We start from the raw sequence: 57,671 nt of genomic DNA on the forward strand, positions 1-57,671 counted from the left end.
CGGTAGGCGTGCGGCTCTTCGGGGCTCGCCGGGGTGGCGGCGGGCACGCGTCGCACGGACTGCGCGCTCGGCGAGATCGCGGGCCGGTTCACGCCGGGCGGCGACCGATGCACGTGAGGCGACGCGGCGCGGATGACGGACGTCGACGGCGCGCCGTCGGGGACCGACGGCAGGCGCGGCCGCACCGAAGGCGGGATGCCGTCGGGGACGGAGGGCATCCGCGCGCGCGCGGAGGACGGCGCCTCGTCCGTGAACGAGGGCATGCGCGACCGAGGCGCCTCGTCCGTGAACGAGGGCATGCGCGACCGCGGCGCCTCGTCCGTGAACGAGGGCATGCGCGATCGCGGCGCCTCTCCGTCGGCGCTCGCGTGCGGGGCCGCGCCTGGGGCGCCGGGGGCGCTCTTCTTGACAAGGACGCGCCCCTTCGCGCCGGCGGGCAGCACCGCGTGGCGCGCGACGCGATGTTGCGGCTGCGCGGAGGTGGGCGGCGCGGTCGTCGGCGGGAGCGTGTCGTCGTCGAGCTCGCCGAAGTCCTTCCTCGCGGGAGCGGGCGCGGGCGTCGTCGTGGACTTCGAGGCCTCCGCCGCGGCGTTGGCCTCGGCGAGGACGGCGTCCATGTCGAGGTCGTCGTCCTCGAGATCGACCTCGAAGTCGCCGAGGTCGACGTCGATCGAGAGGTCCTCCATGCGGCTACGCGCGCCGAAGCGGCGGTTCGCTTTCTGGATGTGGCGCTTGAACGTGCCTTCTTCGATCTGGCGGCAGATGCGCGTCCAGTACATCGCGTACGTGTTGAACTTCTGCGTGACGACGTTGAAGCGGAAGCGCAGCGCCGTGTTGCGGATGTTCGCCTTGCGCAGGACCGCGAAGCGGCGATCGACGTCCTTGCGCGGAACGGTGGGCTCGAGCTTCTCGTAGCCCATGAAGTACTGCTCGTAGATCGCGCGCAGGCGATCGACGCGCTCTTCGAGCTCACCGACTTGGATCTCGATCTCCTTCTGGGGATCGACAGGGTGTTTCGGATCCGCCACGCGACCCGTAGCGTAAAGCGACGAGCAAGGCCCCCGCTAGAGCGGCGTGACCTTCACGTTGTCGAAGCACACCTTTGCCTCCCACTCGTTGAACCCGAAGTGGTCGTGGCCCTGCCCGGCGAGGGGCTGGGGGTCGTTCCAGGAGAGGTAGTCGACGCCGTTGACCGACCAGCGCACGGTTTTGCCGTCGGTTCGCTCGATCTTGAACTGGTAAAGCTGCCCCCGCTGGACCGCCCGCTGGCGGGGATCGTCGCTCTCCTTGACGATCGGGATGACCTTCCGGTCGGCCCCGTGCTCGTCGAGGCGGGCGAGGACCTGGAGCGTATTGTGCCAGCCGCCGAGGATCGTGAGGTAGCTCGTGGCGTTCGTGTACGACGTGCCGGTCGCGTAGCTGCGGCCGTCTCCCCACACCTCGGCCTTGAGGTCGCCGTCGTCGGTGAGGGCCCAGGCGTCGAACTCGATCCGCGCGTTGATCGGCAGCGTCCTGTTCAGCCAGACGCCGTGGTTCCGGGCCTTCTCGACGCAGAGCTTCCCGTTTTCGATGCGCCAGGCGTTGGTCCTCATCTGGGACCAGTTCGGGCCCAGGTTGTCGAGCTTCGGGGGCGGTCCCGCGTCGATCGCGAGGGTGAGGCCGCCCTCCGCGGTGTCCGTCCCACCCTCGGGCCGGAGGGCGGCGTCGATCGCCGCGGTCGCGGGGGTCGCCGCGTCGCCGAGGAGCGTCGCCTCGCCGCCGTCGGGCCGGTCGAAGGTGTCCTCGAAGGGGGCGGTCATGATGTTCAGCGACGGCTTGAACGTCGTGGTCGCGACCGGGGTAGGGCCCGCGTCGTACGGCGGCGCGCTCCCGGTCGGGACGCAGGAGAGGACGCCGATCGCGGCGAGGCCGGCCAACCTGGAGAGCTTCGAGGTCACGCCCCGCTCTTTACCATCGAATGGTCCGCCCGGGTTCCGACGTGGTAAACAGGGCGCGACCGTCATGCATCCGATTCTCTTTCGCATCCCGCTTCCGAAGATGCCGCTCATGCTGTGGTGGGGCCTCGCCTTCATCGCGGCGATCGCGGTCGTCTCCGCTCTCAACGGTCTGCGCAAGAAGGACCGCGGTACCGCGGGCGTCGCGCTCGTCATCGCCGCCGGCGCCGGCGTCGCGGGCTACATGTTCCGCGAGACCAAGTTCGAGGCCGCGAACCTCCCCATCTACTCCTACGGCGTGATGCTCGGCCTCTCGCTCGTGGTGGGCTGGTACCTGACGCTCACCCTCGCCGAGCGCGACGGCCTCCCGAAGGAGACGATGGCGAACTGCTACGTGATCACGGCGATCGCCGCGATCCTCGGCTCGCGCATCCTCTACGTCGTCACCAACCCGGACGAGTTCAAGCAGGCGAGCGACTTCTTCGCCCTGCGCCGCGGCGGCCTCGTCGCGTACGGCGGCTTCCTCGGCGGCTACCTCGGGTCCTGGCTCTACCTCCGCTCGCACAAGATCCGGCTCATGCCGTGGGCGGACGTCGCGGTCCCGAGCCTCGCGTCCGGCCTCCTGATCACGCGCATCGGCTGCTACCTCTTCGGCTGCGACTTCGGCAAGCGCCTCCCCGAGGGCGCCCCCGGCTTCATCGCGAAGCTCGGCACGTTCCCGCAGTGGCCGAAGGAGACGCTCGAGGGCAGCGAGGGCTCGCCCGCGTTCGCGCGCCACCTCGACATCGTCGGTAAGCACACGCCCGCCGCCGACGAGCTCATGAAGATGGGCCACTCGTACCCGGTCCACCCGACCCAGATCTACGAGTCGCTCGTCGGCCTCGCGCTCCTCGTGCTCCTGCTGTGGCAGCGCAAGCACCAGCGGTTCCGCGGTCAGATCTTCTTCCTCTTCGCCTTCGGCTACGGCTACCTCCGCTTCCTGATCGAGTCGCTCCGTGACGACTCGGAGCGCGGCGAGTTCGGCCCGATGATGGGCGAGCACTGGCTCATCGCCGGCTCGCTCCTCGTGATGAGCGTCGCGTTCGTGTTCGGCATCTCGCTCGGCATCACGAACCCGAAGGTCCGCAACGTGGCGCGCGTCGCCGCGTTCGTCCCGCCGCTGGTGGCGTTCTTCATCCTGAAGCCCGCGTCGTTCGGCAAGCAGCAAGCGGTGCAGCTCTCGACGAGCCAGTGGATCGGCATGGCGACGGCGGTGATCTGCGCCTACTTCTACGCGCAGTTCTGGGAGACCGCGCGCAAGAGCCCGAAGCTCGCGATGGGCCTCGAGTCCCTCGGCGACATCAAGGCGACGGCCGACGACATGGCCCCGCGCCGCAAGAAGGTCGACGACGACGAGGAGGACGACGAGCCGCACGACGAAGCGGAGTCCGAGGAGCCCGACGACGACACGGCCCCCGAGGCCCCGGTCGCGAAGAAGCCCAAGAAGAAGAAGGGCCTCAAGAAGAAGAAGGTCGCCGCTCCGGCCGAGGAGGAGCCCTCCGAGCCCGAGGGCGACGACGAGGCCCCGAAGCCCGCCGCGAGCGGCGGCACCGACGACGCCAAGACCGAGGTCGACGACACGAAGGTCGACGAAAAGGTCGACGAAAAGGCGGAAGAGAAGGAAAAGGACGACGCCTGACGCCTCACCTTCGGTTGTGGCTTGCGGCGAGCGCGCGGGTCGGCGAAGACGCGGGGCATGATTCGTCGTGTTGCTGCGCTCGGGCTCGTCGCTTCGTTCCTCGCGTGCGGGTCCGATCCTCCGCCGCCGCCGGTGGCGCCGCAGCCTCCGCCGCCGGCTCCGGTCGTCACCGCGCCGCCGCCCGCGAAGCCCGCGCCGAAGGCCGACCCGTCCGTGCTCGCGCGCAAGGTCATCTTCGGGAACCCGGACCACGCCGGACCGCGCGTCAGCTACGACGGCAAGCAGCTCGCGTGGCTCGCGCCGAAGGACGGCGTGCTGAACGTCTACGTCGCGCCGATCAACGACCCGTCGAAGGCGAAGGCGGTGACGGACGAGAAGGGCCGCCCCGTGAACGGCTTCTTCTGGACGTCAGACGGCAAGCGCGTCCTCTACGCGATCGACAAAAACGGCGACGAGAACGTTCACGTCTACAGCGTCGAGATCGCGAACGGGAAGGTGACCGACCTCACGCCGTTCGAGAAGACGCAAGGCCGCGTCCAGGAGACGAGCGACAAGGCGCCGACGACGGTCCTCGTCGCGATGAACGATCGCGACGCGAAGTACCACGACATCTACAAGGTCGATCTCGTCAGCGGGAAGCGCACCCTCGTGCAGAAGAACGAGGCGGGCTACGCCGGCTTCCTCACCGACGAGGACTTCAAGGTCCGCTACGCGATGAAGTCGCGGCCGGACGGCGGCAGCGACGTCCTCGTCGCCGACGGCAAGGGCGGCTTCAAGGACTGGCAGACGATCAAGTTCGAAGAGACGATGACGACGGGCCCGATGGGCTTCGACAAGGCGGGCACGACGCTCTACATGCGCGACTCGCGCGACCGCGATACGAGCGCGCTCTTCGCGTACGACACGAAGACGCAGAAGTCGAAGCTGCTCGCGGAGGACGCGCGCGCCGATCTCGGCGGCCTCATCGTCAGCCCGGTCGACGGACGCGTGCAGGCTGCATCTTTCGACTACGAGCGCCGCAACTGGAAGGTCCTCGACAAGTCGATCGAGCCGGACCTCGAGGCGCTGAAGAAGGTCGTCGACGGCGACGTCGAGATCGTGAGCCGGAGCCGCGACGACAAGACGTGGACGGTGGCGTACGTCGTGAGCGACGGCCCGGTCCGCTACTACGTCTACGACCGCACGAAGAAGGAGGCGAAGTTCCTCTTCACGAACCGCCCCGCGCTGGAGGGGAAGAAGCTCGCGAAGATGCACCCCGTCGTCATCCCCTCGCGCGACGGGAAAAACCTCGTCAGCTACCTCTCGCTCCCGGTCGCCGCCGATCCGGACGGGAAGGGCAAGCCGAGCGCGCCGGTGCCGACCGTGCTCCTCGTCCACGGCGGTCCGTGGGGCCGTGACGGCTGGGGCCTCAACGGCATGCACCAGTGGCTCACGAGCCGCGGCTACGGCGTCCTCGCGGTGAACTTCCGCGGCTCGACCGGCTTCGGCAAGGCGTTCGTGAACGCCGGCGACAAGGAGTGGGCGGGCAAGATGCACGACGATCTCCTCGACGCGGTCGAGTGGCTGAAGAAGAACAACGTCGCCGACCCGTCGAAGATCGCGATCATGGGCGGGAGCTACGGCGGCTACGCGACGCTCGTCGGCCTCACGTTCACGCCCGACGTGTTCGCGTGCGGCGTCGACATCGTCGGTCCCTCGAACCTCAACACGCTCCTCGCGACGATCCCGCCCTACTGGGCCCCGATGTTCGAGAACTTCTCGAAGCGCATCGGCGACCCGCGCACGGACGAGGGCAAGAAGCTCCTCACCGAGCGCTCGCCGCTCACGCGCGCCGGCGCGATCCAGCGCCCGCTCCTCATCGGCCAGGGCGCGAACGATCCGCGCGTGAAGCAGGCGGAGAGCGATCAGATCGTCGGCGCGATGAAGGCGAAGAGCCTCCCGGTCTCGTACGTCCTCTTCCCGGACGAGGGCCACGGCTTCGCGCGTCCGCCGAACCGCATCGCGTTCAACGCGGTCGCGGAGATCTTCCTCGCGCAGCACCTCGGCGGCGTCTACGAGCCGATCGGCAGTGACTTCGAGGGCTCCAGCATCTCGGTCCCCGAAGGCGCGGCCGACATCGCGACGCTCGCGGACGCGCTGCCGAAGAAGTAGCGCCAAGAAACCTTCGCGGCGGCGTGTTGTCAGTACACGCCGCCGATGAAACGCCTCGTCTTCGCCGCCGCCCTCGCGCTGCTGCCCACGCTCTACCGCTACGAAGGGTCCGACGCGCTCACGTTCGCGTGTCATCGCGACGGCGATCGCGCGGGCGCTTGTTACCTCGAGCCGACGCTGTTTCATCGTGTCGCGCGCCGTCTCGGCGCCCCGGCGAGGTGGCGACCCGAGCCCGCGATCGCGATCGACGACCTCGGCGTCGCGACGCCGGCGGGAGACGGCACCGTCACGATCTTCTCCCGCAACGACTGCTGGACCTTCCGCGCGCAGCCCCACTCGTTCTGCCGCGGCCGGAGCTTCGAGACGTGGCGCCTGCCGGTGACGTACGACGAGCGCGTCGACGCGCGCGCGGAGAGCGCGGTCGCGCACCGGCTGAACCGCTTCATCGCCGACGCGCGCGAGCGGACGTTCGTGCATCCGCGCCCGCGTCCGTTCGCGGCGTGGCATCTCCTCTTCTACGTCGCGGCGACCGCGCTCGCCGTCGCCTCGATCGGCCGCGCGCGCGGCGCGAAGACGAGGGCGTGGCTCCGCGCGATCGAGGCGATCCCGCCCGCGCCGCCGCTCACCCCGTACCGCGGCTGAGCCGCGCGGCGCGTGTGTTGCTTCGCGGCGCGTGAGCCTTACGTTGCGGAGACCATGTCGCCCACGATGGTCACCGCCCGCCACACGCTCCTCGATCTCCACAAGACGCTCCTCGACGAGGTGCGGATCGACTACGAGCGCGAGCACGGCCGCGTCGAAGGAGCGGGCGCGCTGCTTCAGCTCGTCGTCTCGGATCCCGCGTTCGCGTGGCTGCGTCCGCTCTCGCAGCTCATCGTCGCGCTCGACGAGGGGGCATCGGAGGGCCAGCCGAAGTCGGTGCGCGCGATGTTCGAGCGACTCGTGCAGAAGGACGACCGCTTCGCGGCGCCATACCAGGCGAAGCTGCAGGCCTCGGCCGACGTCCTCGTCGCCCACGGCAAAGCGACCCGCGCGGTCGCAGCGCTCGGCATCTGACCAGAGATAGACATACTATCCAGCCGTCCGAACAAGTACGTTCGAGCGCCTTGGAGGGATCGATGCGGGTTCTGCTCGTGATGCCGACGCCGTTCGAAAATGGACGGCTCGGGCTCGAGAACGTGGTCTGGCTCTCGGAGCCGGTGGCGCTCACGGCGGTGGGCACCGCCATCCAGGGCGAGCACGAGGTCCGCGTGCTCGACATGCGCCTCGAGGACGAAGACGCGCTCGTGAAGACGCTCGCCTCCTTCCGGCCCGACGTCGTCGGCACCACGAGCATGACGACCGACGCCTACCAGGCGAAGGCCGTCCTCCGCACCGCGAAGAACGTCGCGCCGGATGCGCTCACCGTCGTCGGCGGGCACCACCCCACGCTCTCGCCCGACGAGTTCGACCTCGACTACGTCGACGTCATCGTCCAGGGCGAAGGCGAGCACACCCTCCGCGAGCTCATGGCGCGCTGGTCGAAGCAGAAGGCGACGGGCGACCGCACGTTCGAGGGAGTCCGCGGCACGCGCTACCGCGACGCGAACGGCGTCCGCCGCGTGAACGCGAAGCGCGAGCAGACGCAGAGCCTCGACGACCTGCCGATCCCGAACCGCGACCTCATCGCGAAATACCAGGGTCGCTACTTCTTCACCGCGTTCCGGCCGATGGCCTCCATCTTCACGAGCCGCGGCTGCTCGTTCGACTGCAACTTCTGCGCGATATGGGAGTTTTACGAGCGCCGCACGCGCTTCCTCTCCGCGAAGAAGATCGTCGATCAAATGGAGGCGTGCCGCGAGCCGTTCGTCTTCGTGCTCGACGACAACTTCCTCACGAACAAGAGGCGCGTCGTCGAGCTGTGCGAGGAGATGGAGCGCCGCAGCTTCCGAAAATACTGGATGACGCAGGGGCGGACCGACTTCGCCGCGGAGCACCCCGACCTCCTCGCCCGCCTCGCGAAGAACGGATTGGTCATGCTCCTCTCCGGCTTCGAGTCGAACGACGACGACAACCTCGCCGCGCTCCGCAAGAAGAGCAGCTGGGAGAAGAACCTCCGCGCGAACGAGGTGTTGCGGAAGAACGGGGTCATCTCCACCGGCATCTTCATGGTCCGCGCCGACTGGACGAAAGAGCAATTTGCCCAACTCTACGATTACGTGAACAGCCTCGACATCGGCGTCCCGCTGTTCACCATCCTCACCCCGCTCCCAGGCACGCAGCTCTACCGCGCATACAAAGACAAGCTCCTCACCACCGATCACCGCCTCTTCGATCTGCTCCACGCGGTGTTGCCCACCCGCCTCTCGCGCGCGGAGTTCTACCGCGAGTTCTCGCGCTCCTACGACGCGACCGAGACGTCGGTCCGAAACGCCTACAAACATTTCTTCAAAGCGCGCCCCGACTTCATTCCGCGGAACCTCCGCGGCATCGTCTGGTTCTATGCGCGCACGTGGCGCTATCAGCGAATCCACGGCGATTACCAGTCGTTCCTCCGCGACGAAGAAGGCCTCCTCGACGGCCCCGGCGCCAAAGCGGGATTGACGTGGCAAGACATCGAATATCCCACCGGCGAGGAGCACGAGGCCGAGTCGCCGTCCACCAACGGCAAGCTCGTCAAGCTGCGAATCCCGCGACGCACGTGGGCCGACGACGTCGCCGACGCGACCCTCGCCGGAGTCGGCGAATGAGCGCCGCCTCGCAACTTCGAGCCAGCCCGACGACCGAGGCGCATGTGAGCAGGGGCTCCGATTCGTCGCGGCGGTTCCTCGCCGAGCTGCGGCGCGAGATCGAGGCCCACCCCGGGGTGAATCACCTCTTCCTCGCGCGGTGCGCGACGAGCCCGTTCTCGCGCGAGGATTATCGGGTCTTCGGCGAAAACCATTATGCGCTCGTCTGCGTCTTTACCAATTACCTCGAGCGCCTCCTCCTCCGCGGTCCCTCCAGCGAGTCGAAGCTCTGGCTCGCGAAGGTCCTCGTCGACGAATACGGCGAGGGCTCCGAGGGCGAGGACCACGCGACGCTCTATGGCCACTTCCTCCGCGCCTGCAAGAGCTCCGTCCCGGACGCGCCATCGACGTCGAAGGTGCCCGCGCCCGCGTACGAGTTCATCCGCGAGCACCGCCGCATCGTCTCCGAGGAGCCGTTCCTCGTCGGCCTCGGCGCGGTCGGCCCCGGCCACGAGTGGGCGATCCCGAAGATGTTCGCCGCCGTCATCCCCGGCCTCCGCCGCGCCGGCTTCACGAAGGAGGAGATCCTCTACTTCGAGCTGCACGTCGAGCAGGACGTCGACCACGGCGCGTGGCTCGAGGAGGCGCTCGCGCAGTTCGGGCGGACGGAGGAGGCGCGGCAGCAGATCCGCCGCGGCGCGCTCCTCTCGCTCGAGGCGCGCGCCCGCTTCTGGAGCGGCGTGCAGCGCGCGGTCGTGCGCTGGCGCCAGCCGAACGCGGTGCGGCCCGACGGCGCGTCGCCGCGCTCGATCGCACGCGAGATCATGATCACGACGTGGGACGGTTCTCCGCGCCTGCGCGCGCTCGAGAGCCGCTACGATTCCTTCATGGCGCGCCGCCGCCCGACGATCGCCGAGCTCGTCGAAGCGGGCCGAAGGTAGGACGGATTGAAGCGCATCACGTTCGTCTCCACGAGGAAGAACCTCGATCCGACCGAGCGCGAGCTCTACGAGATGGACCTCCTCTGCCGTGGGCTCGGGTTCAAGCGCGCGTTCCTCGACCTCGGCATGCAGACCGTGATGGCGTGCACGCCGGCCGACGTCCACACCGAGCTCGTCGACGAATATTCGGATCCGATCGACTACGACGTGAAGACCGACCTCGTCGCGCTGTCGGCGAAGACGTCGTGCGCGACGTACGCCTACGACGTCGCGCGCCGCTTCAAGGAGCGCGGCAAGCGCGTGGTGATGGGCGGCATCCACGCGTCGCTGCGCCCGGACGAGGCGCTCCAGCACGTCGACTGCGTCGTCACCGGTGAGGCGGAGACGCTATGGCCCGAGGTCGTGCGCGATCTCCAGGCCGGCAAGCTGAAGGAGCGCTACGACGCGATCGGCTTCCCGCCGATGGACGCGATCCCCGCGCCGGCGTGGGGCAAGGGCAAGCCCGACGATTACCTGTTTCACCAAATCCAGACGACGCGCGGCTGCCCGTTCCGCTGCCGCTTCTGCAGCGTCCCCGACATCTCGGGGCAGGACTTCCGCTTCAAGCCGGTCGAGTGCGTCCTCGCCGAGCTCCGCGCCCTGCCGAAGAGCAAAGGGCCCATCGCGTCGGGCAAGCCGCTCTACGTCGTCGACGACAACTTCATCTCGCGTACTCGGTATACGAAGGACCTCCTCCGCGCGATGGCGCCGCTCGCGCAGCGCGGCGAAATACCGAGCTGGTCGGCGGAGACGACGCTCAACGTCGCGAGCGACGAGGAGATGCTCGATCTCTTCCGCGACGCGGGCTGCTCCACCCTCATCATCGGCTTCGAGTCGGTCACCGAGGCCTCGCTCGCGGCGATGGATAAGCCGGTGAATTTCTGCCTCACGTACCAGGAGGCGATCGACCGGATCCACGCCCGCGGAATGACGATCATCGGCAATTTCATCGTCGGCTTCGACACCGACACGCTGGGCGTCTTCAAGCAGACCCTCGATTTCGTGCAAGAGAGCGGGATCCTGTATCCCTTCTTCAGCATCCTCACCCCGATGCCGGGGACGAAGCTGTTCGACGACTACAAAGCGGCGGGGCGCCTCGATCACGAGGAGTGGCACCTCTACGACACGCGCCACGTCGTGTTCGAGCCCACGAACATGACGCGCGAAGAGCTGATGGACGGCTACGTGTGGCTCTACGAGCAGGCCTACGGCGCCGACAACCTCTACGCCCGCATCGAGCGCAACTGGCGCCGCCGCGCGCGCGGCTCGAACCTCCTCGAGAAGGCCTTCATCGCCTCCCGCCTCGCGCCGGAGATGCTCAAAGGCGATCACGAGCTCCGCTCCCATTTCGGCCAGGGCATCAAGCTGATGATGAATCGCCATCTGAAGGCGGACGCGGGCCAGCTCCTCTATTTGCTCGACGCCTTCGACTTCGCGCGCTTCATGCGCCGCTTCAACACCCCGCGCCGCGCGGAGAGCTACCGCACCTTCGAGGACCCGACGAAGTGGACGCGCGCCCTGGAGGCGGAGAAGCTCGACGTCCGCCAGTGGCAGAACGCGAAGGCGGTGAAGCGCACCGCGAAGGCGTCGCTCCCCGTCGTGCGCTGACGCGGTAGACTGCGGGTCGTGGCGGACGAGAGAGGCGGCGGCATCACGCGCTTCGCGGCGGCGGCGGCGCTGGGCGGCTTCCTGTTCGGGTACGACTCCGCGGTCGTGAACGGGGCGGTGCTCGGGCTCGAGCGCACGTTCAAGACGAGCAGCGCCGGCACCGGGTTCGCGGTCGCGTCGATCTTGCTCGGGTGCGCGGTGGGGGCGCTCCTGGCCGGTCGCGTCGCGGACGCGAAGGGGAGGCGGCCGGTGATGCTCGTGGCGGCGGTGACGTTCGCGGTCACCTCGTTCGCGTGCGGGCTCGCGCCTTCGAGCGGGACGTTCACGTTCGCGCGGTTCGTGAGCGGGCTCGCGGTCGGGGCGGCGAGCGTCGTGTGCCCCGCCTACATCGCCGAGATCGCGCCGGCGCGCTCGCGCGGGCGGATGGGGTCCTTGCAGCAGCTCGGGATCGTGCTCGGCATCTTCGCGGCGCTGCTCGCGGACCACCTCCTCGCCCTCGCCGCGGGCGGGACGAACGAGAAGCTGTGGGGCGGCTTCGAGGCGTGGCGGTGGATGTTCCTCGTCCAGATCGTGCCGTCGTTCGCGTTCGCGGTCGCGGTCTGGTTCATCCCCGAGTCGCCGCGCTACCTCGTCGCGGCGCAGGAGTTCACCGCCGCGCTCGTCGTGCTCCAGCGCATCGACCCGAACGCGACGGCGGAGGACGTCGACGCGATCCGTTACACGATCGACAAGGACCGGCAGCCGCGTTTTTCGGATTTGCGCGACGAGGAGGGGAAGGTCCACAAGATCGTGTGGATCGGCGGCGCGCTGTCGGTGCTGCAGCAGCTCGTCGGCATCAACAGCATCTTCTATTACGGCGACGTCCTCTGGGAGTCGGTCGGGTTCAGCGCGAGCGACTCCCTCCGGAACAACGTCATCACGGGCTCGATCAACGTCGGCGCGACCGTCATCGCCATTCTCACGATTGACCGCTTCGGGCGGCGGCCGCTCCTGCTCGTCGGCTCGATCGGAATGGCGATCACGCTCGGCGTGCTCGCGGTCGCCTTCGCGGGCGCGAAGTCGGGGCCGCACGGGATCGTGCTCTCGCGCGACGCGGCCTGGGCCGCGCTCGTCGCCGCGAACCTCTACGTGTTCGCGTTCGCGGTGTCGTGGGGGCCCGTCGTCTGGGTGCTCCTCGGCGAGATGTTCCCCAACGCGTTCCGTGGCGCCGCGATGGCGGTCGCGATCTTCGCGCAGTGGATGGCGAACTGGGCCGTGACGATCAGCTTCCCCGCGCTCGTCTCCGGCCTCGGCCCGGTCGTACCTTATGGCCTCTATTGTGGATTTTCGCTCGTCTCGTTCTTCGTCGTGCGCCGCTTCGTGCGCGAGACGAAGGGGCGCGCGCTCGAGGAGGCGTCGGCCGAGGGCTGACGCCTCGCCGCCTTCGAGATACGCTTCCCGCGTGCGGCTCCTCGCGGCGACGGGCATGTGGGCGGCGGGCGCGATGCTCGTCGCGACCGCGCACGCGCGGACGATCGAGGTGGTGCCGCGCGTCGCGACCCGGTCCGCGCCGGCGCCGAAGCTCGCGCCCGGGAGCCCCGGCACGATCGGCTGGGCGATCGCGCAGCAGGAGAAGAAGGTCCGCTTCAAGCGCGCACAGAGCGAAGGCGCGCTCCCGGAGCGCGATCCGGACGGGACGTGCCCGGCGGAGATGGCGAACGTCGACCGGCGCTTCTGCGTCGATCGGTGGGAGGGCTCGCTCGAGGAGCTGCTCGAGGACGGGTCCACCCAGCCGTGGCCGGCGACGACGGTGCTCGACCTCACCAAGCAATACCGCGCCGTGAGCGCGCCCGGGCTCGTGCCGCAGGCCTACATCAGCGGGACGCAGGCGGCGGAGGCCTGCCGCAAGTCGGGAAAGCGGCTCTGCGAGGCGAGCGAGTGGCGCCTCGCGTGCGCGGGGCGCGAGGGCACGATCTATCCATATGGGACTACGCGCGTGGAGCGGCGGTGCAACGACTACGGGCGCGCGCCGATGTACTCGTTTTATCCGCAGGTCGAGAAGAGCTGGGCGCTCGTCACGAACACCGACATGAACGATCCGCGCCTGAACCTGCTCGAGGGCACGGTCGCGAAGACGGGGGAGCACCCGGGCTGCGTCAACGACTGGGGCCTCTACGACATGGTCGGCAATCTGCACGAATGGACCGCCGACCCGAATGGCACTTTCCAGGGCGGGTATTACCTCGACACGCTCATCAACGGCGAGGGCTGCGCCTACCGCACCACCGCGCACGATATCGATTATCACGATTACTCCACGGGATTCCGCTGTTGCGCGGACCTCCTCCCGGGGAGCGGCCTCGACGACGACGAATGAAATTGAGCCGCCGGAAGCTCGCGCTCGGCGCGGCCGGAGCCGCCGCCGCCGCGGTCGCGGCGGAGTGGTGGACCTTTCAAGGTCACCTCGATCACCGCCGCTCCCCCGGCGCCGCGACGCCCAAGCTCTCCGCGCCCGCCGCCGACGGCGTGGTCCACGTCGGCCACTCCACCCACGTGATCCAGCTCGGCGGAAAGAAGCTCCTCACCGATCCATGGTTTTACGACCCCGCGTTCGGCGCGCTCTCGCACGCGGTCGCGCCGGCGGTTCGTCCCGCCGATCTCGATCCCGTCGACGCGATCCTGATCTCGCACGACCACGCCGATCACGCCGACCTCCGCGCCCTCGCCGAGATCGCGGCGCACAGCCGGAGCGCCGCCGTCCTCGTCGCGACGGAGCACCTCGCCGAGAGCCTCCGCGCGATCGGCTTCACCGACGTCTCCGTCCTCGCGAAGGACGCCGAGCGCGAGCTGCCGGGCGCGATCGCGGTCCGCGCGGTGGAGGCGGTCCACGACGTGTACGAGGTCGGCTTCGTCGTCCGCCACGCCGGAAGATGCGTGTACTTTGCAGGCGACACCGCGCTCCACGGCTCGATGGAGGCGATCGGCAAGAGCTTCCGCCCCGACGTCGCGATCCTCCCGTGCGACGGCACGCGCGTGCTCGGCGGCGCGCTCCACGTCATGCGCCCCGAGGACGCCGTCGAAGCGGCGCGCCGCCTCGGTGCGAAGGTCATCGTCCCCTCCCACGCCGAGGCCTACTTCTCCGACCCGCTCGCGGCGACCGTGCTCGCCTCGATGGAGAAGGACGCCATCCAGCGCCTCCACGACGGCATCGCCAAGCACCTCCCCGGCGTCCGCTGCGCGACCCCCGAGCCGGGCGAGCACGTCCCGATCTGACCGCGGAGTCACTTCGAGACGGACCAGGAACCCTTGGTCGAGATCGACGACTGCCAGGTCCCCGAGCCCTTGCCGTTCGCGAACGTCCCCTGGAAGGTGACGACGACGCCTTCGCCGGTGCCGACGCCGACGCTCACGCCTCCGTCGGCGGTCACGGAGCCGGTCGCGGGGTACTGTTTGCCGCTCACGGTCACGACGACGTCGATGTTGGTGCCCGAGATCGTCATCGTGACCGGCCCGGTGCCGTCGCCGGAGTAGATACCCGAATAGGTGCCGTCGAGGCTGGTCGGCCCGTCGTTGTCGCCCGACGAGCTCCCGCCGGAAGGGCCCTCGTTGTTGACGGTGCAGCCGGTCGCGCCGAGCGCGGCGGCGGAGGTGACGCTGAAGAAGAGGACCGTGGTGAGGAGTCGAAGGTTCATGGGCCGTACCATCGCACGCCCCGTACCCGCGCCGCGCTCGCGCGTAGACCGCGAAAACCCGCGCTCGGCGAGGCTCCCTGCGTCACGGGCGACGCAGCGGGCGCCGCTGACCGCGCGGCGCCGCGTCGCCGGTGACGCCGCGCCGGCGCGATGGTGCACGTCGTTCGCGCGGACGGGAGGAGCGAGGTGAGGTCAAGGACGGTCGACGAAGAACAGCGTCGGCTTGTCGCGAGCGTCGCCGTCGCGCCCGACGAGGACGAAGCGGTGGGGGCCGAGCGGCGCGGCGAGGAGCTCGGAGACGTGCTCACGGCCGAGCGTGATCGGGTGCCACGTGCAGGACGCCAGTTGATCCAGCGAGCACCGCGCGATTGTGGGGACGTTCTTTCGTGTCCCGAAGAGCAGGAGGCTCCGCTTCGCCGGCTCGATCTCCGCCCACACGTCTCCGTACACGCCGTCGTCGAACGCGTCGCGCGCGTCGAACCTGGAGAAGGTGCACGTGCCGTCGAGCGTGCACCGCAGGACGCCGCCGCCCGAGGCGACGAGCATCGTGCGGCCGCTCTCGTCGAAGACGGGAGTACCTCCCGACGACACGCGAGCGCACGCGCCTCCCGCGAGGTCGCAGATCGAGAGCCGCGTGCTGTTGCTGCGAAGCGCGATCTTCCCGAGGGCGGGCGAGACGGCTCGGACGATGCCCCAGGAGTCCACGTTGACCGTCGCGCACGCGCCTCCCGGCGTCGGACACGTCGTGAGCGTGCCCACGCCGGCCTCGGAGCTGCTGGTGTACTCGACGCCGTCGCGAACGGCTCGATGCACGCCGTCCCGCGGCGCCTTCGCCTTCGCCTCACAGCGCTCTCCCTCCGCGTCGCAGACGACGTAGGCCTCGTAGGTGGAGAAGAGCACGCGCCCGTTCACCCGGTCGGTGGTGATCGACGCGTACGACGCCTGCCCCGCCATGCCGTTCGGCAGCGGCGCCCCGAGGTCCCACGGCGCGCAGCCCTCTCCGCGCGCGTCGCACCTCGTCACGTGCCACGTGCTCTTCGCCGACTCGTACGAGAGCACGAAGAGGTGCTTGCCCGAGACGGACGATCCCACGACGGGGGTGTACCCAGTGCCGCCGACGCGATCGGCGAAGGTGATGTCGCGCTCGCTGCACGTCGCCGTCCCCGGCGGCCCGCAGTCGTGGAAGGACGAGCCCAGCGCGAACGCCAGACGACCGGTCGTCCCGCCGACGGCCATCTGGTGGCGGGGCACCGACACGGCGAGCGGGGCGCACGAGGTCCCGGCGCGCGTGCAGCGCAGCACCTGGCTCGGCCCGCGGATGACGAGCTCGGGCCCGACCATGACCCGCGCGTTGATGTTGTTGTAGAGCGTGGCCGCGCTCACCAAGAACGTCGAGGTCGGGATCGTGCCCGTCGCGTCGAGCACGTGAACGTCCACGCCGCTCGCGGGGAACCTGCTGTCGATGTCCCACCACGCGTCGGTCGTGAGGTCGGGGTGGAAATGGGAGAAGGTGCCGACGCTGTCGCCGCCGGCGGGCGCCGTCAACGCCGCGCACGTGAACGGCTCCGCGAACGGACACGTCGCCTGCGTCTCGGCGGTCGGGTCGTAGACGTCGAACCGCCCCGTCTTCGGGTGCACCTCGTGCTCGGTCCGCTTGCTGCCGAGCGGGTAGATGTTGCAGCTCGTCCCGTCGAGATCGCACACCCCCATCACCGAGCCGACGATCTCGAAGACACGACCACGCGTCGCGTCGACCCAGATCGCGCCGGGGAGGGAGCCGCCCAGCCGATGGTTCAGGATGGCCGACGAGCAGTCCGTCCCGTCGCTCCGGCACCGCGTGAACCAATGGACGATCGTGTCGGCGTCGCGGTAGGCGCTCGCCACGTTCAGCATCCCGTCCTGCACGCTGATGCGCGGCGTCCCGAGAGGGCCGGCGGGCCGGTAGGGATGCCGCGTGAGGTCGGTGATCGTACAGTCGGTGCCGTCGAGGTTGCATCGCCGGAGCGTGATGAACCCTGCCCGGTCCTCGTCGACCAGCAGCACCTTCCCCGCCGCCTCGTCGACGTGCATGGCGGGCATCCGCGTGAAGTCGTTGCCCCCGACCGTCTCGACCGTCGCGAACGACGGCGCCTGCGGGACGTACGGCTCCTCCGGCGGCCCGGTATCGGCCGGCGAGGCGTCTTTGGTCGGCGAAGCGTCGACGTCGGAGCCGGGCCCCGCGTCGATCGCGGTGGGCGTCCCGGCGTCTCCCGCGTCGTCGGCGTCGTCGGCGGGCGCGAGGGCGGGCTCCGCGCCGCACGCGACCAGCGAGGCAAAAGCGAAAGCGATCCGACTTCGACGAGGCGTCATCTTTCCAAGCATCACGTCCGCCCATCGCACGCGGCGTGCCCGCACCTCGGAGCGCGAATCGCGCTCGTTCGCGCCCTGAGCTCACCACCATGGTGTCGCGTTCGCGAGACGCGGCGTCGCCCCGACGGGTCCGCGTGCGCGTGCGTGCCTTCGAGCGCTCGTGTAGCCTCGATGCGCTCGATGAAGCTCGCTTGGTCGCTCCTCGTCGGACTCGTCGTCGCATGCAACTCGAGGGGCGAGTCGGCCGCGCCTGCCGCGAGCGCGACCTCTCCGCCGCCCGGTGAGCAAGGGGGCGCGTGCACCGAGCCGCCGGGGTGCGCGCCGGGCTTCGTCTGCGTCATCGCGCCGTGCGTCGTCGCGCCGTGTACCAGCGGGACCTGCCAGGCCCTCGAGTGATCGTTCGAGCGGTGGCCGCGCGGGACATCACGCTCGTCCTCGCTGAGGCGCTATGCTGCGCGTCGCTTTGAGGCGTCTCGTACCTTCCTTCGTGTTCGCGGCGGTCAGTCTCTGCGCGGTGCCGGCGTGGGCGGACAAGATCGCGGTGCTCCCGTTCTCTTCACCGAGGAACCTTTCCAAGCCGGAGCTCGAACAGGCGCGCGGTTGGACGCGCGAGGCGGTCTTGAAGAAGGGGCACACGTTCGCGACGCCGGACGAGATGGTGTCCGCCGAGGCCGCGGTGAAGGACGGCGTGCCCGACACGAGCCAGGAGTACATCGCGGCCGGCACCGCGGTCGGGGCGCCGTGGACGATCGCCGCCCGCGTCGAGCGGAACGACATCCCGCCGAGCACGCTGCCGGACGGCACCGTCGAAGAGGGCTACACGACGTACCGCATCGAGCTCGAGGCGTGCCTCGTCGCGAGCGGGCGCGTGGAGTCGCTCGCGCGCGAGGTGCTCGCCGACGACACGGACGCGATCGCCGAGATGATCGCGCTCCTCGTCCGTCCCCAAGGGATCGCCGACGCCGAGATCCCGTGGGAGCGCGCCGGCGTCGCGCGGCCGAAGCCGAAGCCCAAGCCGCCGGCGCCACCACCCCAGCCTCGAGAGCCGACGCCCCAGGAGCCGCCGCCCCAGGCGCCGCCGCCTTCGAAGCCGGCCGCGCCGCGCGCGGTGTACGGCGCCGGCCACGCGCTCGCGATCGGCGCCTCGATCGGCGTCTCGAACGCGATCGTGCGGCCCAGCGGCGCGCGCGGTCCCTCGTGGGCGCTGCCGGTCGGCGCCGTCGTCGGCGTCGCGCTCCCCGACGTGCTCGCGGGCCTCGAGCTGAAGGCGAACCTCACGAGCCAGGTCGTGGGGCCTCGCGCGCTCGAGGCCGCGGCCGGCGCGCGCTACGCGTTCGCGCCGATCGGCGACGGCGTCCGCTTCTTCGTCGGACCGGAGCTGCTCCTCGGCGCGCACGTCGCGCTCGGCGCCGACAAGACGACGCGCTTCCTCACGCACGGCGCGCTCTTCGTCGCGTACGGCATCACGGAGAACCTGCAGGCCGAGGTCGCCGGCGATCTCGCGGTCGCGGCCGGCGGGAGCGGCACGCTCTTGCTCGGCGGCGCCACCGCGCGCGCCGTCGTCCGCTTCTGATGAGCGACGTGAGCAACGGGAGCGACGCGAGCGATGGGACCGATGGGACCGACGCGAACGAGCGCCTCTCGCTCGCGACGCGGCGTGACACGATCCGTCTCGGCGCGCGCGTCGCCGGCGTGCTCGCGCCCGGGCACCTCGTGCTCCTCTCCGGCGATCTCGGGGCGGGCAAGACGTTCCTCGCCCGCGCGGTCGCGCGCGTGCTCGGGGTCCCCCCCGACACCGCGATCGCGAGCCCGACGTTCACGCTCGTGCAGGAGTACGCGACCCCGCGCGGCGTGCTCCTCCACGCCGACCTCTACCGCTTGCGCGACGAGCACGACGCCGCGAAGACGCTCGCCGAGGTCCGGCGCCTCGGCCTCGCCGAGCGCCGCCACGACGGCGCGATCCTCCTCGTGGAGTGGGGCGAGGACGTGGAGCCCGAGCTCGGCCCCCCCGATCTCGTCGTTCACCTCGAGAAAAACGAGGCCGGCGTGCGTGGGGCTAGAGTGACCGGGCCGTTGATGACGCGAGTCATCGACCACACTGTCCCACCGAAAATGAAATGAGACGCGTCCGGTACGCGAGCGTTTCTGAAACGCGGCGTAACCCATCCGCGCATGAAGCTCCGCCTCCCGCTCGCGCTCGTCGCTCTCGCGTCGCTCGTCGCGTGCGCGGCGCCCGACACGGAGCCGTCGTCCGACGACGGGAGCAACGGGAGCGAGCCGGAGCTCGTCGCGAACGAAGGCGGCACGCCGCGCGTCCACGAAGAACGCCGCGCGCGCGGTCCGCGCGGGACGACGAAGGTCGCGACGGAGACCGGCGGCGCGATCGAGCTCGATTGGGAGATGATCGACGGCGTCCCGATCACCGAGGGCGACGTGATCGTCCCGACGCCGACCGAGCTCATGTCGGCGACGATGACGGGCCGGCGCTGGCCGGGCGGCGTCGTGCCGTACGTCATCGACGCCAACCTCCCCGATCCGCAGCGCGTGCACGACGCGATCGCGCACTGGCACGCGAAGACCAACGTGCGCCTCGTCGCGCGGACGAACCAGAGCGACTACCTCTCGTTCCGCCCCGGCACCGGCTGCTCCGCCCACATCGGCAAACAAGGCGGAATGCAGGGCGTGAACCTCTCGATGGGCGAGGTCCCGTCGAGCGTCGTCGGCGTCGGGATCAACCGCTCGAACGGCCGCACGTACTACTTCTTCCGCCGCGGCTTCGCGACGATCGGCTCGAACGCGCGCGTCGACGCGTACCAGCCGCACTTCAAGTACACGCTGCCGGGCACGCTCACGCCGTCGAACGTCGTCGAGGTCGCGTTCGCGAACGACGGTCACCTCTTCGCCTGGTACACCGACGGCACCGTGAGCGAGGGCACGCCGACGGACTTCGCGGCGTACCGCGCGCCGGCGCCGTACACGCTCGCGGACGGCAAGGTCGCCGCCGACGTCGCGGCGATCGCGATCTCGCGGACGAACCAGACCCACGTCTTCTACAAGGACGGCACGTTCACGATCGGCACGCCCTTCCGCACCGACGCGACCGCCGCGGCCGCGCCCTTCGCCGTCGCGCCGACGAAGACGATCGCGCAGCTCGCGCACGTCGACGTCGCGTCGAACGGCGACTTCTTTGCATACTACACGGATGGCAAGACGAGCTCCGGCACGCCCGCGGACCTCGGCGCGCGCGCGGCGCTCGCGACCACCGCGTACCCCGGCCACTGCGCGGTCGGGCAGACGATCCACGAGATCGGCCACGCGGTCGGCCTCTACCACGAGCAGACCCGGCAGGACCGCGATCGCTACGTCACGATCAAGTTCGAGAACATCGAGTCGAGCTCGGCCTACAACTTCAACAAGTACTCCGCCTCGCAAGGTCGCGACGTCGGGCCGTACGACTACGAGTCGGTGATGCACTACGGCTCCTATTCGTTCTCGAAGAACGGCCAGGCGACGATCCTGAAGAAGGACGGCGGCACCATCTCCGGCCAGCGTCTTACGCTCTCGACCGGCGACGTCGCGGCCCTCGCAGGGATGTATCCGCCGGCCCCGTAGTAGGCGCCACCCGTTCGGTGACACGTGTCTCCGAGCGAGTGACAGTCACGACCAGCCTACATGTACTTACGGCGGCATGTGGCTTGCTCCGGAGGCGACCATGAGATCGCTTCCTATCCTTGCACTTTGCACTCTTTTCACTTCGCTCGCGGCCTGCTCGTCGAGCGTGGACGACGGCGCCGCGTCGCAGGAGGCGGCGCAGATCGCGGACACGCAGTCGATCGTGCAGCGGCCCGATGGGCTCTTCGACGTCGTCTGCCTCGACGGCCGGCGTGAGGTCGCGAACCAGGACGAGATCCTCGCGAACACCGTCTGCGCGCCCACGTCGGGCTCGTCGGTCCGTGCGATCGCGCTCTCGGGCGGCGACGGACACGCCTGCGCGCTCGGCAGCGACGCGCGCGTGACCTGCTGGGGCTCGGACCTCTACGGCCAGACGGAGGTGCCCGCGAACCTGAAGGCGAAGGCCGTCGCCGCCGGCGGGATCTTCTCTTGCGCGATTCGTCTCGACGGATCGATCACCTGCTGGGGCGGCGGCTCGGTCGGGCAGCTCGACGCGCCGGCCGGTCGCTTCACCACGCTGACGGCGGGTGGGGCCTTCGCGTGCGCCATTCGCGAGAGCGGCGAGCTCGCGTGCTGGGGATACGACGGGGTCGAGCAGACGAACGCTCCGCCCGGACGTTTCACCGCCGTCGACGCGCGTCAGCTCCACGCCTGCGCGCGCTCGGAGCAGGGCCGGATCGAGTGCTGGGGCGACGAGCTCGTCGACATCCCCGCGCTCGCGGGCAGCTTCGTCGACCACGCGGTCGCGACCGTCGGCACGTGCGGCCTGACGAGGGAGCAGGCGATCTCCTGCGTCGCCGCGCCGGGCTACACCCTCGCGCAGCAGGTGCCCGCGGGGCGCTTCTCGAAGATCGCGGGCGGCGCGGCGCACGCCTGTGCGCTCGCCTCCGACGGCAGGATCGAGTGCTGGGGCGGAAACAACGGGCTCGGCGAGCTCGACGTGCCGGCGGGCCGGTTCGCGGACCTGACGACCGGTCTCCAGTTCTCTTGCGGGCTCAGGGCGTCGGGCAAGGTCGTGTGCTGGGGCAGCATCGGCAACATGCCGACTCCGTTCCCGGAGTGAAGGCGGCGCTCACTCGCAGCCTCCCGACTCGCGGTACGTCACCTCCTTCATCGTCGCCGTGAACGTGCCGCCGAGATCGCCGTGCGCGGTCACGGTGCCGGTGAGCTTGCCGCCGGTATCGCTGACCTCGAGCTCCAGCGCCTGGACGACCTCGCTGAAGCTGCGGGTCACCCCCGCGTCGTCCGTGAACGTCTGGTTGAACTTGGGAGTGATCACGCCGAGCCACGGGCCGGTCACCTGGATGTCGATCGCGCCCGGGCGCTGATTGCCCTTGATGACCGGCGGGTCGAAGGTGGGATTGGGAACATCGATACGGAGGGAGCCTTCGAAGCTGAAGACCTCGAGGGTGATTCGCTCGAGCGTGGTCTCGTTCTCCCACGAGAAGCTGGCGACCGTGCGGTTCGGCTCCGAGCTCCCGCTGCGGTTGTTGTCGGGCTTCGTCGTGAACGTGACGTTGTAGTCGGCCGCTCCGCAGAAGAAGCAGCTCCTCGTGAGGTCCTTGCACACGGTCGACGTGCTGACGGACGTGTCGACGTCCGGCGTGCGGCAATCCCCCTTGCCGACCCGCTCGGGGTGAAGCTGCGCCGCGAGCGAGAGCGCCTTCTCCACCGCCGCCGCCGCGTCGAGGCGTTTGCCGCCGAGCGACTGGTCACCGAGCGGCTGCGCGGAGTCGAGGAGGATCTTCTTCGCGAGGCCGCCGTCGAGGCCGGGGAGGACGCCGAACAGGAGCGCGGCCGCGCCGCTGACCATCGGCGTCGCGGCCGACGTGCCGAGGAACATCGTCATGCGTCCGTCCGGCAGGGTGGCGAGGACACGTGTGCCCGGCGCCGCGATCGCGACCGTGCCGTGGACGGAGTCGTAGTTCGAGGCCGCGCGCGCGCCCGTCGCCGCGTTGGTGCCCCACACCGCTCGCGCGCCCGATTCGTCGATCGCGCCGACGCAGATCGCGTTGTCGATCTTCGTCTCCTCGTCGAGACGCGCCGCGGAGCAAGGGACGTAGAACGACGCGTCCGTGTCGTCGTTGCCGGCGCCGATGACGAAGAGCGTGTCGGGCGCGGCCCCCATCACGAGGCGATACGTCCGCGCGATGTTGAAGCGCCAGTCCCCCGTGCCGGTGTGCCCGAGAGAGAGGTTTACGACCCGCGCGCCGGATTGCACCGAATACACGATTCCCCAGAAAATGGCGTCGGTGCGGAGGCGCTTCTCCTCCCGCGTGAGCTCGGCCTCCGTGTTCTCGATGACCGCCGTCGGCGCGAGGTCGTGACGGAGACACGTGAGGCCGCCGAGGTAGCCGGTCATGCCGCCGTCGCCGTTGGGGCCGGCGATGATCGACGCGACCGCGGTGCCGTGTCGAACCGACGACGAGTCGTTGGACTCCGTCTTCTTGGGGCGGCGATCGCGCGCGCCCGCGAAGACGAGGAACGGGAAGCGCTCCCGCTCGACCTTGCCGTCCAGGATCCCGACGACCACGTGCTCGAGGGGATAGTTCTGCGTGTAGAGCGTATTCCACGCGCGCGGGAGCCCGACGCTCTCGTATGCCCATTTGCCGTTCGCGCCGATCGGCGCGTCGGCGGCGACGTCGTAGAGGTCGTGGAAGCTCTCCGCGCCGGTCAGCTTCTCGAGGTCGGTGTCGGCGGGGCGCTCCGGCGCGAGGGCTCCGCTGTCTACTTCGATGTCGCGGTTCACCGCGCGGACGGCGGGATCGGCCGCGAGCTGGGCCATCTTCGCGTCGAGGCCCGTGAGGTCGGCCGCGTCCGAGAACGAGACCATGTAGAAGCCGGCGAACGCGATCGCGCCGATCGTGTCGCCGCCGTACCTCGCGAAGAGCTGCCGCGCGTCGTCGAGGCGCGTGCTCTCGTCCGCGAGCGAGACGAGGAGGACTCCACGCACGTACCGCGTCCCGTCCGGCGCCACGTCGACGGGCGGCTGAGCGTCGTCGCTCGGGATGAGCACGTCGTCGAAGAACTTGTTCGCGACGCACGCGGTCCCGACCTTGCGCTCCGCCGCTCCGCAGCTCACGACGGTGAGGTCGCCCGCCGGCGGCGCTCCCCCACCGCCGCCCGAGCCCCCGCACGCGAGAAATATCCCCACCGGCCCGAGCCCGAGCCAAAGTCGCCGCAACCCCATCGTCGAAACGTAGCAGTCGCCGCGGAAGGCTCGGTCGACGAATCGACCACGGCGTCCTACCGACCGAGCACGAACGCGAACGCAAACACAAACACGAACACGGCGAACAGGAGCGCGCCCGTGACCGCGAGCGCGCTCGTCGCGGGGCGCCGCCGTCGCTCGATCTTCGCGGTCTTCGTCGACGTGACCGCGTCGAGCTCGGCGGCGAGCTCGGCGGCGCTCGCGTAGCGAAAGCGTGGCGAGCCCTGGAGACATCGCGCGATGACGTCGTCGAGCGCGGGCGGGAGCTCCGGCCGCCGCGCGCGGGCCGGGACGTACGACGCGACGGAGGTCGCGTGGAGCACGGGCGGGAACGGGTTCTCTCCCGTCAGGCAGCGATAGAGGAGCACGCCGGCGGCCCAGATGTCCGAGCGTGCGTCGGCGTCGTGACCGTCGCGGAGCTGCTCGGGCGGCATGTACCCCGGCGTTCCGAAGACGTCGCCGGTCTCCGACGCCTGCCGCGCGGCGCCGTCGGACTTCGCGAGCCCGAAGTCGACGAGCTTCACCGCGAAGCCGGCGCCGCGACGCGTGACCATGACGTTGCTCGGCTTCACGTCGCGGTGAATCACCCCGCACGCGTGCGAGGACGCGAGCGCGTCGCAGAGGCGCGCGATGAGCGAGACGGCCTCGTCGACCGGCAGCCGTCCCTTGCGCTTCAGGCGGGCGCCGAGCGTCTCGCCCTCGACGAGCTCCATGACGATGAACGGGAGGCCCATCTCGTTCGTGCCGACGTCGATGACGCGCGGCGCGCCCCGACCGTCGAGCCGCGCCATGAGGTGGGCCTCCTGGAGGAAGCGGACGACCGCGTTCGCGTCCGGGGCGAGCCAGGGATGGAGCGTCTTCACCGCGAGGTCGCGCTCGAGGACCTCGTCCCGCACCGCGACGACGGAGCCCATCCCGCCCTCGCCGACCTTGCGGAGGAGCTTGTACCGCGCCGGCGCGGGCGCCACGACGGGGGCGGGCGCGACGTCACGCGAGCGGGTGAGGCAGCCCTCGACGTCCGCGAAGAGCGACCGGCACGCGGCGCAGCTCTCGAGGTGCTGGCGATGGCGCGCGAGGGTCCCGTCGCCGCCGAGGCCCTCCACGAGCTCGAGGAGCTGCTGGTCGTCGAGGCATGCGTCCTCGTTCGTCCATGGGTGTCCGCTTTCGTTCGCCCACTCCGAGCGCGTGAGGATCCAGGTCGCGGACTCCGAAATCGTGGGGATGGTGGACGAGTCGAGGGATTGCAACCGGGCTCCGTGGTTCCTTGGGTCGGGCACTGCCCTTGCTGCACGGGAGGGGCCAGCATGAACGCGGTGACCCAACGGACGGAAGCGGGGGCCCACCCGGCGCTCGCGCGCGCGTGGGAGCGCGCCCGTGCTCGCTGGCCGCGCGTCCAGCTCGAGCTCGTCACGTACGCCGACTTCGTCCTCGCGCGCGCGCAAGGCGATCTCGAGCGGCGCGCGCTCGAGGACCTCTACCTCGCGTGCGCGTGCGTCGGGCGCGACGAGCACGCCCTCGCCGTGCTCGACGCCGACATCCTGTCCAACGTCGCCGAGTTCGTCGCGACGGTGAGCCGTGAGGTCGTCTTCGCGGACGAGATCCGGCTCGAGCTGACGACGCGCCTGGTGCTCGGCCACGACGGCGGCGCGCCCAAGCTCCTCGCGTACACGGGGCGTGGTGCGCTGGCCGGCTTCGTCAAGGTCGCGGCCCTGCGGCTCGCGCAGACGCGACGGCGCTGCGCGAGGACGACGGAGCCGCTCACCGGCGAGGAGGCGCTCGTCGGCGCGAACGCCGAGCTCCTCCTCACGCGGCGCGTCCAGGCCGACGCGTTCCGGAGCGCCCTCCGCGCCGCGCTCGGCGCGCTCGAGCCGATCGGCCGCGCCGTCCTCAAGGCCCGCTTCCTCGACGGCCTCTCGCTCGAAGAGGTCGCCGCCGCGCATCGCATCAGCCGCGCGACCGCCGCGCGCCGCATCGTCGCGGCCCGCGCCGCGGTCGTCGCCTCGATGACGCACCTCTTGCGCGATCGCTACGGGACGGAGGCGCCGGCGCCGGCCGCGCTCCTCGCCGACGTGCACAGCGAGCTCTCGCTGCGCCTCGGCGACTATTTCGAAAAAGGCTGAGACGGATCGCGAGCCGCGGTCGTCCTCCCGCCGGAGGATCGACGATGCCTGCTCTCCGCTTCCTGCCGTGCGGCATTTTTCTGGCGCTGCTGTGTCTCCCCGCGTGCACGGTCGCGCCCGAGCTCGAGGAGGAGGAGCCGGCCTCGACGGAGTCGGCCTACTTCGGGACGATCCCGGACATGGTCCCGATCTCCGCGCCCGCCGGCGCGGTCGCGTCGTGGGCGCAGCCCGACTCGGAGGGCGCGTTCGATCAGTACGGCTATTGCGGCGCGACGGCGGCGTCGAACCTCCTTCGCTGGTACGGCAAGGAGGTCGCTCCGCGCCGGGCGATCGACGACGGCTGCTGGAGCTACGTCGGGACGACCCCGTCGACGCTCGCGGCGTACCTTCGCGACAAACACTCCGAGCTCGACTGCAGCTACCGGACGCTCGACTTCTACGCCGACGGGCTCGCGACGCTGCGGCGGTCGCTCGAGGCGGGGCGGCCCGTCATCATCCAGTTCATGACGGGCTCGCTGAACGCGCACTGGGTCACGGCGATCGGCGTCCGCGGAGCGGGGGACGATCCCGAGATCGTCGTCATGTCGTGGGCGGGCTTCTACACGCTCCAGTGGTCGCGCCTCCAGGACGCCTGGCGCCGCGCGTGGGGCGGCTACTACCCGCACGTGATCTGCGACGCGGTCTCTCCGCTCGCCGCGGCGCTCCACGTCGACCGGTAGGTCACCGACCGCCGTGATAGGCTCGCGCGTCGTGGGCCGGTGTGTCGTTGCGGTTCTCTTCGTGCTCGCGCTCCCTTCGTGCCTCGGCGGCAACGCGCCGTGGGCGGAGAGTCGACCGTCGAGAGTCGGCTCCACGGAGACGTGCCGCTCGTGGTCGTGAACGACACGAGCCACACGATCTCCTCCATCACCGTGAGCTCGGACGGAGGTCAGATCGACATCGTCTCGCACGGCGCGAGGGTCCCTCCGGGCGAGCGAGTGAGCGCGTCGCTGAAGCCGAACACCTACGCCGTGACCATTAGCGCGGTGCGCGCGGGGATCCTCCATACCGAACGTATTCCGCTTCGCGGCGCCACCGAGCTCGTGGTCCAGGAACGCGCGGCCGCGGCGGCGCCCGCGGCGGCGGGTTTCACTCAGCTCGTGCGGGTCTCGGACGTGGTGGCCCGGGAAGCGAAGGAAGCCGACCGCGCGAGCAAGCGAGCGGAGGCCGAGGCGGACTGCGCCAAGTCGATCCCGCAGAGCGTGGCGCCGTCACCCGGGAAGACCAAGATCACCGGGAAGTGGACGTGCAACTACGGCGGTGCGCGCGAAGGCACCGACTGGGTGAACCTCGTGCAGCTCGCCGATGGGAAGATCACCGCGACCATCGCCGTCGGTGTGGATCGCGGCGCGACGTGGGAGGGAGCGGTCGTCCACGACGAGCTCCGGTTCCGGTTCTCCCGCGTCACCTCCGGCGGCGTGCTCAAGATCGATCCCGGCGGTCGCGCGCTGACGGGCGAGGGCCAGAGCTTCGCCGACGGCCAATGCCATCGCTGGACCCTCACGTGCACGCGCTGACCGCGCTCTAGCGCGTCACGTCGACGAGCACGCGGAGGCGCTTCGAGGGCGACGCCTTGCTCGTCCGTGTCTTCTTCGTCATGAGCGTGACCTCGACCACGTGCGAGCCGACCCTCTCGTCGTCGATCTTCCAGAGGAGCTCTCGCCCGATGGGGCCGCGCGAGATGAACGTGAGCGGTTCGCCAAGCGAGCATCCGGGCGCGAGCACGTACTCGTCGAGGAAGTCTTCCGGCAATGGGGTGAGGATGCCCAGCGTCTGACCGACCCTCACGCTGCCCCTCGCTTGGTCGGCCAGCGAGATGCGCACGTCGGGAGCCTCATCCAGAGCAACGGACGCCGCGGGCGCGGCCGACGACGCGGCGGGCGGGGGCGACGACGCGGCGGGCTCGACCTGGGCGGCGGAGTCGGTTGAGCCGGAGGCCGAGACCTGCGCCCTCCCACAACCCGCGACGAGCGCGAAGACGGCGACCACCGCTGCCGGACGTGACGTCATGCGCATCGCGGGATGCTACGCGATCGCGCGTCGATCAGGGCGGAGAGAAGACCCCGCTGTTGCCGCACGCGAACGGACGACGCGTGACCTCACGCGTGACCTCGTAGTCGCAGAGGCGGTACGTCGACCGCGCCACGGACTCGAGGAGCTCGGTCGTCGCTCTCCCGGTCGCCTTCTCCACGTCGCTCGGCTGCGGGCACTCCGGTCCCGGCGACTGCAGGACGTACACGACGCCGAGATCGGCCGTGCGGAGGAGCGTCTCTTCGGGATCGAACGGCTTGGTCGCGAGGCGGCCACCGGTGCGACCCGGCGTGAGCTCCTCGAGCGCGTTCGCGCGGAGCTCTTCGAAGGTCTGCTCCCCGGGCCGGTTCCGCTTCACTCCCTCGAGGCGATAGAAGCAGAGCGGCGTGAGGTCCTGCCGGCTCCACGTCGTCCTGTCCACGTCGACGGCGCGCTCCTCGCGCTCGACGAGGTCTTCCGACGGGCAGCCGCCGAGGTCCTCCATCGCGATCTGGATCGAGTCCTCTTCCTCCTTCGTGTACGAGTAGTCGCAGCCGAAGAGCACGAAGAGGAGAGCGGCGGAGGTGCGCGATGCCATGGCGCCAGGATGCGCCTCCTCGCCGGCCCGCGCGTTCAGCCCCGCGCCTACCGCGTGCATCCACGCGCCACGAGCACCTCTTTCATCGCGCGGGCGACGCGTTGTCGCGGGATGTATCCGCCGGCCCCGTAGGCGCCTATCATCGAGGCTTGTCCGACGAGGGGAGAAGCTCCCGTGACATCTTCGGCGTCGCGATCGTCGCGGCGCTGATCGCGCTCGCGGTCGCGTTCGGCGCGCAGCGCGGCAAGCGCACCCTCGCGGTCGTGACGCGCAGCGGCGACGTGACCGTGCTCACCGGTACGTTCGCGAAGTTCCAGCTCTTCCCGACCCAGGGGCGGATCGAGGTGTCGGCCAAGGACGGGCGGAGCCAGGTCGAGATCGAGATGTCGCTCGTCGTCGACGGCGTCGAGCGCCCGCTCGCGATGCGGCGCGGCGACGTGCACGTGAAGGACAAGTCCACCCTCGTCGGCGACTTCCCGATCGAGCTCGGCGACGAGCGGGCGACGGGCTCGCTCGAGCTGCGCATGGACCCCGCCTCGGACCTCGTCACCGCGAGCCTCGCGGTGGCGCACGAGGCCGGCAGCTCCGACCACACCTACGCGCTGCGCTTCGGCCTCGCGCCGGAGGGGCGCTCCGTGTTCGTGCCGGGCAACGGCGAGATCGGCGACACCGCGAACATCCAGGCGCGCACCGTCGTCGTCGACGACGAGGTGCATCCGTTCGCGTTCCTCTCCACCCAGGGGCCGCTCTCGATCGTCGAGTCCGCGCCGGACACCGACCGAGAGGGCGCGCGCCCGCGCCTCGTCCTCTCGTCGCGCACGGAGACGGCGATGCGCCGCGCGACCGGCACCGCGCCGGGGAAGCCCGCGCGCCTCGACATCGGCATCCTCGTCGGCGCCTCGAGCCAGGCGGTGTGGGGGCGCCTCTACCAGCTCGTCCGCGTGAACGTCGCCAAGGTGACGGGCCAGGTCACCGGCTCCTCCGAGCGCGCCCACGTCATCGGCCTCGATGAAGAAGGGCACCCGCTCCTCCGCACCGTCGTCGATCCGAACGGCCGCTTCTCGCTCGACGCGCCGGTCACCTCCGTGCAGTGGATCGCGGCGCTGGAGGCGGTGCACACGAGCCTCCCGGTGCGCTACGCGCCGGGCTCGGCGTGGGAGCTGAAGCTCGACGTCTCCGCCGGCGGCGAGCTCGCGGTGAAGGTCTTCGACGCCGACACGAAGCTGCCGCTCATCACGCGCCTCATCGTGAAGGGGATCGACGGCACGCTCGATCCGAGCTTCGGCCCCGACTACCGCGCGTCGGGCGCCGGCCCGCTGATGGACGTCCTCGAGGGCGAGGTGAAGACGCCGCTGCCCTCGGGGAGGTACCGCGTCTCCGCCACGCGCGGCCCGGAGTGGAGCATCGACTCGCAGGTCGTCGAGATCGTGAGCGGGCGGACGAAGCAGATCGAGCTCGCGCCGCGCCACGTCGTCGCGACGCCGGGGCTGGTGGGCTGCGACCTCCACGTCCACGCGCGCCCGAGCTTCGACTCGCCGGTCACGGCGGAGGACCGCGTCCTCTCGCTCGTGTCGGCGGGCATCGACTTCGCGGTGCCGACCGAGCACAACATCATCGGCGACTACGGGCCGTACATCGAAATGCTCCGCGTCGGGAGGCAGCTCTCGTCGGTGCCGGGGATCGAGGTCACGACCTACAGCCCGCGCTTTGGCCACTTCGGCGTATTCCCTTATGGCACGAACAACGGAGTACCGCCGTTCAAGGGGACGAGCATCAACGCCGTCATCGCCGCGTCGCGCCGCGGCGGCGGCAAGGACGTCGTCTTCCAGGTCAATCACCCGCGGCTGCCGCAGAACATCGGTTACTTCAACATCATCAACTACGACTCGAAGACGGGGCGCGGCTCGAGCAACATTCCGCAGTTCGACACGCTCGAGGTCTACAACGGATACGAGCTGCACCGCCGCGAGCTGACCGAGCGCGTCATCGAAGATTGGTATTCGCTCCTCAACATCGGGCGAAGGATCCCCGCCACCGGCTCGAGCGACTCGCACCGCATCCAGTACCAGTGGGCGGGGTATCCCCGCACCTTCGCGATCGTGGACCCGCGCGCGGCGGGCGACGGCGGCGGACCGATCGACGTGAAGGAGGTCGTCGCCGCGATCAAGAAGGGGCGGAGCATCGTCTCGAGCGGCCCCGTCGTCGACTTCGAGCTCGTCGAGGGCGGACGCAGCGCGCGCCCGGGCGAGGAGCTCCCGCGCGGCGGCGCCCTGACCGCGCGGCTCAAGGTCCGCGCCGCGCCGTGGCTCGACGTCACGTCGGTCGAGATCCTCGGCGGGACGACCCCGCCGCCGCCGAGCACCCACGGCATGAACGCGGCGTCGACGGTCTCGCTCTTCAAGGCCGCGGTGCAGTCCAAGCCCCTCCAGCTCGGGCGCGAAGAGGGGACCCTCGAGGAGGCGCAGGCGCGCACGCTGCGCTTCGAGCAGGAGATCCCGATCAGCGTCCCCGAAGGCACGCACTGGGTCATCGCCATCGCCCGCGGCGAGCGCCCGATGGACGACGCGCTCCCGTTCATGCCCATTCAGCCGCTCGCCTTCACGAATCCCGTCTATATCGCGCACTGAGCACCGGAACCCTCGATGAAGAGACTCTCCCCACTCGTCACGACGCTCCTGCTCTCCGCGTGCGGCAGCGATCCGGAGGCCGTCTACGTCCCGCTCGACGCGTCGTCGTCGTCGTCGTCGTCGTCGTCCTCGTCGTCGTCCTCCTCCTCGTCAGGCCAGATCGAGCCCGAGCCGGACGCCGGGCACGACGCGGGGCCGCCGTTCGGGTATCCGCGGCGCGTGCTCCGGCCGACGAACGGCGAGGCCATCGGCGTGATCGGCGTCACGCGCGGTCCGTCGCCGCACGTCGTCTACTACTTCAACACGAGCGGCGACGACTTCGATCTCGAGGCGGTCCCCGTCGTGGGCGGCCCGCCGATCGTGCTCCAGGCGAAGATCGGCGGCGAGGACTTCGCGTACGTGACCGGCGGCGTGGTCGCCTGGTACAGCGGGACCGACGCGCAAGGCATCGCCGACGCGATCCACATCTGGACGCCCGAGAACGGCACGAAGACGGTCGACACGCTCACCCACGACGCGTTCGTGTTCGGGAGCCGCGACGGCACGCGCGTCGCGTTCAGCGTCGACGCGACGGAGGACGCGACCGACATCGCGGTGACGACGACGGCGGAGCCGACCGCGACCGCGCCCGCGCTCACGGGCGCGAACGCGATGAACTGGGCGGCGAACCTCCAGGGCTGCTTCGGCTCGCTCGGCTTCGTCGGCGATCGCTTCATCGGCGCGTATTGCACGGGCGTCTCGCCGACCACGACGCAGCCGCGGCTCGTCACCGTCGATCCGACCGGCCCCGCCGTCCTGCGCGTCGACGACGCCGTGCCGGCGAACGACATCTTCGCCGACTGGCGCTCCGACCCGACCGGCACCAAGATCCTCGTCACGACGCCGGCGTTCGAGGGGCGGCTCCTCGTCGCCGACGGGCCCACCACGACGAGCGGCTCGATCGGCGTCTTCGACGGCGCGGTGGTCACCGGCGCCGGGCTCGTCGTCTTCAACGCCGGCGGCCTCCTCAAGAAGGCGACGTTCGCGGAGACGCCCGAGGTCACGACGATCCTGCCCGACGTCACGACCGCGGAGCTGATCGCGGTGGTGAAGGACCACGCGATCTACAGCACGCAGCGGAGCGGCGACACGAGCGACCTCCACGTCGTCGACGTCACGAGCGCGACCCCGACGCCGTCCGTCATCCTCGCGCCGACGACGGGCACGTTCCGCAGCTCCACCGGCGACGGCTCGCGCCTCCTCTTCTTCTCTCCGCTCGGGTCGACGACCGGTCACCTCAAGTCGGTCCCGCTCGCCGGCGGCGCGTCGCTGAGCCTCGATCCGAGCTCGCTCGGCGCGGTCTCGGCCGACCTCGGCAGCGGCGTCCTCACGCTCACGTCCATCGCCGCCGTGACTCCGGGCGCGCCGCCCCGGCGCTTCGTCTTCAAGTACGTCGACGCCGCGAAGGGCGGCGCGCTCGAAGACGCGGTCTCCTTCGTCACCCGCGCCGACTTCGGCATCATCAGCGGCAAGACGTTCGTCTTCACCGACCTCGACGTGGGCTTGTTCGCCGTGGACCTCCCGTGAACACGACGTTCGGGCGCTACCGCCTCCTCGAGAGGCTCGGCCAAGGCGGCATGGCCGAGGTCTTCAAGGCCAAGAGCTACGGCGTCGAGGGCTTCGAGAAGGTCGTCGTCATCAAGCGCATCCTCCCCGAGCTCGCCCAGTCGGAGGAGTTCGTCTCGATGTTCATCCACGAGGCGAAGCTCGCGGTGCGCCTCTCGCACGCGAACGTCGTGCAGGTGTTCGACCTCGGCCTCGCCCCCGGCACCGTGCACGGCGGGATGCCGACGCCCGACGCCTACTACATGGCGATGGAGTACGTGAACGGGCTCGACCTCGCCACGCTCCTCGCGCGCTGCCGGCGCTCGCAGACGCAGGTCCCGATCGAGATGGCGGTCTACGTCGCGGCCGAGGTCGCGAAGGGCCTCGACCACGCGCATCGCCGCCGCGACGAGCAGAACCAGCCGCTCAACATCGTCCACCTCGACGTGTCGCCGCAGAACGTCCTCCTCTCGCTCGAGGGCGAGGTGAAGGTCACCGACTTCGGCATCGCGAAGGCGCGCGGCGCGCTCGAGGCGGCGGAGGTGGAGGACACGCGCTCGCACCGGCTCCAGGGCAAGTACGGCTACATGAGCCCGGAGCACGCGTCGGGCGACGCGATCGACGCGCGGAGCGACCTCTTCTCCCTCGGCGCGGTGCTCTACGAGATGCTCACCGGCGTGAACCCGTTCACCGCGCCGACGTCGTTCGAGACGCTGCGCCGCGTGCAGGCCTGCGAGTACCCGCCGCTCGAGCTCCTCCGCGCCGACATCCCCGCCGAGCTCGTCACGATCGCGAAGATGGCGCTCGCGAAGGAGCCGAACGATCGCTTCGCCGACGCGGGCCGCATGTACGAGGCGCTCCTGTCGTTCCTCTACTCGCAGCGCCGGCGCTTCAGCGCGCACGATCTCGCCGACTTCCTCGGCAGCTTCCGCGCGCCGGAGGAGACCGCGCCGAACGTCGTCCTCGACGCGGAGCAAGGCCCGTCGCAGGAGCGCACCCCGGTCGAGGTCCCCGCCTCGCGCCGCGATCTCCCGTCCGTCACGAAGGTCGAGGTCGCGGGGCCCGTCGTCGACGTCGAGCGCGCGGCGGAGCTCGGCGAGCGCCGCGAGGTCACCGCGCTCGCGATCGAGCTGCCCGCCCCGCGCGGCGCGTCGCTCCCGCCGGCGGGGGAGGGGACGTCGCTCGGCGAGCGCGCGGCGGAGACGATCACGCGCTACGGCGGCCGCGTCGTCACGCGCGAGGTCGAGCAGATCACGGCCCTGTTCGGGGTGGACGATCCCGACGGACGCGACACCGAGATCGCGACGCGCTGCGCGCTCGTCGTCCTCCGCTCGCTCGCGGGCGCGCGCCAGCCGAGCGCGGGCCTCCACGTCGGGCGCATCCACGTCTCGAGCGACGGTAAGCCGACCGAGGACGAGCGGCTCACCGCGCTCGTCGCGACCGCGCGCGACCTCGCCCGCGTGCGCGAGGGCATGTGCGCGATCAGCGCGTCGGCGATGCGGCAGGTCCGCAACCTCTTCGTCTTCGACACGCTCGCGGAGTCGCGCCCCGGCGTGAGCGCGACGACGACGCTCCTCGTGAAGGAGGTGCGCGGCACGAGCGAGGCGTTCGGCAAGTTCGTCGGCCGCCGCGACGAGCTCCGCGTCGTCGGCGAGATGCTCGCCTCCGCGACGCGCCGCACCGCGAGCGTGCTCACCGTCCGCGGCGATCACGGCACCGGCAAGTCGCGCCTCCTCTACGAGGTCGAGCGCCGCTTGCAGAAGGGCGGTTACAACGTCGGCTGGTACCTCGCGACGTGCCTGCCGCGCGGCACCGACCTCCCGCTCTCCGGCATCCAGGGCATGCTCCAGACGCTCTGCGGGATCGCGGAGGGCGACGCCGAGTCGCGCATCCGTCAGGTCGGCCCGCGCCTCCGCGCGCTCGGCCTCCAGGACGACGAGGTCTCCGCCGTCCTCGCGACGCTCGGCGCGGCGAGCTCGGGGAAGCGGCCGCCCGCGGCGGGCAACGCGAAGGGCGTCCTCGCGAACGCGTTCACGCGCATCGTGCAGCGCCTCTGCGAGGACCGCCCGCACGCGTTCGCGTGGGACTCCGCCGGCTCGATGGACGCCGACAGCTACGCGCTCCTCGACAAGGTACTCGCGCGCATCCCGCAGGCGCGCGCGCTCATCGTCCTCTCCGCCCGCGCGGGGTTCAGCCATCCGCTCGAGAAGCTCGCGTCGCACACGCGGCTCGATCTCACCGACCTCAAGCCGGAAGAAGCGGAGAAGCTCGTCGCGGTGCGCCTCGGCGTGAGCCGCGTGCCGCCCGAGCTCCTGCGCTTCGTGCGCGAGCGCGCGGGCGGCCATCCGCAGATGATCGAGGAGGTCCTGAAGGCGCTCACCGAGGCGCGCGCCGTCACCGCCGCCGACGGCAGCGTAGTGACGATGAAGCTCGTCGGGCAGGACCTCTCCCTCCCGAAGACGCTCCGCGGCCTCGTCGCGTCGCGCATCGCGCGCCTCGATCCGCGCGCGCGCGCGATCTTGCAGTCCGCGGCCGTGCTCGGCGATCCGCTCAACGCGGCCGTGCTCGGGCAGATGACGAACGCGGAGATGGTCATCCTCGACAAGTCGCTCGCGGTCCTCAAGGACCACGGCTTCCTCGTCCAGACCGGCCCGCTCGAGCTCCGCTTCGCCTCGCCGACCGTGCGCGAGGTCGTCGTCGACGCGCTCACGGCCGAGGCCGCGCGCGAGATGCACGCCGCCGCCGGCCTCGCGCTCGAGAACGCGCTCGGCGCCCAGGGCGCGGAGCCGGCCCACCCCGCCGAGCACTCCGCCCGCATCGCGACGCACCTCTACTCCGCGGGCGAGCGCGATCGCGCCGCGCTCTGGTTCGCGCGCTCCGCCGAGCGCCGGCTCGAGGCGGGGCAGTACGACTCCGCGACGCGCGACTTCGCGCGCGCGATCGAGCTCTCCGATCTCTCGACCCGCGACGCGGAGGTGGTGCTCGGCTGGTTCGGCGGGCTCGCGAAGTCGGTGCCGTTCACGGGCGCGATGCCGGAGGCGCTCGAGATCTGCGAGGCCGTGATCGCGCGCGTCGATCAAGGCTCGCCCGCCGGCACGCCGGAGGGCGATCGCCGCCGCGTCCGCGTGCGCATCGACGCGGGGCGCATCCTCGGCACGGTCCACCTCTTCGACGCCGCGCGCGCGCAGCTCACGAGCGCGGAGGCGATCGCGCAGCGTCACGCGGAGCTCGTGAAGTCGGCGCTCGTCGCGGCGGCGGAGCTCGCCGGGCGGCAGGGCGACTTCAAGCGCTCGCTGACGCTCCTCGAGCGCCTCCAGACCGCGCTCGGCACCTCGAACGACGAGCCGGAGAAGAAGGCGGAGGAGCACAAGCTCCTCGTGAGCCTCGTCCAGGCGAACGCGGCGACGGGCGATCACGCGGCCGCGATGCGCCACTTCGAGCGCGCGTGCGCGGTCCTCCCCGACGAGCCGACCGCGATCTGCGAGCGGCACAAGCTGAAGGCGCTCATCGACTACTTCGCGCGCGACTTCCGCGCCGCCGCGCTCGACTCGGAGAAGGCGATCGACTGCGCGCGCGGCCTCGGCCTGCAGTACGAGGTCGCGATCAACCTCCACAACCTCGCCGACGCGCTCGTCGTCCTTCAGGACTACCCGCGCGCGTACGGCGCGCTGAAGCAGTCGGTCGCGCTCTGCGACGAGCTCGGCTACGAGCGCCTCGCGAGCCACAACCGCATGTTCCTCGCGTTCCTCGACGCGCTCGCGGGCGATCCCGACGCGGACAAGATCCTGATGCAGGGGATCCGCTACGCCGAGTCGAACGACTTCACGTGGGACGTCCTCGGCGGGCGCCAGCTCCTCGCCCGCCTCCACGTCCAGCGCGGCGACGCGGACGCCGCGCGCCTCGAGTACCAGAAGCTCCGCGACCTCGCGCGCGCCGCCGGCAACCGCCTCATCGCCGACGACTGCGGCACCGCCCTCCGCGCGATGGGCGCGCCGGTCAGCTACCCGCCGCCGCCGATGCCGCCGGGCGAGAGCTGAGCCTCGTCACGCTCAGCACTTGCACGGTACGTCCGGCAGCCCGCCTTCCTTGCACTGCGCCGCCTTGAGGTCGGTGATGCACTTGTCGACCTCCTCGTCGGTGCAGACGGACGGGTTGTCGAGGTCCTCCTTGCGCTTCTCCTTCACTCCGTCCTTCGTCCTCTTGATGCAGTCGTCGTCGCCGCCGGGGTATGCCTGCAGGTACTTCTCCTCTCCGTAACACTCCCTGCCCTTCGCGCAGATCGCGGGCGTCGTCTTGTCGATGACCTCCTCGGCGGAGGGGTTGGGAGAGCACGCGACGAGGAGCGGAAGGAGGAGGACGGTGGAGCGGGAGAGTGTCTTTTGCATGATGCCTCAGTGTTGGTTCAGGAGATCGATCGCGAGGAGCGAGAGGTTCGTGTAGTCCGTCTTCTGCAGCAGCCGGCGGACGTGCGTCTTGAAGGTGTTGTGCGCGATGCCGGTCTCTTCGATGTAATCTGCACGCGTCTTGCCGCGGACGGCGAGCTCGAGGATCTCGACCTCGCGGCTCGAGAGGTTCCAGCGCTGGCGCGCCTGCTCGCAGATCGCGTGCGCGCGGTCGTGCGTCTTTCGCCGGACCGCCTCCGCGACGAAGGGCGCGAGCTCGCTCGAGCCGCACGGCTTGCTCACGAAGCGCGCGTCGAGCGTCGCCGCGGAGTTCACCGTCTCGTGGTCCATCGCGCCGGAGAGGACGACCGCCGGCGCGGCGATGCCTCGCCCGCGGAGGTTCGCGAGGAAGTCGAGGCCGGAGCCGTCACCGAGCCGCACGTCGATGAGGAAGCCGTCCCACTCCTTGCTCAGCTCGCGCTCCGCCGTCGCTCGCGACGGGGCCTCGATGCACGCGCCGTAACGGTTCAGCATCTGCCTCAACGCACGGCGCACGAGCGTGTCGTCGTCGACGATGAGAAAAGAGAGTCCCCCCATAATTGTCGCAGACTACCCCAATGCGGCGCCCGTGCTAAGCACGCGTTGATGCTCGACGCCGTTCGGAAGGCCTGCCTCCCGGCCATCTGGTCGCAGGGGGTCAAGCTCGCGCGCGAGAACGCCGTCGCGCGCACCTCCGAGAGCGACGGTGAGGCGACGTTCCGCGTTCGCGCCGCCACGCACCCCGTCGCACCGACCGTCACGCTCTACTTCGAGGACGAGGAGTGGTCGTGCGACTGCGGCGGCAAGGTCGATCCGTGCCCGCACGTCGCCGCCGCTGCGATCGCGCACGAGAGCTTGCCGAAGGGCGCGAGCGCCGCCGCCGAGAGCGCGGCCGCCACGATCGGCTATCGCCTCGCCGCGCGCGACGGGCGGCTCACGCTCGCGCGCGTCATCGTCCGCGCCGGCAAGCCGGACGAGCCGATCCGTGGCTCGGTCGCCTCCGATCCGTTCCGGATCAAGAACCGCGATCTCGCGCCGACGCACGACGACGTCCGGATCGATCGCGTCGTCGCGTCGACGTCGCGCGATCAGGTCCCGCTCGAGCGCATGAGCGACGTGCTCGACGCGCTGTCGAGCGCGGCCGACGTGACGCTCGACGGCGCGCCGATCCGGACCTCCTCCGAGCGCGTCAAGCCGCGCGCGACGGTGAGCGACGCGCCGAACGGCGGCTTCACGCTGAAGGTCGAGAAGGACCCGCGCGTCGAGGCCGTCGTCGCGCTCGGCGTCGCGAAGGTGAGCTCGATCCTCCGGCCCCTCGGCGAGACGTCGACGACGGGCGAGCGGCTGGAGCGCCTCCCGCTCGTGCGGACGTTCGCGCGCAACGAGGAGACCGAGCTCGTCACCCGCGTCATCCCCGAGCTCGAGAAGTCGATCGAGGTCACGATCGCGACGACACGCCTCGCGAAGAAGTCCGTCCACGCGCGCCCCCGCATCGAGCTCGACCTCTCGCACGTCGAGGGCCACACGCTGAGCGTCCTCCCGCTCCTCGTCTACGGCGATCCTCCGATCGCGCGCGTCGACGGCGATCAGGTCGTCTCGCTGAAGCGCGGCGGCGACGTGCCGGTCCGCAAGCTCGATCAGGAGCGCGCGCTCGTCCAGCGCCTCCGCGCGGAGCTCGATCTCGTGCTCGGCCGCCGCGTCCATTTCCAGGGCGCGGAGGCGACGCGCTTCGCCGCCCGCATCCGCGCGTTCCAGGACCTCGTCGGCGAGCACGAGCACGCGGAGGTCTTCGAGGGCGCGCCGCTCCACGCGCGCCTCGTCGTCACCGACGACGGCGCGTTCGACGTCGAGCTCGAGAGCGAGGTCGTCGACGACAAGACGGGGCAGCGCAAGAAGGCGGACCTCGCGCTCGTCCTCCGCGCGTACAAGGACGGGCTCGACGTCGTGCCGCTCGACGGCGGCGGCTGGGCGCCGCTCCCCGCGGGCTGGCTCGCGCAGCACGGCGCGCGCGTCGCCGATCTCCTCGCCGCGCGCGATCCCGAGACGAAGAAGCTCCCGCGCGCTGCCTTCGTCGATCTCGCCGCGCTCGCCGACGCGCTCGGAGAGCCGCGCCCCGCGGTGACGAGCAAGCTCGCGCCGGTCCTCGACGGGTTCGAGGGGATCCCGAAGGCGGCGCTGCCGGCGGACCTCCACGCGACGCTCCGCGACTACCAGGCGCGCGGCGTCGACTGGCTCGCGTTCTTGCGCGGCGCGGGGCTCGGCGGCGTGCTCGCAGACGACATGGGCCTCGGCAAGACGCTGCAGGCGATCTGCGCGCTGCCGGCGGGCAGGCGCGCGCTCGTCGTCTGTCCGAAGAGCGTCGTCTACAACTGGCAGGCGGAGCTCGCGCGCTTCCGCCCCGGCCTCTCGGTCCACGTGTTCCACGGCCCGACGCGCGCGCTCGATCCGAAGGCCGACGTCACGCTCACGACCTACGCCGTGCTCCGGATCGACGCGGAGCTCCTCGCGAAGGAGAGCTGGGACACCGTCGTCCTCGACGAGGCGCAGGCGATCAAGAACGAGGCGAGCCAGACCGCGCGCGCGGCCTTCGCGCTCTCGGCCGACTTCAAGCTCGCCCTCTCCGGCACCCCGGTCGAGAACCGCCTCGAGGAGCTGTGGAGCGTGATGACGTTCGCGAACCCCGGCCTCCTCGGCGGGCGCGCGAGCTTCCAGGATCGCTATGTGTCCCCGATCGCGAGTCACGACGAGGACGCGGCCGCGCGGCTCCGCGCGAAGATCCGTCCCGTCGTCCTGCGGCGGATGAAGCGCGACGTGCTCCCCGAGCTCCCGCCGCGCACGGACGTCGTCCTCCACGTCGAGCTCGATGAGGAGGAGCGGATCGTCTACGACGCGGTGCGCGCGGCGACGAAGAAGGAGCTCGCGGCGAAGCTCGCCGAGGGGGCTGGGGTCCTCGCCGCGCTCGAGGCGCTCCTCCGTCTGCGCCAGGCCTCGTGTCACTCCGCGCTCGTGCCGGGACAGAAGGCGGAGGGCTCCTCGAAGGTGGAGGCGCTCCTCGGCGCGCTCGAAGACGCGGCCGCGGGCGGACACAAGGCGCTCGTGTTCTCGCAGTGGACGAGCCTCCTCGATCTCGTCGAGCCGCACCTTCGCGCCGCCGGCATCCGCTTCACGCGCCTCGACGGCTCGACGAAGGACCGCGGCGCGGTCGTCGACGCGTTCCAGGATCCGAGCGGACCGCCCGTCCTCATCGCGTCGCTCAAGGCGGGCGGCACCGGCCTCAACCTCACCGCCGCCGATCACGTCTTCCTCCTCGATCCTTGGTGGAACCCCGCGGCCGAGGATCAGGCCGCCGATCGCGCGCATCGCATCGGGCAGGACCGCCCGGTGATGGTCTACCGCCTCGTCGCGAAGGACACGGTCGAGGAGCGGATCCTCGCGCTGCAGGAGAAGAAGCGCGCGCTCGCCGACGTCGCGCTCGGCGAGGCCGGCGCCGCCGCCGGCGTCACGCGCGAGGACCTGCTCGCGCTCCTCGAGTGAGTCTTCTTGCTCTCCCGCCGGGGTCTCTCCGCGCGCGGGGCGCGCTCCGCCGCCCCGGGCCCCCGAGAGGGCGGGAGTCGCGGGGCTGCGGAAGAAATGACTATTCTCGGCTCGTGCGCGGGGTGGAAGAATACGGGCCGTCGTGGCCGTCGGGGCGTCCACCAAGAAGAAGCGGGTGCGGCCGGAGCTCGCAGCTCCGGTCGGGCTCGCCGCGGCGCGCCTGGCGGCGGGCGTCGACGAGCTGGTCCTGTTCACGTGGCCGGGCTCGCGCGACTCCGATCCGTCCGGCGTCACGCTCAGCCGCGCGGAGCGTGAGGTGCTCGCGGGCGTCGTCCGCGGCGCGTCGAACCGCGAGATCGCGCGCGCGCGCTTCGTCTCCGAGCGCACCGTCGCCAACCAGGTCGCGAGCGTCCTCCGCAAGGTCGGGGCGCGTTCGCGTTACGAGCTCATTCGGCGCTTCGCGGAGACATGATCGCCGGTGACCGTCGCGCGTCGCGGATCGTCGAGGCGGCCTACCGCTGGGCGCCGACCGACGAGGCGTGGCTCTCGGGCATCGCGGACGCCGCGTCCGCGCTCGACGTCGGCGGCGGCGTGGCCGCGTACATCGTCGCGCTGCGCGGCAAGCCGTGCCTGACCGCGCGCGCGGTGAGCGGCGCCGCCGCGTCCGACGTCGACGCGATCGCGGCGCTGACGTCGTCGTTCTCTCCGCGCCTCGCGCGCGCGATCTACGAGCCGACCGAGTTCGCGGGCAACGCGGCGCACCGGCTCGAGCGCCTCGTGGCCGCGTTCGGCACGACGCGCACGGAGGTGGAGGACCGCGCCGGCTGCGCGTTGCCGGCGATGTGGGCGCTCATCGGCGGCGACCCGCGGCGGCGCGCGGTGAACGTCGCCGTCTTCGGCGCCGGCCGCGTCACGGCGACCGACCCATACCCGAAGCGCCGCATCGCCCGCCGCCTCGGCCTCGTCGCCGCCCACCTCGGCGCCGCCCTCCGCCTTCGCGACACCCTCGCACCCCCCGCCACCACGACGCGCCGCCGCGCCGCCGCGCCGCCGGCCGAGTCGGCGCTCCGCGCGAGCGGCCGCGTCGCCGTGCCGCCGGCCGCGGGCGACGCTGCGACGGAGGCGGTGCTTACGCCGAGCGGGCGCGTCGTTCATGCGGTGGGGGCGGCGGTGTCGCATCGTCGCGAGCTCGCTGCCGCGGTGCAGCGGATGGAGCGCGCGAGGTTGCGTCGCACGTCGGACGCGGAGGCGCTCGAGCTCTGGCGCGCCCTCGTCGCCGGTCGATGGTCGATCGTGGAGATCGACGAGCGCGACGGGAAGCGCCTCCTCCTCGCGCGCAAGAACACCATCGACGGCCACGAGCTGGCGACGCTGGACGACCTCGAACGCGACGTGGTCTGGCTCGTCGCGATGGGCCACTCGCTCAAGTACGTCGCCTACGAGCTCGGCATCTCCGTCCAGACGGTGACCCGCCGCCTCGGCCACGCCCTCCGCGCCCTCGGCGTCGCCAGCCGCCGCGACCTCGTGCGCTTCTTCGCCGGCCAGCGCGCGTGACGCCGGGGTGTTGCGACTTTCGACGACGGGCGCCGCGCCGCTCGAGGGGACGGTGTGCGCGGTGCGCCGCGCGAAATCGTCTCTATACTTCCTCGGGTGCGTCGGCTCTTGCTCGGCGGTCTGGTCTCGGTCCTCGCGCTCACCGCTTGCGAGCGGCCGTACCTCGGGAAAGACGGCAAGGTCTATTTCCCGGAGAAGGGCCTCCACGGCGCGTCCGTCATCACCGAGAACGGCGTCGAGTTCCACGATCGCCTCGACGTCCCCGAGCGCGTCGTCTCGAAGGACCCGAACGAGCCGTGGCGCGCGCCGCTCGGCTTCATCCTCCCCGCCGACGGGCGCTTCACGCAGACGAGCAAGCCCCACGTCCTCGCGACGCCGGGGCTCGCGATCGTCGTGCGCGCGAGCGACACGCGCGTGCCTTCGTGGGGCGGCGAGGTCCTCGTCCGCGTCGACGTCATCGCGCCGGCGGCGGAGGGCACCGCGCGCTGGGGCGAGAACGTCGCGATCGTGTTCGACGGCACGAGCCCCGACACGACCGCCCTCGCCGACGTCGCGCTCGAGCGCCTCGCCGGTCGCGACCGCGTGTCGATCGTCGACGCCCGCGGCGCGCGCATGGTCGTCCCCGCGATGCCCGCGTCGAACCGATCGATGGCCGTCGCCGCGCTCGGGACGCAGATGCGCGGAGCCTCGCGCGCGCCGCGCAACCTCCCCGCCGCGATCGCCGCCGCCGGCCGCGCCGTCGCCGGCGCGAACGTCAACCAGCGCGTCCTCTTGCTGACCGATCAGGGGCTCGGCCCGGCCGACGCCGCCGCCGTCGAGCAGCTGAAGCAGCGCGGCGTCCACGTCGCCGTCGTCTCGACGCGCGGCGCCCTTGACCTCGACGAGCGGAGCGAGCAGGTCCGCGAGGCGATCCCGGCCGCGGGCATGACGATGTTTCGCAGCGTCTCGCTCACGTTCGAGGGGACCCCCGCGCCGTCGCACGTGATCGAGGTGTCGGGCGGCGAGGCGGTCTGGCGCCTCGACGCGGGCGAGGTCATCCTCGGCAACGTGCGCGCGGGCGAGGCGCGCACCGAGATCCTCCGCGTCACCGTGCCGGCGTGGGTGCCGAACGAGAAGTTCCACTTCACCGTCACCGCCCGCGTCGACGACCTCACCTGGGGCGGGCCGCGCGAGTTCTCCGCCGAGGTGCCGTGCGTCTACGACGACGACATCGAGCGCATCGCGAAGTCGCGGCACGGCGACGTCATCGCGTACGCGTCGGCGATGGCCACGCTCCGCCGCATCGATCGCGCGTTCGCGGGGCAGGAGGTCACCCGCGCCGGCGGCCTCCGCAAGATCGCCGAGATGCACGCGCGCTCGATGCAGCTGCTCGCGCGCGACACCCGCGACTTCGCGACGATCGAGCAGGCCGACATGCTCGCCGCGCTCCTCAACGCGACGCGGCCATGAGCGACGTGAGCGATCAGAAGTTGCAGAACTGCGTCATCGCCTCGTAGGTGCCCTGCATCTGCTCGGTCTGCGCGTTGTAGAAGAGCGGCGACGCGCGCCCGCCACCGGCGATGCCGTTCTCCTCCGGCAGGCACCAGAACTGGATGTCCGACGGCGCCTCGCCGGTCTCGAGGTCGTAGTCGAGCGGCCCCGACGCGCCGTTGAAGTCGAAGCCCTGGCCCGCGCTCAGCTTCTGGAACGCGGTGTTGATGTTCGTGAACCCGACGTCGAGGTTGCCCGCGCCCTTCATCACCTGCTTGGCGAAGCCCTCGGCGATCACCTTGCCCGTGATCGGCTTGTCGCCCGCGGCCACGATCGAGAACGCGATGTTGTAGAGCGCGTCGTACGCGTTCGCCGCGCCGCCGGTCGACGGGGAGGTGCCGTCCGTGACCTTCGCGTTGTAGAGGGTCTGGAATTTCAGGAAATTCGTGTTGCTCGTCCCGGGGATCGTCCCGACGATCCGCCTTCGCAGGTTGCCGTTCGAGTAGTCGGGCGTATCGGGGTTGCCGTTCGCGATCGCGGTCGCTTCGGAGACGAGGGAGCCGTCGGCGAGGATGTAGCGCGGGCGCGGCGGCGCATCGACGCCGGTGGGCCACTCCTTCTCGATCCCCTTCATCAGCTCGGTCAACGTCTCGGTCGTGCCGAAGAGGAACACGACGTCGGGCCTCATCGTCGCGATGCCGGTGACGGCCTCGGTGTACTTGGGCGTCGCGTCGCCGTAGTCGAACATCGCGAAGTTGCGGGGCGAGCCGATCTGCGCGAGCGCGGCCTTGCCGTTGAAGACGAGCGACTCGCTCACCGACTCCGCGAGCCCGCGCCCGTAGGGGTCGCCCTTGTTCGCGATCGCGACCTTGATGTCGCGCGTGGCGCCGGCGAGGACCTGCTGCTCGAGCCAGGGGAAGAACTTCACGTCGGCCTGCGCCTGGATGACGTCCGAGGGCGAGGTCCGCCAGACGAGCCCGTCGTCCTGCAGGCCCGTGATCGCGACGCTCGTCGCCGACGGGGAGATGAGGAGCGTGCCGGCCGGGATCGTCACGTCGGTCGCGACCTTGATCGTGATCCCGCTGAAGGCGGCGCCGATGATGGCGGGGACCTCGAGGCCCTCGGCGAGGTGCTTCGCCGCGCGCACCGCGACGTCGTCGTCGCTCGCGTCGGTGCAGCCGACGAGGACGAGCGGCCGGCGCGCGGTCGTGCCGGGCCGCGGCGGGAGGTGCCCGTTGCCGCTGAAGTCCTGGATCGCGAGCGCGATCGCGTTCTCGATCGGGACGCCGCTCGTGAGGTCGTCGCCCGTCGTCGGCAGCACCGAGCCGATGATGATCGCGTTGTCGTCCTTGTACGAGCCGACGATCTTCGAGCAGTCCTGCGATTGGAGCGAGACGCAGGCCTGATCGCTCTTGCGGCAGACCCAGAACTCGCCGCGTCCCATGCAGTCTGCATTGACCTTGCACTCGCCCGGGACGCCCGTCTCCGTGATCGGCGCGACGCTGTCCGGGATCGTGCTCGTGTCGGCGACGTCGAGGCCGGAGTCGGGCACGTCCGCGGGCGGCGGTCGGATCGAGAAGTCGTCGACGCCGAGGACGGCGCTGCACGCGAACGTCCCGAGCGCGAGGGCGGCGAAGAGGGCGCGGCGCATCAGAACGTCCCTCGCCAGCTCACGCTGCCCGGACCGAGGCCGAGGCCGGCCGCGCTCTTCATCTTGGGTCCGAAGAGCAGGACCGCGGCGCCGCCGGCGAGGCCGACGCCGCCGACGACGAAGCCGATCGTGCCGATCGTCGCCTCCGTCTGGAGGCGATCGAGGCGGCCTCGCTGATCGGGATCGCACAACCTCTCCGGGCCGCACGACTCGTCGAGGCTCGACTTCGTCCCGAGGCCGAGCGCGCCGGCGACGACGCCGGTGACGAGCCCCGCCGCCCCGACGCCGAGCAGCGACCAGCCGACGACGCGCATCGTGCTCGAGTCCTCGGGCGGCGGCGGAGGCGGTGAATCGATCGGGCGCTCCGGCGGCGGCGCGACGGGAGGGGCGAGGACCGGCGGCGGCGGGGCGTCCGCGGTCGGCTCCGGCTCCGGCGCGAGCTTGATCGTGAGGCGCTCACCCTCCTTGAGCTCGATCGCCTGCGACACCTTCTTGTGTCCGGGCGCGGTCGCCTCGACGACGTGGGGGCCGGGATCGGTCGGTCGATCGATCTCCACGAGCGCGGGCGGGACGAGCTCGCCGTCGATCGTCACCGTCGGCGTGACCCCCGCCGCGACCGTGACCTCGAGGCGGAGCTGCGCGATGCGCGGCATCGTCTCGTCGAGGAGCTTCTGCGCGCGGGCCTTCGCCTGCACGAACGGAGCGGGCGCCTTCGGATCGAGCGGCTCGCGCGTGAGGCGCCGCAGCTGCTCCGCGCCGAGGACGAGGTGGCCGAGCAGGATGTTGCACTCGCCGAGCTTCTCGAGCGTCGTCGGCGCGTGGTGCAGGCGCTCGGCGCGATCGAGCTTCTCGAGCGCGTCCTTGCAGTTGCCGGCCTCGGCGAGGTGGAGGCCCTCCGTCCCGATCGCGCGCGCGGCCGCGATCGCGCTCGGGTCTTCGTCGCCGCGGGCGACGGTGGTGGTGAGGACGAGCGCGATGGTGAGCGCTGCGACGGATGACGTCGGCTTCATCAGTAACCGATGTCGATGATATCCGCTTTCTTCTCCGGGCTGGCGCTCGATACGGTCGAGGACACCGCCGCGGGCTTCGGCTTCGCTTTTGGCGGGAGCGCGCGCACCGGGACCGGCACCAGCGGCGCGCTCGCGCTCGCGCTCGGCTCCGGCGTGACCGGCTCGGCCACCGCGACGGGCGGCTCTTTCTCGGGCGTCGCCGGCGGCGGGATCGCTTGTGCTTGCGCTGGCGGCGTCGCCGGCGCCGGCGTCTCGGCGCGGGTCCGGAGCACGAAGCCTATCCCGACCAGTCCGATGACCATCGCCGCCGCGGCGGCGACGACCTTCGTCTTGCCTCCCTTCGGCGGCGCGTCGGGGAGCGGGTCGCCCGCGATCGTGATCGCGGCGTTGGTGGGGTAGAGGCCGCTCGGCAGGCTCGCGGGTGGCGGGGCGACGAGGTACGCGCCGCTCGCGGCGGCGGGGAGCGAGCCGGTCGAGAGCGCCGACGGGAACGAGCTGTTGAAGCGGACCGACGCGGGCTCCGCCATGCCCGCCGCGACGAGCACCTCGCCCGCGCGCTCGGCGCAGATGCGCGCGCGCTTCGGCGCGAACGGCAGGAGATCGAGCGCGACCTCCGCGACGTTCTGGTACCGCTTCTCCATGTCCTTCTCGAGGCAGCGCTCGATGACGCGCATCAGGTCGGGAGGGAGGTCGTTCCGGTACTTCACGATCGGCGTCGTCGGCTGCTCGAGGATCGCGGCGCAGAGCTCGGTGATCGTGTCGGCGACGTAGGGCAGCGCGCCGGTGAGCGCCTCGTAGAGGACGACGCCGAGCGACCAGATGTCGGTGCGCGGATCGACCTGCTCCGGCGAGCGCACCTGCTCCGGCGACATGTAGAGCGGCGTGCCCATCATGTTCTGCGTCTTCACGAGCGGGATGCTGCTCGAGAGGAAGTTGCCGGTCAGCGCGACCTTCGAGATGCCGAAGTCGAGAACCTTGATCGAGCGCATGCCGTTCCGGACCTCGACGAAGAGGTTCTCCGGCTTGATGTCGCGGTGGACGATGCCCTTCGCGTGCGCGACGGCGAGCGCCTCGCACGTCTGCATGCCCCACTCCGCGACGTCGCGCACCTCGAGCGAGCCGCTCTCCGCGATGATGCTCGCGAGGTCGCGGCCTTCGAGGAACTCCATGACGAGGAACGGCACGCCCTCGGGGGTGCGGCCGACGTCGAACACGGTCGCGACGTTCTCGCTCTTGATCGAGCAGGCCGCCTTCGCCTCGAACATGAAGCGGCCGACGACGTCGCTCCGCTCGAGCATCTCTTTCCGCAGGAACTTCAGCGCGACGCGGTCGCCGAGCTCCACGTTCTGCGCCGCGACGACGATGCCGACGCCGCCTTCGCCGATCAGCTTCTCGACGAGGTATTTCCCATTGATGACGGTTCCGACGGTGGGATAACCCGCCGGCGTGGTGGCTGCCCCGCTTTGCGGCGCAGCCGTCATCAGCCCTGCAGCTCGACGGCGAGACCGTATTGCCAGCCGTCACTCTGCTTGCGCGAGTGAACGACGCGAGCCTCGAACGGCACCTGCCACCCGTCGCCGACGAGGCCCTTCACGGTCTCGCCCTGTTCGAGGAGCTGGGTCGCGCGGTCGGCCTCCTCGGGCGACCACAGGAGCATGCCGATCTCGGAGTAGTTCAGCGTCTCGAGCTTGATGTCGCCGCGCTTGGCGTGGTGGATGGTGACGGGGACCGCGCCGAGGAAACGCACCGCCGCGCGGCGCGAGGTCTTGTCGCGGAGGAACGCCGGACGGAGCCCGGTCTTGCGTGGCACGGAGTAGATGCGATGGCTCGGGAGCTCGATCGCGGTGAGGAAGCCGCCGTACGCGCAGGCGGTGTCGACGTTGATGCGCGCGGCGCTGACCTCCACCGCGTTCACCGGCGTGTGGCCGTGGACGATGCGCTTCTCCCACCTCCGGCTGCTGTTGATGAAGGAGCGCCGGATCCACAGGAGCTCGTCGCGGTCGCGCACCGGATCGAGCTCCTTCAGCGCGATGTCGGGGACGCCGGCGTGGACGAAGAAGTGGTCGTCGGTCTCGTGCCACAGCTTCAGCTCTTCGAGGAAGGCGATGTGCGACTTCGGAACGACCCACTCGCCGTGCTCGTCGGCGAAGTCGGCGAGCGTGCTGGATCCGCCGTTGAGGATGAAGCGCGCGACGCGCTGCGGGTTCGATCCGTCGAGGAACTCCCGCAGCATCTCCTCGTGGTTGCCGGAGAGGGTCACGAAGTTGAACTTCTGCCGCCACTCCATGAGCGTCTCGAGGACGCGCCTGCTGAACGGCCCGCGATCGATGTAGTCGCCGAGCATGACGACGGTCGAATCGTCCTTGAGCGGCAGCATTCCGAGCAGCTCTTCGAGCTCCTCGACGCAGCCGTGGACGTCGCCGATCGCGAACACCGCCATTCGACGAACGATAGCGGAAAGCCGCTCGCTGCGGGCCGCTTTCGCACGCTCGCGATGTCAGCCGGTGTGGGCTAGCTCGGCGACCAGCGCTCCGTGCAGCGCGCCGTTCGTGACGACGATGCGGCCGCGCTCGAGGAAGGCGGCGCCGCCCGTGAAATCCGTGACCGTGCAGCCCGCCGCGCGCGCGATGGCAGCTCCACCTGCCACGTCGTAGGGGTTCACCTTGCGCTCCCAGTAGCCGTCGTACGTACCGTCGGCGACGAGGCACACGTCCATCGCCGCCGATCCGCAGCGCCGGATCGCGAGGCACTTCTTCTTGATCGTCGTGAACGCGGCGAAGTTGTCGTCGTCGCTCGTACGGCGATCGTAGGGGAACCCGGTCGCGAGGTAGGCCTCGGCGATCGCGGCGGTGCGGCTCGGGGCGCAGGCGCTCTCGGTCGCGGGCAGGAACGCGCTCGCGAACGTGTGGCGTCGCGCCGAGCGCTCGCCGTTCGCCGCGGTCCAGCCCGACCACTCGACGCCGAGCGCCGGAGCAAGGACGAGGCCGAGGACCGGCGCGCCGCGCGCGACGAGCCCGATCGAGATGCACCAGAAGGGGTGACCGTGCACGAAGTTGGTCGTCCCGTCGATCGGGTCGACGTAGAAGCCGACGCCGTTCTCGAGGTCGCCGCCTCCTTCTTCGCCGACGAACGCATACGGCAGCTCGGACGTCAGGCGCTGCCGGAGGAGCGCCTCGCTCGCGCGATCGTACTCGGTCACGAGGTCGATCGCGCCTTTGTGCTCGACCGCGACGTGGCGCCGGAACCCGTTGCTCACGAGCTTCGCTGCTTCCATCGCCGCCGCGCGCACGACGCCGAGCGCGCGCGCCAGCTCGTCCGGCGTCATTTCGCGCCGAGCGCGTGGAGGAGGCGCTCGTGGAGGCCGCCGAAGGCGCCGTTCGAGAGGAGGGCGACGACGTCGCCGGGCTTCGCCTCGCGCACGAGCGTGTCCGCGATCGCGTCGATGCTCGGCGCGGCGGTCGCGCCTTCGCCGATCGCGGCGGCGATCCGCGCGACGTCGAGGCGCTCGGCTTCGGGGATGTTCGCGCGCCCGAGCGGGGCGAAGAGCACGCGATCGGCGGCGCGGAACGCGGTCTCGTACTCGATCTGATGGATGTTCCGGCACGCCGTCGCGCTGCGCGGCTCGAAGACGGCCCAGAGCTTGCCGCTCGGATGGCGAGCCCGCAGCGCGCGGAGCGTCTCGTCGACCGCGGTCGGGTGGTGCGCGAAGTCGTCGTAGATCGCGATCTCGTTCGGCCGTCCGATGAGGTCCTGCCGCCGGCGCACGCCCTTGAAGGAGGTGAGGGTGGCGCGCGCCTTCTCGATGTCGACGCCGAACCCCTCCGCGCACGCGGCGAGCGTCGCGAGCGCGTTGCGGACGTTGTGCGCGCCCGGGACCTCGAGCGCGAAGCGGCCGCCGTAGGAGCCGCCGAGGAACAGGTCGAAGGGCGTGACGCCCTCGTCGCCCGGGACGAGCACGGCGAGCCACGTCGGCGTGACGTCGCCGGTGTCGTCGCCGTCGAGCGCATAAAAAGCGGTGCGCGCCTTCGCGTGGGCGCTCACGATCCGGCGCGCGGCGGCGTCGCGCGCGTCGCAGACGACGAGGCCGTCGGGGCCGACGCGCTCGACGAGCTCGCGGAACTGTGCCTCGTAGACGTCGGCCGACGGATAGATGTCGATGTGATCGTGCTCGACGCTCGTGACGATGACGACGCTCTCGGCGTCGACGTAGTCGAAGAACTTCGGCTTCTTGTGCCAGAACACGGCGTCGTATTCGTCGCCCTCGACCACGAACGGGGCCGGCATCGCGGACGCGCCGACGATCTTGCGCTTCGTGCCGCCGAGGCGGGCGCCGCCGTCGAAGTTCTTCGGGAGGCCGCCGATGAAGAAGCCGGGCTCGAGCCCCGCGCGCTCGAGGACCCACGCGCACATCGCGCTCGTCGTCGTCTTGCCGTGCGTCCCCGCGACGACGAGCGGCCGCTTGCCGGTGAGGAAGCGCTCGCGGAGCGCGGCCGACATGCTCGTGCGCGCGATCCCGCGGCGCTCGGCCTCCACCGCCTCGACGTTGTCCCTCCGGATCGCGTTGCCGACGACGACGAGATCGAGGTCGCCGGCGACGTTCTCCGCCTTCCATCCCGGGAGGCAGCGGATCCCCGCCGCCTCGAGCGCGGGGCCCATCGGCGGATCGAACGCGACGTCCGAGCCGCTGACCTCGTGCCCCGCGTCCTTGAGGAGGGTCGCGAGCTGTCCCATGCCGGTGCCGGCGACGCCGACGAGGTGGACCTTCATTCAGTCGCCGACCTTCGTGAACGTGAGCGTGCCCTCCGCGCCTTCGAGCGCGAGGGTGAGGGTGGTGCCTTCGATCACGAAGGCGAGGTCGCCGCCGGGGAGGTCGGCGTTGCACTTGAAGTCGCCGTCGGCGGCGGAGAACTGGAGCCCGCCCGGCACCGCGATGACCCCTTCCTTCGCGTCGATGTCGGCGCTGTCGATGCCGGTGAGGTTCGGCGCGTCGAGGCTCTGGCCCGCGGGCGAGGTGCAGCGCGCGGTCCCGGCGATGTAGTCGTCGGTGAAGCGGAGGCGGAGCGCGATCTGGCCCGTATCGCCGGACTCCTTCGTCTCCCAGACCCCGCGCAGCTTGTCCGGCGTCGCGGGCGGGAGCGGATCGAAGAGCGTCGAGGGATCGGGCGGGGTGCCGCCGGTGGAAGAAGAGGAGGAGGACGACGACGTCGACGACGCTCCTCCGCCCGGTGTGTCGTCGTCGGACGAGCAGGCGAAGAGGAGCGCGAGCGCGGCGGTCGCGGCGACGAGGAGCGTGCGCATGGCGCGCGCACGCTAGCACTCGGCCACGCGCGTCAGAAGTCGATCGAAAAGCAGCGCTCGCGGCCGTCCACGAAGCGCTCCTGGGCGGGCCCTTCGCCCAGGAGGTGCACGTTCGCGTCGCCGTAGAGCGCGCGGATTTCGTCCTCGCCGACGGAGAACGGCGGCGTGGTGGGGTTCGCGTGCTCGAGCGCGACGAGGAGGCCCTTGCTGCCTTTGGCGAGGAGCGCGCGGACGTGCGCGGCGTAGCGCGGCCGCATCTCCGGCGGGAGCGCGATGAGCGCGGCGCGATCGTAGTACCCGTCGACCGGGCCGACGAGCTCGCGCGTCGTCGCGAAGAAGTCGCCGGCGACGATCGTCACGCTCGCGGCGGAGTACACGCGCACGCCGCCCTCTTCGCGGACCGCCGGCGTGAGCTCGTGCTCGGCGAAGAAGGCCTTCACCGCGTCCTCGACGACCTCGATCCCCACCACGTCGTGCCCCTGCGCCGCGAGGAACGCGAGGTCTTCGGCCTTGCCGCACAGCGGCACGAGCACGGTGCGCCCGGCGAGCACGCGCGCGTGCTGCGCGAGGTAGGCGTTCGCCTTGCCCTCGTGAAACGCGATGCGCCCTTCGCTCCAGCGCTGGGTCCAAAACGCGACGTCCATCGCGCCGATGTTACCGGAGTCCGTGGTAAGGATTGATCATGTTCCGCCGATCGGAGATCCAGAGCGCGGCCGTTCACGACACGCTGCGGCGTCACATCCTCGTCGACGGGTATCCGCTCGTCGTCGATCTCGAGAAGAGCCGCGGATCGCTCGTCCGAGATGCGCTGACGGGCAAGGACCTCGTCGACTTCTACGCGTTCTTCGCGTCGAACCCGCTCGGCTTCAACCACCCCGGGCTCCTCGACGAGCGGACGCAGGAGCGGCTCCGAGCCGTCTCTACCGTTAAAGTCGCGAACTCCGACAAATATACCACCTACTTCGCCGAGTTCGTCGACACGCTCGAGCGCACCTGCGCGCCGCCCGAGCTCACGAAGTACTTCTTCGTCGAGGGCGGCGCGCTCGCGGTCGAGAACGCGCTGAAGACGGCGTTCGACTGGAAGGTTCGCAAGAACATCGCGTCGGGCCGCGGCGAGCGAGGCTACGACGTGCTCCACCTCGAGCACGCGTTCCACGGGCGGTCCGGCTACACGATGAGCCTGACCAACACCGACCCGAACAAGGTGGACTACTTCCCGAAGTTCCCGTGGCCGCGCGTGCCGTCGCCGATGATCCGCTTCCCGCTCTCGAGGTACGAGGCGGAGGTCGAGGCGCGCGAGAAGGCGACGATCGCGGCGATGGAGGCGGCGTTCGACGAGCGGCCGCACGACATCGCGGCGATCATCGTCGAGCCGATCCAGAGCGAGGGCGGCGACCACCACTTCCGCGCCTCCTTCTTCAAGGAGCTGCGCCGCCTCGCCGACGAGAACGACGCGCTCCTCATCTACGACGAGGTGCAGACCGGCGTCGGCGCGACGGGCAAGTGGTGGTGTTACCAGCACCACGGCGTGACGCCGGACATCTGCGTCTTCGCGAAGAAGCTCCAGGTCGGCGGCATCTTCGTCGGCGACCGCATCGACGAGGTCGGCAACAACGTCTTCGTGAAGCCGGGCCGCATCAACTCGACCTGGGGCGGCGGCCTCGTCGACATGGTGCGCGCCACCCGCATCCTGGAGATCATCGTCGACGACGACCTCCTCACGAACGCGGCGACGCGCGGGAAGGAGCTCCTCACCGGGCTCGAGAAGCTCTCCGAGCGCCACCCGATCGTCACGAACGCGCGCGGGCAGGGGCTCCTCTGCGCGATCGATCTGCCGAGCAAGGAGACGCGCGACGCGGCGATCAAGCGCTGCTTCGCCGACGGCATGCTCGTCCTCGCCTGCGGCAAGAGCTCGCTCCGCTTCCGCCCGACGTTGAACGTCACGCAGGAGATCATCGCCGAGGGCCTCGCGCGCCTCGAGGCGGCGATCACGGAGATCGAGAAGGCGTAGCGCTCGGTCCTCCGAGCGCGTCTTGGATAGCGCTCGCGTCTTGGGTAGCGAGCCGCCAGCCGCGCGCGCGCTCCTGCGCCGCCCAGAGCCGCGCGTACAGGCCGTCGCGGTCGACGAGCTCGGCGTGGGTCCCCTCCTCGACGACCTTCCCCGCTTCGAGGACGACGATGCGGTGCGCGCGCCGGATCGTGCGGAGCCGGTGCGCGATGACGACCACGGTCTTGTGCTTCACGAGCTCGTCGATCGCGCGCTGGATCTCCGCCTCCGCCGTCGCGTCGACCGACGCGGTCGCCTCGTCGAGGAGCACCACCGGCGCGTCCTTCAAGATCGCGCGCGCGATCGAGATGCGCTGCCGCTGTCCCCCGGAGAGGGCGCTCCCGCCTTCGCCCACCGGCGTGTCGTACGCGAGCGGGAGGTCGGCGACGAAGTCGTGGACGTGGGCCGCCTTCGCCGCGGCGACGACCTCCTCGTAGCTCGCGTCGGGCTTGCCGACGCGGATGTTCTCGAGGACGGTGCCGGAGAAGAGGACGACGTCCTGGAACACCATCGCGATGTGGCGATGCAGGTCCTCGAAGGAGAGGTCGCGCACGTCGACGCCGCCGATGCGCACCGCGCCCGATCCCGCGGGCACGTCCCACAGCCGCGCGACGAGGTGCGCGATCGTCGATTTTCCCGCGCCGGAGGGGCCGACGAGCGCGGTGAGCGTGCGCTCGGGGAAGCGGAGCGAGACGTGCTCGAGCACGTTGCCGCCGCCGCCGTACGTGAACGTGACGTCGTCGAGCTCGATGTCGTGGCGCGCGACCTCCACTTTCTTCTTCCGCTTCGGATCCGCGAGCGGCGGCTCGGCGAGGAGGCCGTCGATGCGCTCGAGCGCCCGCTCCGCCGCGCGGAGGAGGAGGAACGCGACGCCGAGGTCGGAGAGCTGGCGCGTGAGGCCGCCGGTGACCATGAGGAAGACGAGGAGCGTGGGCGCCGTGAGCGTGCCGCCGAGCATGAGCCAGCTGCCGAGGAGCGCCACGAGCACGAGGCTCGCCTCGACCGTGAACGTGTAGACGGAGAGGAGGGGCGTCGGCGCGACGTCGGCGCGGATCATCGCGTCGCGGAGGCGTTCCATCGAGGCGCGGAGCCGCTCGTAGCCGTCGCCGTGGCGTCCGAACGTGCGGAGCACCGCGATCCCTTGCACGTATTCGACGATGCGCGCGTTCGCGTCGGCGGAGGCGTCGAGCACGGCGCCGACGTGGCGCGTGAAGATCGGGCTCGTCACGCGGAGCACGACGAGGGCGATCGGCATCGTGAAGAACACGGCGAGGCCGAGGCGCCAGTCGACGACGCAGAGCCCGGCGCCGACGACGAGCGGCAAGACGAGGCTCGCCGCGAAGACGCCGAAGAGGTGGCTCCAGATGTCCTCGACGAGCGCGATGTCCGTCGTCAGCACGCCGGCGAGCTCGCCGATGCGGCGCTCGGAGAAGAAGCCCATCGGCAGCCGCCGCAGCCGGTCGGCCATCCGGATGCGCGCGTGTCCCATGAGCGAGTGCGCGGCGCTGAAGATGTCGACCATCGCCGGGCGCGCGAAGAGGAGGCGGAGCGCGAGGGCGGCGAGGACGCCGAGCGTGAGCTGCCAGAGGAGGGCGTGCGAGAGCGTGCCCTCGAGCGCGCGGCGCACGAACACGACGACGAGCGCGTACGGGATCGCGATCGCGACCGCTTCTCCGAGCGCGAGCCAGAGCCCGCGCGCGAGGCGCGGATCGCGCTTGCCCGCGAGGCGCGAGCCGAGGCCGACGAGCTCGCCGATCACGACGCGATCTCCCAGTCGAGCGCCGCGGAGTGATGCTCCCAGAGCTCGCGGTAGAGCGCGCAGCGCTCGAGGAGCGCGTCGTGTTTCCCGCTGTCGAGCACGCGCCCCGCGTCGAGGACGACGATGCGATCCGCGCCGGCGATCGACGACAGGCGATGGGCGATGACGAGGACGGTGCGGCCCTCGCACGCGGCGTCGATCCCTTCCTGGATCGCGGCCTCGTTCTCGGCGTCGGCGAAGGCGGTCGCCTCGTCGAGCACGAGGACGGGCGCGTCCTTCAAGAGCGCGCGGGCGATCGAGAGGCGCTGCCGTTCGCCGCCGGAGAGGCGCGCCCCCCGCTCTCCGATCACGGTGTCGTAGCCCTTCGGGAGCGCGCGGATGAAGTCGTGCGCGCGCGCGGTCCGGCAGGCCGCCTCGATCTCGTCGTCGCTCGCGCCGGGCCGCGCGATCGCGAGGTTCTCGCGCACGGTGCCGTGGAAGAGGAACACGTCCTGGAACACGACCGCGACGCGGCTCAACAAGTCGTCGAGCGGCATCGCGCGCACGTCGACGCCGCCGAGCTCGACGCGTCCGCCGGTCACGTCCCACAGCCGGGGGACGAGGCGCCCGATCGTCGATTTGCCGGCGCCGGAGGGCCCGACGAGGGCGGTGACCTCGCCGGCCTTCGCCTCGAAGCTGACGGAGGCGAGGGCGTCGGCGCGGTCGTCGTCGGCGTACCGGAACGACACGTCGACGAACCGGAGCCCGGCGTCGCGCGGAACGCGCTCGGCCGCGCCTTCGACGTCGCTCTCGACGTCGCTCGCGTCGAGGACGCCGGCGATGCGGGCGAGCCCGCTCTCGATGCGCTGGACGTTGCCTTGCGCGAACATGAGGCGCACGAGCGAGGCGAGGACCTGCGGTCCGAGGACGAGGAAGAGGACGAGGTCGGGGAGCGAGAGGGAGCCGCGGAGGTGGAGCCAGCCGCCGAGGGGGAGGAGGACGACGATGCTCGAGCCGATCAGGGTGCCGAAGACGCCGAAGGCGCCGCCGCTGGTCTTCATGAAGGTGTCGAGCCAAAGGAGCGAGTCCTGGATCGATCGCGCGAGGTCGCCGAACGACTTCGCGCTGAGGCCGAACGTCTTGATGACGTGGATGCCGCGGAGGTACTCGAGCAGCGAGGAGTCGGTGCGCTCTTGCAGCTCGCGCCAGCGATCGTGCATCGCGCCCATGTCGCGCATCATGAAGGCCATGAGGCCGACGGCGATCGGCGCCATCGCGAACGCCGCGAGCGCCATGCGCCAATCGACGAAGAAGAGGAGCACAGTGGTGAGGACGGGCACGGCGACGGCGGCGACGCCGTCGGGGAAGTGGTGCGCGACGAACATCTCGATCTGGTTGACGTCGTCCATCATCGTGCGCTTGAGGTCGCCGGTGGATCGCCGCGCGAAGAACGAGAGCGGCACCCCCGCGAGCTTCCGCGCCATCGCGACGCGAAGGTCGTGCAGGATCCTGTACGCCGCGACGTGCGCGAGGACGTTCTGCGCCGCGAGCGCGACCGCGCGCACGCCGAGCGCCGCGAGCGCCACGAACGCGAGCCGCTCCACCTCCCCGATCCGCGGCGGCGCCGCGAACACGGCCTCCGCCATCTTCGCGATACACACATACGGCACGAGCCCAACCGCCACCCCGACGACCGCCGCGCCCGCGGCCCCCGCGACGCTCCAGGGCCGCCACCCGAGCAGGAAGAAGACCCCTCGCTTCGCCACCTTCCCATCACTCCGCGCGGTGGCTTCGCTCCGTGCGGTCGCCTCGCCACCTCGTCCCGAGCGCCCGCTCGGCGCATCCCCCCGCGCGCTCATCCCGCGCCCGAGCTCCGTCGCGTCGGCCGCGCGTGCTGCTGGTGCCGGCGGCACGTCGTTTGGCTCGCGCCCGAGCTCTGTCGCATCGGCGCGCGCTGTCGCGGGCGCCGGAGGTGCGTCACTCGGGGCATTTGGCTCGCGCGCGAGCT

The 57,671-nt window shown here is 70.9% G+C and carries 46 protein-coding genes; 26 read left to right on the forward strand and 20 right to left on the reverse strand.

Going from position 1 to position 57,671, the window contains the following annotated elements:
* A partial coding sequence (locus tag KF837_30725) for a hypothetical protein (protein MBX3231739.1) occupies positions 1 to 1,028 on the reverse strand: 1,028 nt, incomplete at its 3' end.
* A gap of 36 nt (positions 1,029 to 1,064) precedes the next feature.
* The gene (locus tag KF837_30730) at positions 1,065 to 1,799 is read right to left on the reverse strand and encodes a hypothetical protein (GenBank protein ID MBX3231740.1); all 735 of its coding nucleotides are present in this window, start codon (positions 1,797 to 1,799) and stop codon (positions 1,065 to 1,067) included.
* Between the two features lie 202 nt (positions 1,800 to 2,001).
* Here KF837_30730 and KF837_30735 point away from each other — a divergent pair, with 202 nt between their 5' ends.
* The 10 genes from KF837_30735 (at position 2,002) to KF837_30780 (ending at position 14,311) form a co-directional block, all read left to right on the forward strand.
* Positions 2,002 to 3,612, forward strand: coding sequence for a prolipoprotein diacylglyceryl transferase (locus KF837_30735; protein MBX3231741.1), 1,611 nt, complete (start codon positions 2,002 to 2,004; stop codon positions 3,610 to 3,612).
* A gap of 57 nt (positions 3,613 to 3,669) precedes the next feature.
* Complete coding sequence (locus KF837_30740) at positions 3,670 to 5,763, forward strand: S9 family peptidase (protein ID MBX3231742.1); 2,094 nt, start codon at positions 3,670 to 3,672, stop codon at positions 5,761 to 5,763.
* A gap of 45 nt (positions 5,764 to 5,808) precedes the next feature.
* Entirely contained in the window at positions 5,809 to 6,405 is a 597-nt protein-coding gene (locus KF837_30745) for a hypothetical protein (protein ID MBX3231743.1), read from the forward strand.
* 54 nt (positions 6,406 to 6,459) lie between these two features.
* A complete protein-coding gene (locus tag KF837_30750; GenBank protein MBX3231744.1) occupies positions 6,460 to 6,819 on the forward strand; it encodes a hypothetical protein in 360 nt (119 codons plus the stop codon).
* A gap of 62 nt (positions 6,820 to 6,881) precedes the next feature.
* The gene (locus KF837_30755; GenBank protein ID MBX3231745.1) at positions 6,882 to 8,492 is read left to right on the forward strand and encodes a cobalamin-dependent protein; all 1,611 of its coding nucleotides are present in this window, start codon (positions 6,882 to 6,884) and stop codon (positions 8,490 to 8,492) included.
* A gap of 44 nt (positions 8,493 to 8,536) precedes the next feature.
* Positions 8,537 to 9,412, forward strand: coding sequence for an iron-containing redox enzyme family protein (locus KF837_30760; GenBank protein MBX3231746.1), 876 nt, complete (start codon positions 8,537 to 8,539; stop codon positions 9,410 to 9,412).
* 6 nt (positions 9,413 to 9,418) lie between these two features.
* Positions 9,419 to 11,059 carry a B12-binding domain-containing radical SAM protein gene (locus tag KF837_30765; protein MBX3231747.1) on the forward strand — a complete coding sequence of 547 codons (1,641 nt, stop codon included), beginning with the start codon at positions 9,419 to 9,421 and terminating at the stop codon, positions 11,057 to 11,059.
* An 18-nt stretch (positions 11,060 to 11,077) separates the two neighbouring features.
* Entirely contained in the window at positions 11,078 to 12,469 is a 1,392-nt protein-coding gene (locus tag KF837_30770) for a sugar porter family MFS transporter (GenBank protein MBX3231748.1), read from the forward strand.
* A gap of 31 nt (positions 12,470 to 12,500) precedes the next feature.
* A complete protein-coding gene (locus tag KF837_30775) occupies positions 12,501 to 13,415 on the forward strand; it encodes an SUMF1/EgtB/PvdO family nonheme iron enzyme (protein MBX3231749.1) in 915 nt (304 codons plus the stop codon).
* Positions 13,416 to 13,417: 2 nt separating this feature from the next.
* Positions 13,418 to 14,311 carry an MBL fold metallo-hydrolase gene (locus KF837_30780; protein ID MBX3231750.1) on the forward strand — a complete coding sequence of 298 codons (894 nt, stop codon included), beginning with the start codon at positions 13,418 to 13,420 and terminating at the stop codon, positions 14,309 to 14,311.
* 8 nt (positions 14,312 to 14,319) lie between these two features.
* Here the strand turns inward: KF837_30780 and KF837_30785 are convergent, their stop codons facing one another.
* Together KF837_30785 and KF837_30790 are read right to left on the reverse strand one after the other, a co-directional pair.
* Positions 14,320 to 14,730 carry a hypothetical protein gene (locus tag KF837_30785; protein ID MBX3231751.1) on the reverse strand — a complete coding sequence of 137 codons (411 nt, stop codon included), beginning with the start codon at positions 14,728 to 14,730 and terminating at the stop codon, positions 14,320 to 14,322.
* A gap of 192 nt (positions 14,731 to 14,922) precedes the next feature.
* Positions 14,923 to 17,079 carry a hypothetical protein gene (locus KF837_30790; protein ID MBX3231752.1) on the reverse strand — a complete coding sequence of 719 codons (2,157 nt, stop codon included), beginning with the start codon at positions 17,077 to 17,079 and terminating at the stop codon, positions 14,923 to 14,925.
* Positions 17,080 to 17,259: 180 nt separating this feature from the next.
* On the opposite strand from KF837_30790, the gene KF837_30795 reads away from it, so the two are divergent.
* The 5 genes from KF837_30795 (at position 17,260) to KF837_30815 (ending at position 21,814) form a co-directional block, all read left to right on the forward strand.
* Positions 17,260 to 17,475, forward strand: a complete 216-nt coding sequence (locus tag KF837_30795) for a hypothetical protein (GenBank protein MBX3231753.1) — start codon at positions 17,260 to 17,262, stop codon at positions 17,473 to 17,475.
* Positions 17,476 to 17,542: 67 nt separating this feature from the next.
* Positions 17,543 to 18,652 (forward strand): hypothetical protein, encoded by a 1,110-nt coding sequence (locus KF837_30800; protein MBX3231754.1) that lies wholly within the window; start codon positions 17,543 to 17,545, stop codon positions 18,650 to 18,652.
* On the forward strand, positions 18,652 to 19,200 hold the full coding sequence (gene tsaE, locus KF837_30805) for a tRNA (adenosine(37)-N6)-threonylcarbamoyltransferase complex ATPase subunit type 1 TsaE (GenBank protein ID MBX3231755.1): 549 nt from the start codon (positions 18,652 to 18,654) through the stop codon (positions 19,198 to 19,200). The genes KF837_30800 and tsaE overlap by 1 nt, the downstream gene beginning before the upstream one ends.
* Positions 19,201 to 19,251: 51 nt before the next feature.
* On the forward strand, positions 19,252 to 20,691 hold the full coding sequence (locus KF837_30810; protein ID MBX3231756.1) for a hypothetical protein: 1,440 nt from the start codon (positions 19,252 to 19,254) through the stop codon (positions 20,689 to 20,691).
* 100 nt (positions 20,692 to 20,791) lie between these two features.
* Entirely contained in the window at positions 20,792 to 21,814 is a 1,023-nt protein-coding gene (locus KF837_30815) for a hypothetical protein (GenBank protein MBX3231757.1), read from the forward strand.
* A gap of 9 nt (positions 21,815 to 21,823) precedes the next feature.
* Here KF837_30815 and KF837_30820 read toward each other — a convergent pair whose 3' ends face one another.
* Positions 21,824 to 23,905: a S8 family serine peptidase gene (locus tag KF837_30820; protein ID MBX3231758.1), complete on the reverse strand. Its 2,082-nt coding sequence runs from the start codon at positions 23,903 to 23,905 to the stop codon at positions 21,824 to 21,826.
* 92 nt (positions 23,906 to 23,997) lie between these two features.
* Positions 23,998 to 25,209, reverse strand: coding sequence for a serine/threonine protein kinase (locus tag KF837_30825; GenBank protein ID MBX3231759.1), 1,212 nt, complete (start codon positions 25,207 to 25,209; stop codon positions 23,998 to 24,000).
* A 57-nt stretch (positions 25,210 to 25,266) separates the two neighbouring features.
* Between KF837_30825 and KF837_30830 the strand changes: the two genes are divergently transcribed.
* The 3 genes from KF837_30830 (at position 25,267) to KF837_30840 (ending at position 27,638) form a co-directional block, all read left to right on the forward strand.
* On the forward strand, positions 25,267 to 26,082 hold the full coding sequence (locus tag KF837_30830; protein ID MBX3231760.1) for a hypothetical protein: 816 nt from the start codon (positions 25,267 to 25,269) through the stop codon (positions 26,080 to 26,082).
* Positions 26,083 to 26,126: 44 nt separating this feature from the next.
* Complete coding sequence (locus tag KF837_30835; GenBank protein ID MBX3231761.1) at positions 26,127 to 26,801, forward strand: hypothetical protein; 675 nt, start codon at positions 26,127 to 26,129, stop codon at positions 26,799 to 26,801.
* Positions 26,802 to 26,942: 141 nt separating this feature from the next.
* Positions 26,943 to 27,638: a hypothetical protein gene (locus tag KF837_30840; GenBank protein ID MBX3231762.1), complete on the forward strand. Its 696-nt coding sequence runs from the start codon at positions 26,943 to 26,945 to the stop codon at positions 27,636 to 27,638.
* A 7-nt stretch (positions 27,639 to 27,645) separates the two neighbouring features.
* Here KF837_30840 and KF837_30845 read toward each other — a convergent pair whose 3' ends face one another.
* Together KF837_30845 and KF837_30850 are read right to left on the reverse strand one after the other, a co-directional pair.
* A complete protein-coding gene (locus KF837_30845; GenBank protein ID MBX3231763.1) occupies positions 27,646 to 28,131 on the reverse strand; it encodes a hypothetical protein in 486 nt (161 codons plus the stop codon).
* A 34-nt stretch (positions 28,132 to 28,165) separates the two neighbouring features.
* Positions 28,166 to 28,729, reverse strand: coding sequence for a hypothetical protein (locus KF837_30850; protein MBX3231764.1), 564 nt, complete (start codon positions 28,727 to 28,729; stop codon positions 28,166 to 28,168).
* 149 nt (positions 28,730 to 28,878) lie between these two features.
* Between KF837_30850 and KF837_30855 the strand changes: the two genes are divergently transcribed.
* The 3 genes from KF837_30855 to KF837_30865 are packed head-to-tail and all read left to right on the forward strand — an operon-like array spanning position 28,879 to position 36,977.
* Positions 28,879 to 31,356 (forward strand): PHP domain-containing protein, encoded by a 2,478-nt coding sequence (locus KF837_30855; protein ID MBX3231765.1) that lies wholly within the window; start codon positions 28,879 to 28,881, stop codon positions 31,354 to 31,356.
* A gap of 15 nt (positions 31,357 to 31,371) precedes the next feature.
* Positions 31,372 to 32,922, forward strand: coding sequence for a hypothetical protein (locus tag KF837_30860; GenBank protein ID MBX3231766.1), 1,551 nt, complete (start codon positions 31,372 to 31,374; stop codon positions 32,920 to 32,922).
* Entirely contained in the window at positions 32,919 to 36,977 is a 4,059-nt protein-coding gene (locus KF837_30865; GenBank protein ID MBX3231767.1) for a protein kinase, read from the forward strand. The genes KF837_30860 and KF837_30865 overlap by 4 nt, the downstream gene beginning before the upstream one ends.
* 12 nt (positions 36,978 to 36,989) lie before the next feature.
* Here KF837_30865 and KF837_30870 read toward each other — a convergent pair whose 3' ends face one another.
* Together KF837_30870 and KF837_30875 are read right to left on the reverse strand one after the other, a co-directional pair.
* Positions 36,990 to 37,325 carry a hypothetical protein gene (locus tag KF837_30870; GenBank protein ID MBX3231768.1) on the reverse strand — a complete coding sequence of 112 codons (336 nt, stop codon included), beginning with the start codon at positions 37,323 to 37,325 and terminating at the stop codon, positions 36,990 to 36,992.
* Between the two features lie 6 nt (positions 37,326 to 37,331).
* Entirely contained in the window at positions 37,332 to 37,919 is a 588-nt protein-coding gene (locus tag KF837_30875) for a response regulator transcription factor (GenBank protein MBX3231769.1), read from the reverse strand.
* A gap of 48 nt (positions 37,920 to 37,967) precedes the next feature.
* Here KF837_30875 and KF837_30880 point away from each other — a divergent pair, with 48 nt between their 5' ends.
* The 4 genes from KF837_30880 to KF837_30895 all read left to right on the forward strand — a co-directional run bounded on the left by KF837_30880 (position 37,968) and on the right by KF837_30895 (position 43,898).
* Positions 37,968 to 40,895 carry a DEAD/DEAH box helicase gene (locus tag KF837_30880; protein MBX3231770.1) on the forward strand — a complete coding sequence of 976 codons (2,928 nt, stop codon included), beginning with the start codon at positions 37,968 to 37,970 and terminating at the stop codon, positions 40,893 to 40,895.
* A gap of 142 nt (positions 40,896 to 41,037) precedes the next feature.
* The gene (locus tag KF837_30885) at positions 41,038 to 41,367 is read left to right on the forward strand and encodes a helix-turn-helix transcriptional regulator (protein MBX3231771.1); all 330 of its coding nucleotides are present in this window, start codon (positions 41,038 to 41,040) and stop codon (positions 41,365 to 41,367) included.
* Positions 41,364 to 42,449, forward strand: a complete 1,086-nt coding sequence (locus KF837_30890; GenBank protein MBX3231772.1) for a helix-turn-helix transcriptional regulator — start codon at positions 41,364 to 41,366, stop codon at positions 42,447 to 42,449. The genes KF837_30885 and KF837_30890 overlap by 4 nt, the downstream gene beginning before the upstream one ends.
* Before the next feature lie 96 nt (positions 42,450 to 42,545).
* A complete protein-coding gene (locus KF837_30895; protein MBX3231773.1) occupies positions 42,546 to 43,898 on the forward strand; it encodes a hypothetical protein in 1,353 nt (450 codons plus the stop codon).
* A gap of 13 nt (positions 43,899 to 43,911) precedes the next feature.
* On the opposite strand, the gene KF837_30900 is transcribed toward KF837_30895, so the two are convergent.
* The 8 genes from KF837_30900 to KF837_30935 are packed head-to-tail and all read right to left on the reverse strand — an operon-like array spanning position 43,912 to position 52,522.
* Positions 43,912 to 45,570, reverse strand: a complete 1,659-nt coding sequence (locus tag KF837_30900; GenBank protein ID MBX3231774.1) for an ABC transporter substrate-binding protein — start codon at positions 45,568 to 45,570, stop codon at positions 43,912 to 43,914.
* The gene (locus KF837_30905) at positions 45,570 to 46,580 is read right to left on the reverse strand and encodes a hypothetical protein (GenBank protein ID MBX3231775.1); all 1,011 of its coding nucleotides are present in this window, start codon (positions 46,578 to 46,580) and stop codon (positions 45,570 to 45,572) included. The genes KF837_30900 and KF837_30905 overlap by 1 nt, the downstream gene beginning before the upstream one ends.
* Positions 46,580 to 48,061, reverse strand: a complete 1,482-nt coding sequence (locus KF837_30910) for a serine/threonine protein kinase (protein MBX3231776.1) — start codon at positions 48,059 to 48,061, stop codon at positions 46,580 to 46,582. The genes KF837_30905 and KF837_30910 overlap by 1 nt, the downstream gene beginning before the upstream one ends.
* A complete protein-coding gene (locus KF837_30915) occupies positions 48,061 to 49,020 on the reverse strand; it encodes a metallophosphoesterase (GenBank protein ID MBX3231777.1) in 960 nt (319 codons plus the stop codon). Before KF837_30915 ends, KF837_30910 begins: the two co-directional genes overlap by 1 nt.
* A 57-nt stretch (positions 49,021 to 49,077) precedes the next feature.
* On the reverse strand, positions 49,078 to 49,905 hold the full coding sequence (locus KF837_30920; GenBank protein ID MBX3231778.1) for an inositol monophosphatase: 828 nt from the start codon (positions 49,903 to 49,905) through the stop codon (positions 49,078 to 49,080).
* Positions 49,902 to 51,347, reverse strand: a complete 1,446-nt coding sequence (locus tag KF837_30925) for a UDP-N-acetylmuramate:L-alanyl-gamma-D-glutamyl-meso-diaminopimelate ligase (GenBank protein MBX3231779.1) — start codon at positions 51,345 to 51,347, stop codon at positions 49,902 to 49,904. Before KF837_30925 ends, KF837_30920 begins: the two co-directional genes overlap by 4 nt.
* Entirely contained in the window at positions 51,348 to 51,878 is a 531-nt protein-coding gene (locus tag KF837_30930; GenBank protein ID MBX3231780.1) for a hypothetical protein, read from the reverse strand. It abuts the gene before it with no gap.
* 32 nt (positions 51,879 to 51,910) lie between these two features.
* On the reverse strand, positions 51,911 to 52,522 hold the full coding sequence (locus KF837_30935) for a hypothetical protein (protein MBX3231781.1): 612 nt from the start codon (positions 52,520 to 52,522) through the stop codon (positions 51,911 to 51,913).
* Positions 52,523 to 52,560: 38 nt separating this feature from the next.
* Between KF837_30935 and lat the strand changes: the two genes are divergently transcribed.
* On the forward strand, positions 52,561 to 53,889 hold the full coding sequence (gene lat / locus KF837_30940) for an L-lysine 6-transaminase (protein ID MBX3231782.1): 1,329 nt from the start codon (positions 52,561 to 52,563) through the stop codon (positions 53,887 to 53,889).
* On the opposite strand, the gene KF837_30945 is transcribed toward lat, so the two are convergent.
* Positions 53,867 to 55,684 (reverse strand): ABC transporter ATP-binding protein, encoded by a 1,818-nt coding sequence (locus tag KF837_30945; GenBank protein ID MBX3231783.1) that lies wholly within the window; start codon positions 55,682 to 55,684, stop codon positions 53,867 to 53,869. The two genes, lat and KF837_30945, sit on opposite strands and share 23 nt — an antisense overlap.
* Positions 55,681 to 57,522 (reverse strand): ABC transporter ATP-binding protein, encoded by a 1,842-nt coding sequence (locus KF837_30950; protein ID MBX3231784.1) that lies wholly within the window; start codon positions 57,520 to 57,522, stop codon positions 55,681 to 55,683. The genes KF837_30945 and KF837_30950 overlap by 4 nt, the downstream gene beginning before the upstream one ends.
* Positions 57,523 to 57,671 lie beyond the last annotated feature (149 nt).

The organism is Labilithrix sp., assembly GCA_019637155.1.
Taxonomy (GTDB): Bacteria; Myxococcota_A; Polyangia; order Polyangiales; family Polyangiaceae; genus Labilithrix.

Excerpts from the sequence above, each read along its gene's own strand:
- KF837_30870 (MBX3231768.1), bottom strand. The coding sequence starts at position 37,325 with ATGCAAAAGACACTCTCCCGCTCCACCGTCCTCCTCCTTCCGCTCCTC.
- KF837_30950 (MBX3231784.1), bottom strand. The coding sequence starts at position 57,522 with ATGAGCGCGCGGGGGGATGCGCCGAGCGGGCGCTCGGGACGAGGTGGC.
- KF837_30880 (MBX3231770.1), top strand. The coding sequence starts at position 37,968 with ATGCTCGACGCCGTTCGGAAGGCCTGCCTCCCGGCCATCTGGTCGCAG.
- KF837_30935 (MBX3231781.1), bottom strand. The coding sequence starts at position 52,522 with ATGGACGTCGCGTTTTGGACCCAGCGCTGGAGCGAAGGGCGCATCGCG.
- KF837_30790 (MBX3231752.1), bottom strand. The coding sequence starts at position 17,079 with ATGACGCCTCGTCGAAGTCGGATCGCTTTCGCTTTTGCCTCGCTGGTC.
- KF837_30890 (MBX3231772.1), top strand. The coding sequence starts at position 41,364 with ATGATCGCCGGTGACCGTCGCGCGTCGCGGATCGTCGAGGCGGCCTAC.
- KF837_30755 (MBX3231745.1), top strand. The coding sequence starts at position 6,882 with ATGCGGGTTCTGCTCGTGATGCCGACGCCGTTCGAAAATGGACGGCTC.
- KF837_30815 (MBX3231757.1), top strand. The coding sequence starts at position 20,792 with ATGAGATCGCTTCCTATCCTTGCACTTTGCACTCTTTTCACTTCGCTC.
- KF837_30750 (MBX3231744.1), top strand. The coding sequence starts at position 6,460 with ATGTCGCCCACGATGGTCACCGCCCGCCACACGCTCCTCGATCTCCAC.
- KF837_30810 (MBX3231756.1), top strand. The coding sequence starts at position 19,252 with ATGAAGCTCCGCCTCCCGCTCGCGCTCGTCGCTCTCGCGTCGCTCGTC.
- KF837_30850 (MBX3231764.1), bottom strand. The coding sequence starts at position 28,729 with ATGGCATCGCGCACCTCCGCCGCTCTCCTCTTCGTGCTCTTCGGCTGC.
- KF837_30915 (MBX3231777.1), bottom strand. The coding sequence starts at position 49,020 with ATGGCGGTGTTCGCGATCGGCGACGTCCACGGCTGCGTCGAGGAGCTC.
- KF837_30910 (MBX3231776.1), bottom strand. The coding sequence starts at position 48,061 with ATGACGGCTGCGCCGCAAAGCGGGGCAGCCACCACGCCGGCGGGTTAT.
- KF837_30795 (MBX3231753.1), top strand. The coding sequence starts at position 17,260 with ATGAAGCTCGCTTGGTCGCTCCTCGTCGGACTCGTCGTCGCATGCAAC.
- KF837_30830 (MBX3231760.1), top strand. The coding sequence starts at position 25,267 with ATGAACGCGGTGACCCAACGGACGGAAGCGGGGGCCCACCCGGCGCTC.
- tsaE (MBX3231755.1), top strand. The coding sequence starts at position 18,652 with ATGAGCGACGTGAGCAACGGGAGCGACGCGAGCGATGGGACCGATGGG.
- KF837_30835 (MBX3231761.1), top strand. The coding sequence starts at position 26,127 with ATGCCTGCTCTCCGCTTCCTGCCGTGCGGCATTTTTCTGGCGCTGCTG.
- KF837_30735 (MBX3231741.1), top strand. The coding sequence starts at position 2,002 with ATGCATCCGATTCTCTTTCGCATCCCGCTTCCGAAGATGCCGCTCATG.
- KF837_30930 (MBX3231780.1), bottom strand. The coding sequence starts at position 51,878 with ATGCGCACGCTCCTCGTCGCCGCGACCGCCGCGCTCGCGCTCCTCTTC.
- KF837_30900 (MBX3231774.1), bottom strand. The coding sequence starts at position 45,570 with ATGCGCCGCGCCCTCTTCGCCGCCCTCGCGCTCGGGACGTTCGCGTGC.
- KF837_30875 (MBX3231769.1), bottom strand. The coding sequence starts at position 37,919 with ATGGGGGGACTCTCTTTTCTCATCGTCGACGACGACACGCTCGTGCGC.
- KF837_30920 (MBX3231778.1), bottom strand. The coding sequence starts at position 49,905 with ATGACGCCGGACGAGCTGGCGCGCGCGCTCGGCGTCGTGCGCGCGGCG.
- KF837_30845 (MBX3231763.1), bottom strand. The coding sequence starts at position 28,131 with ATGACGTCACGTCCGGCAGCGGTGGTCGCCGTCTTCGCGCTCGTCGCG.
- KF837_30740 (MBX3231742.1), top strand. The coding sequence starts at position 3,670 with ATGATTCGTCGTGTTGCTGCGCTCGGGCTCGTCGCTTCGTTCCTCGCG.
- KF837_30860 (MBX3231766.1), top strand. The coding sequence starts at position 31,372 with ATGAAGAGACTCTCCCCACTCGTCACGACGCTCCTGCTCTCCGCGTGC.
- KF837_30925 (MBX3231779.1), bottom strand. The coding sequence starts at position 51,347 with ATGAAGGTCCACCTCGTCGGCGTCGCCGGCACCGGCATGGGACAGCTC.
- KF837_30905 (MBX3231775.1), bottom strand. The coding sequence starts at position 46,580 with ATGAAGCCGACGTCATCCGTCGCAGCGCTCACCATCGCGCTCGTCCTC.
- KF837_30730 (MBX3231740.1), bottom strand. The coding sequence starts at position 1,799 with ATGACCGCCCCCTTCGAGGACACCTTCGACCGGCCCGACGGCGGCGAG.
- KF837_30785 (MBX3231751.1), bottom strand. The coding sequence starts at position 14,730 with ATGAACCTTCGACTCCTCACCACGGTCCTCTTCTTCAGCGTCACCTCC.
- KF837_30745 (MBX3231743.1), top strand. The coding sequence starts at position 5,809 with ATGAAACGCCTCGTCTTCGCCGCCGCCCTCGCGCTGCTGCCCACGCTC.
- lat (MBX3231782.1), top strand. The coding sequence starts at position 52,561 with ATGTTCCGCCGATCGGAGATCCAGAGCGCGGCCGTTCACGACACGCTG.